Source organism: Streptomyces antibioticus, assembly GCF_002019855.1.
Lineage (GTDB): Bacteria > Actinomycetota > Actinomycetes > Streptomycetales > Streptomycetaceae > Streptomyces > Streptomyces antibioticus_B.
This window is the reverse complement of record NZ_CM007717.1, coordinates 1,292,908-1,350,578: the sequence shown is the minus strand read 5'-3', so window position 1 is coordinate 1,350,578 and position 57,671 is coordinate 1,292,908. Positions and strand designations below refer to the sequence as shown.

Sequence of the window (57,671 nt, the reverse complement as noted above, 5' to 3'; positions counted from 1 at the left end):
CCGTGGCGGCCGGGGCGACGGTCGTCGCCACCGCGAAGCCGGGCGACGAGACCGAGTTCGTGCGCGGCCTCGGCGCGGCGCACGTGGTGGACCACACCGGCGACCTGGCCGCCCAGGTCCGCGCGCTCGCCCCGGAGGGCGTCACGGGCGTCGTGCACCTCGCGGGCGACCCCGCACCGCTCGTCGAACTGCTCGCGGACGGCGGCCGGTTCGCCTCCACCCTGGGCTTCGGCCCCGAGCAGGCCGGCCGGACCGGCGTCACCGTCACCTCCGTGATGGCCGACCCGGCCCCGGCCACCCTGGACCGGCTCGCCGGGGCCGCCGCCTCCGGCGCGCTCCGGGTGCCGATCGCGCGGACGTTCCCGCTCGAATCGGTGGCCGAGGCGGTGGGCGCGTTCGGCGCGGGCACCATCGGCAAGATCGCCGTCTCCGTCGTCTGACCCGCTGCTCGCCGGCCGGGCGCGGCGCTCCCGCCGCGCCCGGCCGTGACGGTCCTTCTCCCACTCACCGCCGCCACCCACCGCCGAGCCGTACGGAGACCGCCATGGACGCCACCGCACGCCCCGAGGACACCGGAAGCCACCCCGACTTCGACGGGATGTTCCAGATCGTCACCAGCTTCTGGGTGGCGCGGGCGGTGCACGCCGCCACCGCGCTGGGCCTGCCCGACCACCTCGCGGCCGAGCCCCGCACCGCCGCCGAGCTGGCCGCCGCGACCGGCACCGACGCCCGTGCCCTGGCCCGGCTGCTGCGCACCCTCGCGGGGGTGGGCGTGCTGCGCTCGGACGGCGAGGGCCGCTACACCACCACCCCGCTCGGCGACGCCCTGCGCTCCGACATACCCGGATCCCTCGCGTCCTTCGTCCAGATGGAGCTGGGCGAGGCCCACCACGCGACCTGGGGGCTGCTGGTGGACTCCGTGCGCTCGGGCGAACCCGTCTTCGAGCGGGCGGTGGGGAAGAAGATCTGGCAGTTCTTCGAGGACACGCCCGCCATGAACGCCCATCTCGGCAAGGCGATGACCGGGCTCACCGCGATGGTCGCCGACGCCGTGCTCGACGTCTACGACTTCGCCCCGCACCGGCGGATCGTGGACGTCGGCGGCGGCGAGGGCGGCTTCCTCGCGTCGATCCTCACCGCGCACCCCGCGGCCCACGGCGTGGTGCTCGACCTGCCGCACGTCGTGGCGCACGGGCGTCCGCGGATCGAGGCGGCGGGCCTCGCGGACCGGTGCGAACTGGTGGGCGGCGACTTCTTCGAGAAGGTCCCCGAGGGCGGCGACCTCTACACGATGAAGTGGGTCCTGCACGACTGGGACGACGCCTCCGCCGTGGAGATCCTCAGGTCCTGCCGCCGGGTCATGGGCGACGACGCGCGGCTGCTCGTGGTGGACACGGTGGTGCCCGAGGGCGACGGCTTCTCGCCCAGCAAGATCATCGACCTCAACATGATGGTGCTCAGCGGCGGTCAGGAACGCACGGCCGAGGAGTTCCGGCGGCTCCTGGCGGCGGCGGGCTTCACCCTGACCCGCATCCTGCCCACCCGCTCCCCGAGCAGCGTGGTGGAGGCGGTGCCGGTGCCGCGGAACTGACGCGACGTCATCAACCTTTTCCCGCAACCCCTTTCGAACCGCTCAAGGAGTTCCCCGTGTTCATCGCCTACGTCGTCGTCGCGAGCCTGCTCGCCGTCGTGCTCATCGGCTCCGGCAGAGCCAAGCTCGTCCGGGACGAGAAGATCACCGACGGGATGCACAAGATCGGCGTACCCGACAGCTGGTTCCCGCGGCTGTCCGCCCTGGAGATCGCCGCCGCGCTCGGTCTGATCGCCGGCATCTTCTACCGGCCGCTGGGCATCGCCGCCGGCATCGGGATCGTCGCCTACTTCATCGGCGCCGTCATCACCCACCTGCGCGCCAAGGACACGGCGGGTCTGCCGATGCCGGCCGTACTGATCGTGGTCGGGGCGGCCGCGCTGGTGCTCGGCGTCGCGACGGTCTGAGGAAGGAGAACCCATGTCCGACACGACGACGTCCCCCTCGGCTTCCCCGACCCCCGTCGACTTCTGGTTCGACCCGCTGTGCGCGTGGACCTGGATGACCTCCCGCTGGCTGCTGGAGGCGGCACGCTCGCGCGACCTCACCATCCGCTGGCATGTCATGAGCCTGGCCATCCTGAACGAGGGCCGGCTCGACCACATCCCGGAGGAGTTCCACGACCTGGTGGGACCCAAGGGCCTGCGCCCGGTCCGGGTGATCGTCGCGGCGCAGCAGCGGTACGACGGCGACGCGGTCGCCCGCCTCTACACGGAACTCGGCACCCGCTTCCACCGGGACGGCGGCACCCCGAGCCCCACCCTGGAGACCATCGAGGCGGCCCTGACGGCGGCGGGCCTCCCGGCCGACCTCGTCCAGTACGCCGACAAGGACACCTACGACACCGAGGTCCGCGCCTCCCACGCCCGCTCCCAGGCGGCGGTGGGCGAGGAGGCGGGCAGCCCGGTGCTCGCGGTCCCGGACGCCACGGGGGCGCAGCGCGGCTTCAACGGCCCCGTCGTCACCCCCGTCCCGAGGGGCGAGGAGGCCGCCCGCCTCTGGGACGCGGTTCTGCTCGCCGCGTCGGTCCCGTCCTTCGCGGAACTGAAACGCACCCGCGCGGGCGGCCCGGTCTTCGAGTGACGGCCCCCGGACAGGGTTCTCGGGGTTCCCCCCGGACCCATGTCACGTTTCCGGGGTCCGCTGCGTCGGTCCTGGTGGAGGCGCTGCTTCGCAGGGCTCACGACGACGAACGAGAGGCGACGGGATGAGCGCGGAACCATCACCGCAGGCGCGGCGGCACAACCCCTGGCTGGTGCTGGCGGTCCTCTGCGCGAGCTTCTTCATGACACTGCTGGACACGACGATCGTCACGATCGCCATTCCCGAGATGGCCGAGGGCCTCGGCGCCTCGCTGGACGACATCCTGTGGTTCGCCAACGCCTACATGCTGGTCTTCGCCGCGCTGCTGCTGCTCTCCGGGCGGCTCGGCGACCGGTTCGGCGCCCAGCGGACCTTCACCGCCGGGCTCGCGGTGTTCACCGTGGCCTCGGCGGTGTGCGGGTTCGTGGACACGCCGGGGCAGATGATCGCGGCCCGGGCCGTCCAGGGCCTCGGCGCGGCGGTGATGATGCCGCAGACCCTGGCGCTGATCAGCGCCGTCTTCCCGGCGGAGCGGCGCGGCGCGGCCTTCGGCGTGTGGTCCGCGGTCGCGGGTCTCGCCACCGTCGCGGGCCCCACCGTCGGCGGCGCGCTGGTCTCCGGACTGGACTGGCGCTGGATCTTCTTCATCAACGTCCCGATCGGCGCGGCCGCCCTGGTGGGCGCCCTCGTCGTGGTGCCCGACGTCCGCACGGGACAGCGGACCTCGCTGGACCTGACCGGCGCCGTCCTGTCCACGGCCGGCCTCAGCCTCATCGTGTACGGGCTGATCGAGGGCGAGCGCTACGACTGGGGCACGATCGAGTCGTTCCTCAGCATCCCCCTGGTCCTGGCGCTCGGCGTGGCGTTCCTCGGGCTGTTCGCCCTGCACCAGCGCGCCCGTCAGGACCGGCGTCCGCTGGTGCCGTTCGAGCTGTTCCGCAGCCGCGGCTTCACCGTGTCCGCGACCCTCGGGGCGATGCTGCTCTTCGGCTCCATCGGCGTGCTGCTGCCGCTCACCCTCTACCTCCAGTCCGTCCTCGGGCTCTCCGCGGGCGAGGCCGGTCTCGCGCTCGTCCCGGGACCGCTGGTGTCGCTGTTCGTGGCGCCCGTGGCCGGCAACGCGGTCGGCAGGCTGGGCGGCCGCAAGCTCCTCGTCCCCGGTCTGCTGGTGTTCGGCGCGGGAATCGCCCTCACCGCGGTCATGGCCCAGGCGGACTCCAGCGTGTGGGCGATCATCCCCGGCCAGATCGTGTTCGGCGTCGGCATGGGCCTGGTCTTCGCGCCCACCAGCACCCTCGCCATGCAGGAGATCCCGCCGCGGCTCACCGGTGTCGCCTCCGGCATGTTCACCACGTTCCGCCAGATCGGCGCGGTCGTCGGCGCGGCGGCGGTCGGCGCGCTGCTCCAGAACCGGCTGGCCGCCGAGGGCGTACCGGAGGAGGTGCGGCAGCAGGCGGGCCGGCTCACGGACGCGGCGTACGCCGAGGGCCTCACCGACGCCGTGCGCTACGGGCTGTTCCTGACGGTCGCCGTGGCCGTCGTCGCCGCGGCCGTCGCCCTGCTCCTGCCGCCGGCACCCCCGCGACCGGAACCGGAGACGCCCGTGGAGCCGCTCGCCGGGGCGGACGTGGCCCGGGCGGCCGACTAGCCCTCCACCGGATTCCCGGACCGACGCATTTTCGCCCCCTCCGCACATCGTTCCCGAGGAGTAATTCCCATGTCCGAGAAGACAGTCGTCCAGCGTTACATCACCGCGCTCGGAGAGCAGGACTGGGCCGCGCTGGAGAAGTTGTACGCACCGGACGTCACTCTCTACGCGCCCACCGCCTGGGGTGTGACCGGCGTGGAATTCCTGCTGAAATTCTGCCAGGAGATCCATCACGCCCACCCGGGTATCCGGGCCGTCCTGCACGACGAGTTCTCCAGCGCCGACGGCACCCGCGCCGCCTTCCGGTTCGCGCTGCACTGGCACAACACCGGCACGTATTTCGGCCACGAGCCGACCGGTGAGCGCGGATCGAGCATCGAGCAGCACACCGTACGCATCGAGGGCGGCCGGATCGTCGAACAGGTCGCCGCGGTGAGCACCCTGAGCCTGCACTTCCTCCAGAAGGACGCCTGGGGTGTGCCGTACGTGACCGACGCCGTCGACCCGGCGCCCGAGATCGTCGCCGCGCCGGCGGCCGCCGAGGAGGGGAACCGGCCGTGACACAGCCGCTCGTCGAGGGCCCCTGGTCCATGGAGGGCGCCGCCGGGCTGCGGGTGCCGGGGGACGTCGCCGAGCGGTTCCGTGAGCGCGGCTGGTGGCGGGACACCTCCGTCCTGCACGATCTGCTGCGGGTCGCCGCCGAGCGCCCCGACGACCCGGCGATCGTCGTCTACAGCGCGCAGGACGGCCGCAGCACCACCGTCCGCTACGCCGAACTGGCCTTCCACGTCCGCCGGTTCACGGCCGCGCTGACCTCGCTCGGGGTGCGGCGCGGCGACCGGGTGGCGTTCCAGTTGCCCAACTGGTGGGAGGTGGCGGCCCTCACCCTCGCCTGCTGCTGGACCGGCGCGATCGCGGTCCCGCTGCTGCCCACGCTGCGCGCCCTGGAGCTGGAGCGGATCCTGCGGGCGGCCCGCGCCCAGGTGTGCGTCGTCGTGGACACCTGGGAGGGCTACGACTGTGTGGCCGCGCTGGAGGAGATCTCCGCCCGGCTGCCCTGGCTGCGGCACGCCGTCGTCCACGGCGAGCGGGTGCCGCCGTGGGCGGTCGACTTCCGGGAGCACTTCCTGCGCACCCCGCACGAGGAGCGCACCGCGCTGCCGCGGCTGCCGTCCGGGGCGGCCCTCGACCGGGTCTGCATGCTGCTGTTCACCTCCGGCACCACCGGGGAACGCAAGGCGGTCCTGCACACCGAGAACACCCTGTACGCCGGCACCGGGGCCGGGGCGAGCACGGTCGAGCGGGGCTGGGCGGTGCGCGAGGTGTTCAGCACCCCGCACCCCATCACCGGCCCCGCGGGCCTGCTGTACTGCGTCTGGGGGCCGATCCTGGCCGGCGGCACCGGCGCCTACCAGGACGTATGGGCGCCGGAACGGTATCTGGAGCTGCTGTCGGCGGCCTCGGTCACCCAGACCTTCCTGGCCCCCTCCTTCGTGCAGCAGCTCCTGGAGGAGCAGCGCCAGCGCCCCCGCTCGCTGCCCTCGCTGCGGTTCGTCATGAGCGGTGCCGCCCCGGTGCGCGCGGACCTCGCCCGGGCGATCCACGACGAGCTGAAGGTGCCGGTGCGCGCCTGCTGGGGGATGACCGAGGCGGGCATGGGGTTCCGAACCCGCGAGGACGACCCCTGCGACTGGGCCGCCAAGAGCGACGGCTCGCCGATGTCTGGTCTGGAGATGCGGCTGCTGCCGGGCCCCGACGACGACGGCGTGCACCGGCTGCTGGTGCGGGGCGCCTCGGTCGCCGTGGGGTTCTGGCGGCCCGGCTCCGGGGAGCCCTTCCACGAGACGTGGCGGCACGACGACGGCTGGCTCGACACCGGCGACCTGGTCCGCGAGGACGGCCGGGGCGGCATCCGGTTCGCGGGCCGGGCCAGCCGGCGGGTCGGCGCCACCTTCATGATCCCGGTGACCGAGGTCGAGCAGGAGATCCTGCGCCACCCCGGGGTGCGCGAGGTGGTGCTCGTCGGCTACGAGGACGAGCCGGGGCACGAGAGCTCGTGCGCCGTGGTGGTCGCCGACGGGGACCGCTGCCCGACCCTGGCGGAACTGGTGGGCATCCTCGTCGAACGCGGCATGACGCCCTGGTATCTGCCGACCCGGCTCCTGGAGGTGTCCCCGGAGCTGCCGCGCAACGAGAACGGCAAGATTCGGTACGAGCGGCTGAAGGCCATGATTGTAGACTCGGCAGGGCAGTTGGCGGGCGATCGCGACGAGCGCCGACCCTGAGGGAACCGGGTGAACCGAGGGAACGAGGAGTCATGGCCGAGGCGACAGCCGTCTCCGAGCGGTCCGGGATCTCGGATCCGTTCGAACAGCACCGGCAGCTCATGTTCGGTATCTCGTACCGCATGCTCGGCACGGTGGCCGACGCCGAGGACGTCGTCCAGGAGACCTGGCTGCGCTGGCGGCGCGTCGACCGGGACGCCGTGGCCGATCCGCGCGGCTATCTGGTGCGGGCCGTCACCCGTACCGCCATCGACCAGATGCGCCGCAGCCGGGCCCGCCGCGAGGAGTACGTGGGGCCCTGGCTGCCCGAACCGCTGCTGGTCTCCTCCGACGTCGCGCTGGAGTCCTCGCTGCTCGGCGAGTCACTGAGCATGGCGGTCCTGGTGATGATGGAGACCCTGTCGCCGCTGGAGCGCGCGGTCTTCGTGCTGCACGAGGTGTTCGGCTTCAGCTTCCCCGAGGTCGCCGAGGCCGTCGACCGCACCGAGCAGGCCGTACGGCAGCTCGGCAGCCGGGCCCGGCGCCATGTGCGGCTGCGCAGGCGGCGCTTCGAGCCGGACCGCCGGCAGGCCCGCGAGATCACCGAACGCTTCCTGGCCGCCTGTCTCTCCGGCGACGTGGAGGCGCTGATGGCGGTGCTGGCCCCCGACGTGACGATGTGGGCGGACGGCAACGGCCACGCGGAGACCCCGCGCGTCCCGCTGCACGGCGCCGACGCGATCGCCGCGTACTTCGCGTCCACGGCGGGCCGCTACCCGCAGGGGCTGGTGGTGCGGCTGCACGAACAGTACGACGGCAGCCCGGCCGCCGTCCTGGCCACCCCGGCCGGGGTGTTCGCGGTCGTCGTCGTGGACGTCGCCGAGCCCGCCGCGCCCGGCGCCCCGCCCCGGGTCACGGCCGTGCGCGCGGTGCGCAACCCCGAGAAGCTGGGGCGGGTGCCGGCCGGACGCTGAGCGGGGCGGGGCGACGGGCGGCGCGGGTCACTCCACCGCCGTACCCACGCCGTTGCGGCGCTGGCGGTTGAGGACCCACTGGGCGACATGGATGCGGGAGGGCACGTCCAGGCGGCGCATCACCTGACGGACGTGATTGACCACGGTCCACTCCGACAGCCGTAGCTGCTGCGATATCTGACGGTTCGTCAGGCCCTGGCTGACCAGCATCGCCACCTCGTACTGGCGCGCCGTGAGCTGCACCGGCCGGGACACCGCCGAGACGGGCTCGGCCGCGGGCGGGCCGACGGCGAGCGCCTCGCCGGCCGCCGCGTCGGCGGACAGCACCCGGCCCTCGCGCCGGGCCGCCTCGTACTCCGGACCGGACAGCAGCCGGCGGACCTCGCGCAGCGCGACCGCCGCGTCCCCCGGGACCAGCAGCGGATGGGCGCCGGTGGCCTCCCGCAGGGCGGCCGCGGCGGCCAGCAGCCGGGCCACCCGGTGCCCCTGGTGCGGCAGCCGCCGCCACACGTGCAGCGCGTGCCCCTCCAGGACGGTGGGCAGCATGGTGTGCTCCCCGACCGCCCGCAGCCGGTGCAGACTCTCCCACAGCAGCCGCTCCGCGAGCGCCTGGTCGCCGCGCGAGTCGGCCAGCGCGCCGCGCAGGGCCAGCACCAGCCCCTCGCCGCGGACGTCCCGGACCCGCATGAACAGGCCGTTCGCCGCCTCCATCAGATCGGCGGCGAGCTTGGCGTCGATGAGCCGGCTGCCGGTGGCCAGCGCCAGCGCGGCGTACGCCGCCTCCACGGTGGCCCGCTCGTCGACCGCCGCGTGCAGCAGGCGCACCGCGGCCTTGCGGACCGCCGAGGGGCCCGCCGGCTGCTGGCTGACGGCGAGCCGGGCCAGCGCGGCCCGCTCGTGCACGGCGTCGCCCGCGTCGTGGAAGCCGCGGGCCGCGTGCCGGAAGCAGTCCGCCGCGAGCCGCGGATCGCCCCGGACCACCGCGAACTGGCCGCGCGCCGCCTCGGCCCGCGCGGCCCGCTCCGCGTGCCCGGGGACGGCCAGGAACGCGTTCGACGCCTTGGCCAGCCACTGCTCGCCCAGGGAGAGATGGCCGCGCACCATCCAGAAGCGGTGCAGGGCGAGGGCGGCGCGCGCCGCGTCCGTCCGGCGCCCGCTCGCCTCCAGATGGGTCAGCGCGGCCAGCAGGTCCTCGTGCAGCGGGGCTAGGCGCTGGAGCCACTGGGCCTGCTGCGGTCCGGTCAGCCGGTCCTCGGCCTGGAGGGCCAGGGCGAGGAAGTGCTCCGCGTGCCGGCGCCGGGCCTCCGGGAGCGCGCCGGTCGCCGTCAGCCGCTCCAGACAGAACTCGCGCACGGTGTTGAACAGCGTGAACCGCGGCTCCCCGCCGCCCGGGGTCACCCGCAGCAGATGGTGGCCCACCAGCGCCTCCACCACCTGTTCCGTGCGGTGGGTGGGCAGCTCCCAGAACTCCTCGACGGTGGCGAGGTTCATGCTGCCGGTGAAAACGGCGAGCCGGGTGAGCAGGGCGCGCTGCTCCTCGTCGAGCAGCCGGAAGCTGTGCTCGGTGATGGAGCGGACGCTGCGGTGGCGGGGCGAGCGGGCGGCGTGGTCGCCGCCGAGCACCGGGCGGCCCTCGCGCAGCCGGGTGAGCAGACTGTCCACCCGGAACAGCCGCAGCTTCTCGGCGACCAGCTCGATCGCCAGCGGCAGCCCGTCCATCCGGGTGCAGATCTCGGCCACCGCCTGCGCGTTCTGCGCGGTCAGCGCGAACGACGGGTCGATCGCCCGGGCCCGGTCCACGAACAGCTCCACCGCGGCGTGGTCCTGGAGTTCGAGGACGTCGTGCCGGTACGGCGGGTTCGGCGTCGGCAGCGGCGGTACGGGGAAGAGCCGCTCCCCGTACAGGCGCAGCGGGCGCCGGCCGGCGGTGAGGACGCGCAGCCGCGGGAAGCGGCCGAGCAGGGTGTCGACGGCGTCGGCGGTGGCGTCGGCGGCCTGCTCGAATCCGTCGAGGACCAGCAGGCTCGGCTCGTCGGGCAGCCGCGGCGCCAGGGACTCGGCGAGTCCGTCGCCGCCGACGGTGTCGTGCAGGTCGAGATAGGCGACCCGGGCGATCGGCACGTCGGCGACGGCCGCGCAGGCCAGCCGGCTCTTGCCGACGCCGCCGGGGCCGGTCAGCGTGATCAGCCGGTGCTCCTCCCGGCCGAGCTGGGCGGAGAGGGTGAGGATCTCGAGGTCGCGGCCCACCAGCGTGGTGCGGTGGCCGGGGGCACGGGACGGCGAGTCGATGATCAGTTGCGGGCACAGTCTGCCGGAGCCGAGCGCCCCGGCCGTCACTGGGATTTCCCGGGTGCGTACGTTTTGCTTCGGGCTGATTGAATTCTGGTACTCGGCACGATATCCCCCGTCCGTTACCTTGCGTGAACCGCAAGGCAAAGCATACGGCCATGGTTCGCGGGGCAGTTAACGGCCGAATTGTTTGGCTTATTCGTGACGCACGGGTTCCTTGGTCGAATTCGCCTTTTGCTTTGTCTCCCGCAGGACCGCCCGGCAGACCATCCCGAAAACAAGTCCCCAGAAGGCCGCCCCGAGTCCCAGCAGGGTGACGCCGGAGGCGGTGGTGAGAAACGCGACGAGCGCGGCGGTCCGGTCGCGTGCCTCGGTGAACGCCCCCGCCAGACTGCCGCCGAGGGCACCGAGGAGGGCGACGCCCGCGGCCGCCGCGATCAGGGCCGGCGGCAGCGCCGCGAACAGCCCCGCGACCGTTGTACCGAACAGTCCCACCGCGATGTACAGCGCCCCACAGCTCAATCCGGCCACATAGCGGCGGTCGCGGTCCTCGTGGGCGTCCGGACCCGCGCAGATCGCCGCGGTGATCGCCCCGAGATTGAGCGCGTGCGCCCCGAACGGGGCGAGGACGGCGGACGCCACGCCGGTGTCCCGCACCAGCGGACCCGGGCGCACCGCGTAGCCCGCCTCCCGCAGCGCCCCCACACCGGGCGCGTTCTGCGCGGACATGGTGACCAGGAACAGCGGCAGCGTCAGGCTCACCAGCGCCTGGCCCGGCCAGGCCGGCGCGGTGAACACCGGCTCGGCCAGGGACAGCCGGACGCCGCCCACCGACAGCGTGCCGGTGCCGGCGGCCACCGCGACGGCCGCGGCGAGCGGTGCCGCGATCGCGTACCGGGGCGCCACCCGCTGGAGGACCACGTACCCGCCGAGCATCACCCCGGCCACTGCGGGCGCGTCCTCCAGCGCCCGCAGCGCCTCCAGGCCGAACCGCAGCAGGATCCCGGTCAGCACGGCGGAGACGACGGCGGCCGGTATCCGCTGCATCAGCGCCTCGAACCAGCCCGTCACCCCCACCAGCACGGTGAGCGCGGCCGCCGCCAGATACGCCCCGACCGCCGTGGCGTACGGCATCCCGTCGAGCTGGGTGACCAGCAGCGCCGCGCCCGGCGTCGACCAGGCCGCCACCACCGGCACCCGGTACCGCAGGCTCAGCACCAGCCCGGTCACCCCGCTGCCCACCGCGATCGCCCAGATCCACGAGGACAGCAGCGCCTCGTCCAGACCGCCGGCGTGCGCGGCCTGCACCACGACGGTCAGCGGGCCCGCGAAGGACACCACCACCGCGACGGCCCCCGCGACGACCGCCGACAGGGACGCGTCCCGCCACACCCGCCGGGCCCGGCCGCCGAGGACCTCCGCCATCAGAGGATCTCGACGTTGGCGGCGGGCCGCAGCCGCCGCCGGCAGTCCAGCACGTGCCGCGCCCCGCGCAGCACCACGTCGTAGTCGAAGTCGTCGTGGTCGGTGAGCAGCACCACCGCGTCCGCGGCGGCCACCTCCTCCTCCGTCAGCTCCACCCGGCGCACCCGCGCGTCCAGCGGAGCGGTCTCCCGTACGTGCGGGTCCACCGCGTGCACCTGGGCGCCGGTGCGCAGCAGCAGCTCCGCGACCCGCAGCGCGGGCGACTCCCGGGCGTCCCCGCTGTTGCGCTTGTACGCCAGGCCCAGCAGCAGCACCCGCGAGCCGTTCGCCGGCCGCTGGAGCTGGTTGAGCGCCTCGACGAGCCGCTGCACCACGTAGTGCGGCATCTGGCTGTTGACGTCGTTGGCGAGGTCGACGAACCGGAACCGGCGCCCCAACTGGCGCTCCACCCGCCAGGACAGATAGCGCGGGTCGACCGGCAGGCAGTGGCCGCCCACCCCGGGACCCGGGGTGAAGGGCATGAAACCGAACGGCTTGGACGAGGCCGCGTCGATCGCCTCCCAGGCGTCCACGCCGAGTTCGCGCGCGATCACCGCCATCTCGTTGACCAGCGCGATGTTGACGTGCCGGTAGGTGTTCTCCAGGAGTTTGGCCAGCTCCGCCGTCTTCGGGTCGCGCACCGGCACGGTCCGCTCCACCACCGTCCCGTAGAACTCCGCCACCTGCCGCAGCGACTCGGCGTCCACCCCGGAGACGATCTTGGGGGTGGTCTCCAGGGTCCAGCGCTGGTTGCCGGGGTCGATGCGCTCGGGGCTGTAGCCGAGGTGGAAGTCCGCGCCGGGGCGCAGCCCGCTCTCCTTCTCCAGCAGCGCCCCGAACACGTCCTCGGTGGTGCCCGGATAGGTGGTGGACTCCAGGACGACCAGCGCGCCCGGCCGCAGATGCCCGGCCAGCGTCAGCGCCGCCTCCTCGATGCAGGTCAGATCCGGTACGTCGTCAAGCAGCGGCGTGGGTACGGTGACCACCGCCACGTCGAAGCCGGCGAGCGCGCCCGCGTCGGTCGTGGGGTGGTAGGCGCCCGACTCCAGCGCCTTGGCGAGCCGCCCCTCGTCCACGTCCTCCACATAGGAGTCGCCGGCCCGCAGCCGGGAGATCCGGGCGGCGTCCACGTCGTAGCCCACGACCGTGTGGCCCGCCTCCACCGCCCGTACGGCCAGCGGCAGGCCCACGTACCCCTGGCCGACCACCGCCACCCGGCGGCCGGTGGGCCGCGGGGTGCCGCCGTTCATCGATTGGGACATGGTGTGCCCTTTCAGCCGTTGTGCACGAGAAGCAGGTTCGCCGCGACCAGGAGGACGACGCCCCAGCGGTGGATGGTGACGCCTTGCCTGCGGGCCGACAGCACCTCACCCGCGACGAGCCCGGCGTGCGCCTGCCGGGCGCGCATCCCGACGACGGGCAGCAGGAACGCGCAGAACCACCACGGCACCGCCCCGGCCGCCGCCGCGAGGACGATCGCGCCGGTCTCGGCCAGCGAGAGCGCGGCGATGAAACCCCGGTAGACGCCGGGGGAGACGCTGGTGGCCAGGTTGCGGCGGCCGGCCGCCCGGTCGCCGTCCACGTCGTTGATGTTGGAGTAGACCGACACCATCAGGCTCCACAGCCCGAACAGGAAGCACTCCAGCCAGGCCGCGCCGGTCATCTCCCCGTTCAGCAGGGCGAAGGGGACCAGCACGCACAGGCCGGTGCTCAGCCAGATGACCGCCTCCTGGCCGCCCCGGTAGCTGAGCTTGAGGCCGTAGGAGTACTGCACGCTGATGACCACCGAGAAGGCCGCCGCCGCCAGCGCCCACCAGGGCCGGTGCGGGGCGATCAGCGCGGTCAGCGCCCACAGCGCGGTGCCCCCGGCGGCACAGCCCCAGCCGAAGCGCAGCGCCTGCCGCAGGGTGAGCCGGCCGTCGAGCAGCGGCTTGCGGTCCCGGGCCCGCAGGGTCTGGCCCGGATCGTAGTTGCGGGCGTCGCTGCCGTCCCGCAGCCCGGTGACGTCGTCCAGCGCGACCGTGGCCGCCACGATCCCCACCCAGCCGAGGTCGAACAGCACCAGCACCCACCAGGTGGACGCCTCCCGCCAGGCGGCGGTCGGCAGCAGCGCCAGGACCACCAGGACGCACAGGTAGTAGTCGAAGAAGGACAGCTTCGCCAGCTTCGCGTACGCGCCCGCCCGCTCCCGCACCCCGGAGCGCGGCGGCGCCGGGGCCGTCGCCGTCATCGGCCCGGCTCCGTCCCGCCGGGGCGGCGGCCGACCGTGCTGATCAGCACCTGGCTCAGCCAGTGGTGGGCCGGATCGGCCATCTCGGCCAGCGCCGCGTCGATCCGGGCGTCGTCCAGCAGCCCGGCGGCCACGATCCGCGGCCGCATGAACTCCAGCCACAGCATGTAGTGCCGGGCCTGGTCGGAGCCGCCGCGCACCATCACCGCCCGGCCCTCCGCCGTCGCCTCCAGGCCCGCCTCCAGCACCAGCCGGAGATCGACGTGCCCGCCGCGCGGATCGTGGCCCGACTCGCGCATCAGCCCGTAGCCGGCCGCCCGCACGTCCTGGAGGAAGTCCTCCGACAGGAAGGAGCGGAAGAGCGTGGAGGAGTCGGTGTCCTCCAGGAACAGCACCCCGCCGGGCCGCAGCGCGCGCACCATCCGGGCCACCGCGGCCGCCCGGTCGGGCAGATGCTGGAGCACCATCCGGGAGTGCACGAGGTCGAAGGCCGCCTCCGGCAGCTCCTCCTCCCGCAGATCGTGCCGGACCACGTCCACCTGCTCCAGCTCGGCGAGCGCGCCGAGACGGTCGGTCTGGAGGTCGGTGGCCAGCACCCGGCCCGTGGGCCCGACCCGGTCGGCGAGCCAGCGCGCCACCGAACCCGAACCGGCCCCGATCTCCAGGCAATTCCAGCCCGGACCCACCCCCAGCGCGGCCAGCCGCTCCAGGGTGCCCGGATCCCAGATCGCCTCGTTGGTGCGCAGCCGCTCCGTCTCCTTCTCCCACACCGGGTCGAAGACGTAGGTCTGCCGGGCGGGCGTCTGCGGAACGGGATGCTGCTGTGCGGGCGCGCTCGTCATGACGGTCTCCCTGGACTGCTCTCGGTGACGGTCTCCCCGGACGGCTCCCGCCCGGTCATGCGTAGAACTCGCAGACCGTGTCGGCGATGAACTCCACCTCGGCGTCGCTCAGATGGGGCCAGATCGGGATGGCCAGGTTGCGCGCGGAGGCCCGCTCCGCGTTCGGCCAGACGCCCTCCGGGTCGGCCCACGGCGCGAAGGCCGGCTGCCGGGGGAGCGGCACGGGGTAGTAGATGTGACTGCCTATCTGATGTTCCGTCAGATAGGCGCGGAGGTCCTCGCGCCGGTCCACCAGCAGCGAATACACGTAGTAGCAGCGGCCGTTGCGCCCGGCCGGCGGGGCGAGCACCCCGCGCTCGCGCAGCGGCTCGAAGCGCTCGGTGTAGTAGTCGGCGATCCGCGCCCGGCGCTCCAGCCGGTCCGGGAAACCGCCCAGCCGGTGGAGCTGGAAGGCGGCGAGCACCTCGTCGAACCGGTTGTTCAGACCGATCCGGTGGTGCAGGAACCGGTGCACACCGTCCTGCCCGTGATTGCGCAACATCCGCGCGGCGCGCGCCAGTTCGGGGTCGTCGGTGAGGACCACCCCGCCCTCGCCCGCCGTGCCGAACGCCTTGACCTGGAAGAAGGAGAAGACCCCGACATCACCCCAGCGGCCGGCGGGCCGGCCGTCCAGGACCGCGCCCTGCGCCACCGCCGCGTCCTCGATCAGCGCCACCCCGTGCTCACGGGCGATCGCCCCGAGGCGCTCCATGTCCGCCATGATCGAGAAGACATGGGCCGGCAGCAGCGCCTTGGTGCGCTCGGTGATCAGCGACTTCGTCGCGTCGGGGTCCAGCACCATGGTCCACGGGTCGACATCGGCGAACACCGGCGTCGCGCCCGCGTTCGCCACCGCGCTGGCCACCGGCTGACAGCAGAACGCCGGCACGATCACCTCGTCGCCCGGCCCGATGTCCAGCGCCCGCACCGACAGCTCCAGCGCCCCCGTGCCGCTCGCACACGCGACGACATGACCCGCGCCGGTCTCCTCGCGCAGCGCCTCCTCCAGCTCGGCGGTGCGCTCCCCGAGGATGAACCGCTGACCCGGGCCCGTGCCCAGCTCGCGCACCGCCGACAGCAGCGCCTCGCGGTCCTCCTCGAACAGATCGGGGGGAAAGAACGGCAGAGTCCTCATGATGCGGCCCCCGTGTAGAAGCGGCGGACGGCCTCGCACACCCGCTGGACGTCGTCGAGGCCGAGGTCGGGGTGGAAGGGAAGCGCGACGGTGCGCTCGCAGGCGGCCTCCGCGTGCGGGAAGTCGCCCCGCCGGTGGCCGAGTTCGGCGAAGCAGGGCTGGAGGTGCAGCGGCGTCGGGTAGTAGACCTCGGTGCCCACGCCCTCACGGGTGAGGTGCTCGACCAGCGCGTCCCGCCGCTCCACCTCGATCACGTACACGTAGAACACCGGATCGGCCGGCACGTCCCGCACCTTCACCGTGGGCAGCCGCAGCACCCCCGGCACCTCGCTCAGCAGCTCGGTGTACGCCGCCGCCAGCTCCGCGCGCCGGGCGATCGCCGCGTCCAGCCGGGGCAGTTTGCCCAGCAGCACGGACGCCTGGATGTCGTCCATCTTGCTGTTGGTGCCGGAGGCCCCGGACAGATTGGAGATACCGGCGATGTGGTCCACCGTGCGGCCCATCCGGCCGTGGTGGCGCAGGATCGCCACCCGCTCCGCGATCTCCGGGTCGTCCGTCAGCACGGCGCCCGCGTCGCCGAGCGCGCCCAGGGTCTTGGTGGGGAAGAACGACAGCACCCCGCCGTCGCCCAGCAGCCCGGCGTGGACACCGGCGCGGCGCATCCCGATCGCCTCGGCGCTGTCCTCCACCACCTTCAGACCGTGCCGTTCGGCCAGGGCGCCGATCGCCCCCATGTCGGCCAACTGCCAGAACAGATGCACCGGCATGACCGCCCGGGTGCGCGCGGTGACGGCCGCCTCGGCGGACGCCGGGTCCAGCGCGTAGGTCTCCGGGTCGATGTCGGCGAAGACCGGGGTGGCCCGGGCCAGCGCCACCGAGGACGCCGAGGCGACGAAGCTGAAGGCCGGCACGACCACCTCGTCACCGGGGCCGACACCGCAGGCCCGCAGCAGCAGCACGAGCGCGTCCGTCCCGCTGTTCACCGCCACCACGTGCCGGGCGCCGGTGTACGCGGCGAGCGCCTTTTCCAGTTCGGCCACCTGCCGGCCGTGCGAATACTTTCCACGGTCGAACATCTCGTTCAGATGGCGTTCGATGTCCGGCCAGCAGTCGTCGAACGTACCGGCCTGGGTGAAGAACGGAACCGGGTGTCCGGATTCCGTCCCGGTGATGCTTTCGGTGCTCCGGGTGGGGGAGATCACGCGGTAATCCTCCGTGTACCGGGCGGAGTTATGGATGTGCGAAGCTAAGCCGCTCGCTTTCCCGGCGGCAATGGCAAACCCTTGTCAGCACCGGCCCCACGGACCCGGCAAGTATCAGTCATACGACCCCGAAGACGCCGCGAACAGGCAGGTCACGGACGTCACATGACAGCCGGCCAGCAGCCGTGGCGGCAGCGTCCGGCGACCGGCGCTTGACACACCGACCCGCCCCACCGCAGTTTTCTCGGAGCGCCGTCGCGTCGCCGCACCACCTGTGACTGTGTCCGTCAGTGGGTGACAGAGGATGTGCTCTCCTTGAAATCGCTGGACAATTCCGAACGTCTGGAAGACGAAACGGCAACTCCCGGGAAAACCGTGGTTCTTGCCGAACCCCGCAGTTTCTGCGCGGGAGTGCAGCGCGCCATCGACATCGTCGAGGCCGCCCTGGAACGCTTCGGCCCTCCCGTCTACGTACGCAAGCAGATCGTCCACAACGAACACGTGGTGCGCGACCTCGAGAACCGCGGCGCGCGGTTCGTGGACTCCGAGGACGAGGTGCCGGTCGGCGCGGTCTGCGTCTTCTCCGCGCACGGTGTCTCGCCCGCCGTCCGCCGCGGTGCCGCCGACCGCGAACTCCAGGTCATCGACGCCACCTGCCCCCTCGTCTCCAAGGTGCACCAGGAGTCCCGCCGCTTCGCCGAGGACCGCCGCACCATCCTCCTCATCGGCCACGCCGAGCACGAGGAGGTCGAGGGCACCTACGGCGAGGCACCCGAACGCACCCTGATCGTCGGCACCGTGGACGAGGTGCACGCCCTCGACCTGCCCCGGGACGCACCCGTCGCCTACCTCACCCAGACCACCCTCGCCCTGGACGAGACCAGGGAGATCATCGAGGCGATGGAGGAGCGGTTCGACGATCTGCGCGGCCCCGGCAGCGACGACATCTGCTACGCCAGCCAGAACCGCCAGAACGCGGTCAAGGCCGTCGCCGCCCGCACCGGCCTCGTCCTCGTCGTCGGCTCCACCAACTCCAGCAACTCCGTCCGCATGGTGGAGGTCGCCCGCGACGCCGGCACACCGGCCCATCTCGTCCCCAGCCCGGACGACCTCGACGAGAGCTGGCTCGAAGGAGTGGACTCGGTCGGCGTCAGCGCCGGCGCCAGCGCCCCCGGCACCCTGGTCTCGGGCCTGCTGCGCCGCCTCGCCGCCCTCGGCTACGCCACCGTCGAGATCGAACGGACCGCCACCGAGGACATCGTGTTCGGACTGCCTTCCCAACTGAAAGGCACGGCATGAGCGACGACGACGTCCTCACCCGGTCCCTGGACGCCGTCCAGCGGCGCATCCACTCCGTCCTCACCGAGGAGAACACCCGCTGGAGCGCCGTCGACCCGCGCTGCGCCGCGTTCGTCGACACCGTCACCGCCATCACCACCGCCAAGGGCAAGCTGCTGCGCCCCCGCTTCTGCCTCCTCGGCCACCTCGCCGCCGCCGGCGACCCCGACGACCCGCGCGCCGTCGACGCGGCCGCCGCCCTCGAACTCCTGCACAGCTTCGCCCTGTTGCGCGACGACGTCCTCGACGACTCACCGCTGCGCCGGGGCGCCGTCACCGCCCACGAACGGCACGCCAAGGACCACCGCGCCCGGCTGCTGCGCGGCGAACCCCGCCGCTACGGCGAGGGCGTCGCCAACCTCGCCGCCGACCTCGCGCACGTCTACGCCGACCGGCTCACCCGCGACCTGCCCGCCACCGCCCGCGCCGTCTGGGACGAGACCCGCGTCGAGGTCACCGTCGGCCAGTACCTCGACATCGCCGTGGCCGCCGAGGGCGTCGCCGACCCCGAACTCTCCCGCTGGATCGCCGTCTGCAAGTCCGGCCGCTACACCATCCACCGCCCCCTCCAGCTCGGCGCCGCCCTCGCGGGACGGCCCGACCTCGCCGACGCCTTCGAGGCGTACGGCCTGCCGCTGGGCGAGGCGTTCCAGTTGCGCGACGACCTCATCGACGCCTTCGGCGACTCCGAGGACACCGGCAAGCCCACCGGCCTGGACTTCGACCGCTTCAAGATGAGCTATCTGCTCACCCTCGCCGTCCGCCGCGACGAACGGATCAGGGAGCTCGCCGCCGCGCCCGCCGGACCCGACGGTGCCGCCCGGATGCGCGACCTGCTCGTCACGACCGGCGTCGCCGACGAGGTCGAACAGCGCATCGCGCACCTCGTCGGGCAGGCCCGCCAAGCTGTCGCCGACGCGCCCCTGGAACCCCGCTGGCGCGCCGAGCTGACGGACCTCACCGCACGCGTGGCCTACCGGGACCGCTGAGAGGAGCCGTACCCCGCATGGAACGGACACTGATCATCGGGCTCGGACGTGCGGGCCTCGGACTGCACGGGGCGGTCCTGCGCCGGCTGCGCGCCGCGGGACGGCACCCCGACCTTTTCGACCCGGCCCCCGTGCTCACCTTCGACCCGCTCGCCCCCGAGGCACCCGCGCGCGCCGACGACCTGCGCCCCGTGACCTCGATCGCCGAGGCCCGCACCCTGCTGGACCCCGAGCGGACCGTCGTCCACCTGTGCACCCCGCCCGTCGCCCGGCTCGGCCTGCTGCGCGAACTGGCCGCCGCCGGGTTCCGCCGGATCATCGTGGAGAAGCCCCTCGCGGTCGAACGCCGGGACGTGCACGAGATCGTCGCCCTGGCCCGCGCCGAACGGCTGCGCCTGGCGATCGTCGCCCCCTGGCTGGCCAGTTCACTCACCGCCCGCCTGGACCGGCTCGTCGTGGACGGCGACCTCGGCGAGCTGCGCTCCATCGACATCACCCAGAGCAAGCCCCGGATGAGCCGCACCCTGGCCGACGGCGGCCATCCCACCGCGTTCGACGTCGAACCCCCGCACTCCCTCGGGGTCTGCCTGCGGCTTGCCGGGGACGCCGTCCTGACCGGCGCCGAGCTGGCCGACATGCGCGTCGGAGACACCGTCGTCCCCGGCATGGGCCGCGCCGCGCTGGTCCTGCGCCACCGCGAGGCCACCAGCCGGATCGTCTCCGACCTCACCGCCCCGGTCCGCGAGCGCCGCATCCAACTGGAGTTCACCGACGGCCGCGCGGTCGCGCACTACCCCGGCGCCGAGGACGACCACTACGCGCAACTGCGCTTCAGCCGCACCGGCCGGCCCGAGACCTGGGAGGTCTTCCCCGACGACGCGCTGTCCGCGTACTTCGTGGACACCTACCGCGCGCTGCGCGACGGCACCGCCCTGGAACCCCAACTGCGCCTGGCCACCCGGGTGGTGGAGCTGCTCGCCGACGCCAAGGAGGCGGCCCGGCCGCCCGGCACGACGCCCGGCGCCCCGACCGCGGGACATCCGGTACGGCGGGTGAGCCATGCGGGCTGACACCGCCGCCGCCTCCTCGTCCTCCGCCTCCCCGTCCTCCGCCTTTGGGTCCGCCCCCCGCCCCGCCCCGCCCCCCGGCATCCGTTTCGCCGGCATTGGTGACGAGGCGGCCCCCGGTCTCGCGGGGCAGATCCGCGCCCATCGTCTGCTGGGCTGGTCCGCGATCGAGCTGCGTGATGTCGACGGCACCGCCCTGGCCGACCTGGACGACGCCGCCTTCGACCGGGTCGCCGAGACCCTGCGCGAGGCCCGGCTCGACGTCGTGTGCGTGGACTCCCGCATCGCCAACTGGGCCCGCCCGATCACCGGCGACTTCGAGCTGGACCGCGGCGAACTGGCACGCCTGGCCCCCCGGTGCGCCGCGCTCGGCACCCGGAACGTCCGCGTGATGTCCTACCCCAACGACCCCGGCACCCCCCTGGACGAACCGGAGTGGGCCCGCCGTACCGTCGACCGGATGCGGCGCCTGGCCCGGCAGGCCGAGGACGCCGGGCTTGTCCTGCTGCACGAGAACTGCGCGGGCTGGGCCGGCGCCGACGCGGCCCGCGCGCTGCGCCTGCTCGCCGAGGTCGACAGCCCGGCGCTGCGGCTGGTCTTCGACACCGGCAACGGAGTGGCCTACGGCTACGAGGCGTACGACCTGCTCACCGAACTGGTCGACCGGGTCGACCACGTGCAGATCAAGGACGCCCGTGCCGAGGACGGCGAACCGGTCTACACCCTGCCGGGGGAGGGGAGTTGCCGGGTCGCGGACTGTCTGCGGCTGCTGCTCGGCCACGGGTACACCGGCGTCTGGTCCATCGAACCGCACCGGGCGGTCCGTCCCCACGAGGGCCGCACCGACGCCGGCGAGGACGGCGTCGCCGAGTTCGTCCGCTACGGACGCGCCCTGGAGACGCTCGCCGCCGGACTCACCCGGGAGGCGGCCCGATGACCGCCGTACGACTGAGCGCCGTCGAACGGGAGTTGCTGCTGAGCCTGCTGGAACTGCCCACCGCCGGGCCCCTGGAGGACGACGCAGAGCCCCGGCTGTGGGAGGCCCAGCGCGTCTACGCGGACGCCGCGCGCCGCCTCGGCTTCGACGTCGTGCACCACGCGGCGCCCGACCCCGCCGAACTGACCGACGATCAGGTGCCGCTCGCCGTGCGCCGGGCCGTCGCGGACGAGCCCGGCTTCCTCGCCGTACAGCCCTCTCTGGTGCTGGCGCTCGGGCCCGAACTGCCGCACGCGGACACCGTGATGTTCAACGTGCACCTCGACACCGTCGCGGGCCGCGAACCGGTCGGGTTCGACGGGGAGCGGTTCACCGGGCGCGGCGCGATCGACGCCAAGGGCCCCGCCGTCGCCCTGCTCGCGGGGGTGCGCGCGGCCCTCGACACCGCACCGGGGCTCGCCGCCGGCACCCGGGTGCTGATCCAGGCCGTGTCCGGTGAAGAGGGCGGCGCCATGGGCGTGTTCGGCACCCGTCCGCTGATCCGCCGCGGCTTCCACGGCCGGCTCAACCTGTTCTGCGAACCCACCGGGATGCGGCTGCTGCCGCGCTCCACCGCCGCGATGACCGCCTGCGTCCGGGTCGACGGCGACGACGCCATCGACGACCGGCCCGCCGCCGGACACAACGCCACCGTCCTGCTCGGCCACCTCGCCCAGCGGCTCGCCGCCCGGCTCCCGGAGCGGGCCGAGGGCGGCCAGGTCTGCGTCGCCGGACTGCACACCGGCCACCTCCACAACCGGGTCTACGGCACCGGCCGCCTCCTGCTCAACTGCTCCTACCCCGACTCCGCCACCGGACGGGCCCTCGCCGGCCACCTGGAACGCGAAGTCGCGGAAGGGCTGGCGGAGTTCAGCCGGGCCTACGGCACCCACCGCGATCTGGCCCGCACCGCCGCCGACGCCGCCGCGATCACCCGCGTCGAGTGGCACAAGCGCGGTCTGCCCGCGCTCGCGCCCGCCGACGACCCCTGGGCCGCCGGCCTGCTGGAGCACGGCGCCGGGCTGACCGTCTGGCCCGCCGACGAACCGGCCTTCACCTGCGACGCGTTGTGGGCGTCCGGACTGCCCGGCGCGTACACCGCCGTCCTCGGCCCCGGCGACCTCGGCCGCAACCACGCCCACGCGGCAGGCGAGTTCGCCGATCTGTCCGACCTCGAAGCCTTCGCCGGGGCGGTGAGCGGGATCCTCGTCCGCTTCGCCGCCCGGCACCACGCCGCCACGGGAGGAACACGACAGTGACCCAGCCGACCGACGCCCCGCCGCACGACGGGGTGAGCGTCGCCCACGACGCCCTCGTGGCCTTCACCGCCGAGGTCTTCGCCGACCGCGGGGTGCCCGGCCACCGGGCCCGCACGGCCGCCGAGGCGCTGGTCCACGGCGACCTCACCGGGCTCACCTCGCACGGCCTCGCCAATCTGACCCGGCTCTATCTGCCCGCCCTGGACGCCGGGCGGATCGACGCCGGCGCGGAACCGGAGAAGATCACCGACACCGGTGCCGCCGTCCTCCTCGACGGCCGCCGCTCCCTGGGCCTGTGGGCGGCGACCGAGGCCCTGGAGCTGGCCGCCGACCGCGCCGAGGAGACCGGGATCGCCCTGGTGACCATGCGCGACGCCACCCACTTCGGCTGCGCCGGCTACCACACGGCCCGGATCGCCCGGCGCGGCATGGTCGCCGTCCTCGCCTCCAACTGCGGCCGGCAGCGCATCGCCCGCCCGCCGGGCGGCCGTGCCGCGATGCTCGGCACCAACCCGTTCAGCGTCGCCGCCCCCGCGGGGGACCGGCCGCCGTACGTGCTGGACATGAGCACCACCGTGGTGCCGACCGGCAAGGTGCGCGCCGCCGCCCGCGCCGGCGAACCGATCCCGCCGGGCTGGCTGGAGGACGCCGAGGGCCGCCCGGTCACCGACCCCCACGCCCTGGACACCGGCGAGGGCTTCCTGCGCTGGCTCGGCGGCGACCCCGCCACCGGCGCCTACAAGGGCTACGGGCTCGGCCTGATGGTCGAGGTGCTGGCCGCGCTGGTGCCCGGCGCCGGCCTCGGCCCCGCCCCCGAGGCCCTCACCGGCGACGGACGGCCCTCCGGACGCGACGACGACATCGGCCTGACCGCCCTCGTCCTGGCCCCGGGCGCGCTGCGCTCCGGACCGGACTTCCTCGCCGACGCCGGGGGACTCTTCGGCGCGCTCCTGGACTGCCCGCCCCTCGACCCGGCCCGCCCGGTGAGCTACCCGGGCCGCCCCGAGGAACTGACCGCCGAGCACCGCCGCGCCCACGGCGTCCCGCTGTCCGCCGAAGCCCACGCCGAACTCACCGCCCTGGCCGCCGAACGCGGCCTGGCCTTCCCCGAGGCGGCCGCCCGATGACCCGCCCCGACGGGCGGCCGACCCGGATCGGCCTGATCGGCCTCGGCGTCATCTCCAAGTTCTACGTCGCCGCCTTCGACCGGCTGCCCGGCGTGGACCTCACCGCCGTCTGCGATCTGCGGCCCGCCGCGCTGGAGCCGTTCCGCACCACCGCCGAGACGTACACCGCCCACACGGACCTGCTGGCCGACGCCGCCGTGGACGCCGTCGTCGTCAACGTCCCCAACGACGCGCACGCCACGGTGTGCGCCGACGCCCTCGCCGCCGGTGTCGCCGTCTGCGTCGAGAAGCCCCTCGCCACCCGCGTCGAGGACGGCCGCGCCCTCACCGCGCTCGCCCGCGACAAGGACGTCACCCTCTTCACCTCCTTCCACCGCCGCTACAACTCCGCCGTCCTGCGCCTGCTCCAGGAGGTCACGGCGGCCGACGCCCCCGTGCGCACCCTGACCGTGCGCTACCTCGAACGCATCGAGGACCACGCGGGCAGCGACCGCTGGTACCTCGACGCCGACCGCTGCGGCGGCGGCTGCGTGGCCGACAACGGCCCCAACGCCTTCGACCTGGTACGGCTGTTCCTCGGCGACGTCGCCCTGGAAGGGGCCGACGTCGTCCGCGACGCCCAGGGCACCGACCGCCGCGCCGACATCGCCCTGCGCGCCCCCTCCGGGGCCGGCGCCCGGGTCGAACTCGACTGGTCCTACGACGGCGAGGTCAAGGACGTCACCGTCGAACTCACCGACGGCACCCGGCTGTCCGCCGACATGCTCGCCGGGCACCCCGAGTTCAAGGGCTCCCTCTGGCACGAGTACGTCGGCGTGCTCGGCGACTTCGACACCCGGCTGCGCACCGGCCGGGACGCCGCCGACGACGGACTGGCCGCCCTCGAACTCGTCGACGCCGTCTACCGCGCGGAAGGAGCCCTCCGGTGAACCCCCGCGAGGACGGTGCCAAACGCGCCGTGCACGCCACCGTCGTCAAGGTCCTGACCCACCGCCGCGAGGACCGCGGCATGCGCCTGGAGGAGTTCACCAGCCGCTGCGTCCGCGTCGGCGAGGTGCACGAACTCGTCACCACCGACCAGGCCGACAGCCCGCCCGGCGCCCGCATCGACCGGGTCGGCTTCCTCGGCTTCGCCGAGATCCAGGGCGCCGGGGTCCTCGACCGGGGCGACGAGGTGTGGGTGGACGGGAGGCTCGTCGGCACCGTGCTCGGCTTCGACGCCTGCCACTTCCCCAACCACTACAACGTGCTGATCGCCGTGGACGCCCTGGTCACGGGCCCCGACCTGGGCCTGCGCCCCGAGACCCCGGTGTCCTTCCGGCAGGTCACGGCCGGGGTGCGCGGGCAGCGGCCCGTGGGAACGAGGAGCTGACCGTGGACGGGAACGAGGAGCCGACCTTGGAACTGCTGGAACGCGTCAAGTCCCCGGCCGACCTGCGCGGCCTCGACCCCCTCGACCTCGACCGGCTCGCCGACGAGATCAGGGCCCTGCTCATCGAACGCGTCACCCGCAACGGCGGCCACCTCGGCCCCAACCTGGGCGTCGTGGAGCTGACCATCGCCCTGCACCGCGTCTTCGACTCGCCCCGTGACAGCCTGGTCTGGGACACCGGCCACCAGGCGTACGTGCACAAGCTCCTCACCGGCCGGGCCGCCGACTTCGCCACCCTGCGCACCCGCGGCGGCATGTCCGGCTACCCGAGCCGCGCCGAGTCCGAACACGACCTGGTGGAGAACTCGCACGCCTCCACGGCCCTGTCCTACGCCGACGGCCTCGCCCACGCCCGCCAGACCCGGGGTGACCCGGGCCATGTCGTCGCCGTCATCGGCGACGGCGCGCTCACCGGCGGCATGTCCTGGGAGGCCGTCAACAACATCGCCGCCGCGCCCGGCCGTCCGCTGGTCGTCGTCATCAACGACAACGCCCGCTCCTACGCCCCCACGGTCGGCGGTCTCGCCCAGCACCTCGCGGCGCTGCGCACGTCGCGCGGCTACGAGGAGTTCCTGGAGCGCGCCAAGTACACCCTCCAGGGCGTGCCCGCCGTCGGCGGCACCGTCTACCGGGCCCTGCACGGTGCGAAGAAGGGCCTCAAGGACTTCCTCACCCCGCAGGCGCTCTACGAGGACCTCGGCCTGAAGTACCTCGGGCCCGTCGACGGCCACGACCGCGAGGCCGTCGAGGCGGCCCTGCGCCGGGCCCGCGCCTTCGGCGGCTCGGTGGTGGTGCACTGCATCACCGAGAAGGGCCGCGGCTACGCGCCCGCCGAGGAGGACACCCGGGACCGCTTCCACGCCGTACGCGCCGCCCCCGTCCCCGGCCGGCCCGCGGGATCCTCCGGACCCACCTGGACGGCGGCCTTCGGTGAGGAACTCCTCGCCCAGGCGGAGCGGCGCCCCGACGTCGTCGCCCTGACCGCCGCGATGCTGGAGCCCGCCGGTCTGCTGCCCCTGCAACGCGCCCTGCCCGCCCGGGTGGTGGACGTCGGCATCGCCGAACAGCACGCGGTGACCTGCGCCGCCGGCATGGCCATGGGCGGACTGCACCCGGTGGTGTGCGTCTACGCGACCTTCCTCAACCGGGCGTTCGACCAGGTCATCATGGACGTCGCCCTGCACCGGCTGCCGGTCACCTTCGTCCTCGACCGGGCCGGGATCACCGGCGACGACGGGGCGTCCCACAACGGCGTCTGGGACCTCGCCGCCCTCCAGGCCGTGCCCGGCCTGCGGATCGCCGCTCCTCGCGACCGGACCACCCTGCGCCGTCAACTCGACGAGGCGCTCGGCACCGAGGACGCCCCGACCCTGCTGCGCTACCCCAAGGGCACACTGCCGGCCGACCTGCCCGCGCTCGACCGGATCACGGGGCCGGAGGGAACCACCTCCGTCGACGTGCTGGCCCGTACCGGCGAGGACGCCCTGCTCGTCGCCGTCGGCGCGCTCGCCGGCGCCTGCCTGGCGGCCGCCCAGGACCTCGCCGAACTGGGCATCGGCTGCACGGTGGTCGACCCCGGCTGGGTGAAACCCGTACCCCGGGCGCTGGTGGAACTCGCCGGCCGGTTCGACGTCGTGGTCACCGCCGAGGACGGCCTGCGCACCGGCGGCGTCGGCGAGACCCTCGCGGCCGCCCTGCGCGACGCCCGCACCACCCCGCGCGAACTGCGCACCCTCGGTGTGCCCACCGGCTTCCTGGAGCACGCCCCGCGCGCCGAACTCCTCGACGAGTGCGGCCTGTCGGGCGCGCGCATCGCCGAACAGGTCCGCCGCGCGGTCACCGACGCCGCCGGACACCCGCCACTGAAGGGAGCGGTGTGATGACCACCTCCGTCGCGCTCGGCATGCCCGCCGTGCCCGCCCGGCTCGCCCCCCGCCGCCCGTCACGGCAGATCCAGGTCGGCTCCGTCGCGGTCGGCGGCGACGCCCCGGTCTCCGTGCAGTCCATGACCACCACCCTCACCGCCGACGTGGACGCCACCCTCCAGCAGATCGCCGAACTCACCGCCTCCGGCTGCCAGATCGTCCGGGTCGCCTGCCCCTCCCAGGACGACGCCGAGGCCCTCCCGGCGATCGCCCGCAAGTCGAAGATCCCGGTGATCGCCGACATCCACTTCCAGCCCAAGTACGTCTTCGCCGCGATCGACGCCGGCTGCGCCGCCGTCCGCGTCAACCCCGGCAACATCAAACGCTTCGACGACAAGGTCAAGGAGATCGCCAAGGCCGCCGCCGACGCGGGCATCCCCATCCGGATCGGCGTCAACGCCGGCTCCCTCGACCAGCGGCTGCTGAAGAAGTACGGCAAGGCCACCCCCGAGGCGCTGGTGGAATCCGCCCTGTGGGAGTGCTCGCTGTTCGAGGAGCACGGCTTCCGCGACATCAAGATCTCCGTCAAGCACAACGACCCCGTCGTCATGGTCGACGCCTACCGCCAGCTTGCCGCCCGGTGCGACTACCCCCTCCACCTCGGCGTCACCGAGGCCGGGCCCGCCTTCCAGGGCACCATCAAGTCCGCCGTCGCCTTCGGCGCGCTGCTCTCCGAGGGCATCGGCGACACCATCCGGGTCTCGCTGAGCGCGCCGCCCGCCGAGGAGGTCAAGGTCGGCATCCAGATCCTGGAATCCCTCAACCTCCGCCAGCGCCGCCTGGAAATCGTCTCCTGCCCCTCCTGCGGCCGCGCCCAGGTCGACGTCTACTCACTCGCCGACCGGGTCCTCGCCGGGCTCGACGGCCTGGAGGTCCCGTTGCGCGTCGCCGTCATGGGCTGTGTCGTCAACGGCCCCGGCGAGGCCCGCGAGGCCGACCTCGGCGTCGCCTCCGGCAACGGCAAGGGCCAGATCTTCGTCAAGGGCGAGGTCGTCAAGACCGTCCCCGAATCCAAGATCGTCGAGACCCTGGTCGAGGAGGCCCTGAAGATCGCCGAGCGGATGCGGGCCGACGGCGTCCCCTCGGGGGAACCGGACGTCACCGTCCTCTGACCCCCACCCCACCCCGGCAGCCGACCCAGCACAGCAGAAGGGCGCACTCCGTATGAGCACCGTCAGCTTCGACGTCACCCCCGCGCACGCCCCCGGCACCACCTGGCGGCTCGGCGCGGAACTCTTCCTCCCGGCCGGTGACCCGCCCGACACGGTGCAGCTCCTGCTGCCGGGGCTCACCTACGACCGCCGCTACTGGACCGCGCCCGGCGCCCTCGACTACACCCGGCACGCCGTCGGCGAGGGCTACGCCGTGCTCGCCCTCGACCGCCCGGGCACCGGCGACAGCGAGCACCCGCCCGCCGACCAGGTCACCGTGGACAGCAACGTCGACGCCGTGCACCAGGTCGTCACCGCCCTGCGCGAGGGCGCACCCGGCATCCCCGCCTTCCGCCATGTCGTCGCCGTCGGCCACTCCCTCGGCTCCGGCATCGCCCTGATCGAGGCCGCCCGCCACCAGGACCTGGACGCCCTCGTCGTCACCGGCCTGCTGCACGCCGTCGGACCGCTGTACCCGGAGGCGGTCCCGGCGCTGTACCCGGCCGCCGCCGACCCGCTCCTCGCCCCCACCGGCCCGCCGGAGAACTACCTCACCACCCTGCCCGGCCGCCGCGCCGCCCTCTACGAGCACCCGCCCGGCGTCGACCCCGGCGTGTCCGCCTGGCACGAGGACACCAAGTCCACCGTCACCGCGGGGGAGGGCTTCACCCTCGACGCCATCTACCGGCCGGAGGCGGCCGCCGGGGTACGGGCGCCGGTGCTGCTCGTGGTCGGCCGGGAGGACCGGCTCTTCGGCGGCGGCGAGGTCTCCACCGAGGACGCCGCGTCCGTCGTCTCCCACGAGCGCAAGTTCTACACCGGCACCACCGACCTGGAGGCGTACGTCGTCCCCGACGCCGCCCACTCCCTCAACGTCCACCGCACCGCCCCGAGCTGGTACGCGGCCGCCCACGAGTGGCTGGCCCGCCGGGGCCCGGCCGCCGCCCATGAGTGACAGGAAGGGGCAGGACATGACCGACCCCGGTGCCCGCCCGCCCGGCGGCAGCCACGCCGTGGTGCTCGGCGGCAGCCTCGCCGGGCTCTGCGCGGCCGCCGCGCTCGCCCCGCACGTCGACCGCGTCACGCTTGTCGAGCGCGACCGCTACCCCGACGCACCGCGCTGGCGGCGCGGCGTGCCCCAGGCCCGCCACACCCACAACCTGCTCGGCGCCGGACAGCGCTCCCTCGAACTGCTCCTGCCCGGCCTGCTCGACGACCTGCGCGACCTCGGCATGGTCGAGGTCCGGATGCCGCAGGACATGCTGCTCCTGGTGGCGGGCGGCTGGGTGGACCGCTTCGACAGCCGCCACACCGTTCTGTCCGGCTCCCGCGACCTGCTCGACTGGGCCGTCCGCCGACGGCTGCGGGAGCTGCCCGCCGTGGAGTTCCGCGAGGAGACCGAGGCCGTCGGACTCGTCGCGGGACACGGCGACTCGGTCCGCGGCGTCCTGCTGCGCGACCGCGACTCCTCAGCCCGCACGGGCTGGGGCGAGCCCTACGAACACGAGGCCGACCTCGTCGTGGACGCCACCGGACGCGGCTCCCGCGCCCCCGCCTGGCTCCAGAACCTCGGCCACCAGGCCCCCGAGGAGACCGTCGTCGACGCCGGCTGCGCCTACGCCACCTGCGTCTTCGAACCCCCGCCCGGACACACCGCCGACTGGAAGTGCGTCCTGCTCCAGTCCACCCCCGAGGAACCGCGCTCCGGCATCCTCAACCCCATCGAGAACGACCGCTGGATGGTCTCCGTGGCCGGCCTCGGCGGCGAACGCCCGCCCCTCGACCACGCCGGCTTCGTCGACTTCGCCAAACGCCTGCGCAGCACGGTCCTCTACGACGCGATCCGCGACGCCAAACCCCTCGGCGAGGTCTACGGCTCGGGCCGCACCGAGAACCGCCGGCGCCACTACGAGCGGCTGACGCGCTGGCCCGACCGGTTCCTCGTCCTCGGCGACGCCGTCGGCGCCTTCAACCCCGCCTACGGACAGGGCATCTCCGTCGCCGGGATGAGCGCCCTCGTGCTGCGCCGCGCCCTGGAGCGAGCGGGCACCCGAGGCACCGGACGGATCCCGGCCGGCCTCACCGGACCGCTCCGCAAGGGCATCGCCCGCTGTGTCGACGCCGCCTGGATGCTCTCGGGCAACGCCGACCTGGCGTACCCGGGCGCCGCCGACGGCCCGCTGCCGCTCGCCGCCCGGCTCGGCAAGCGCTACACCGACCGGCTCCTGAAGGTGGCGACCACCGACCGGACCGTGGCCACCGCCCTGTTCGACATGACGCATCTGCTGGCCCCGCCCCAGGTCGTGCTGCGGCCCCGGGTGCTGGCCTCGGTACTGCGCGGCCCCCGGACCGCCACACCCGCCTCCGCCTCGCCCCCGACCGCCCCGTCCCCCGGCCCGGCCGCGGGGGCCCGCCTCCCCGAGGAACGCCCATGACGACCGAGTCCCAGCGCATGGTGGAGGTCTACCGCAAGCGGGCCAAGCGGTACGACCTCACGTCCAATCGCCTCTACCTCATCGGCCAGCGCACCATGGCCTACAAGCATCTGGCGCTGGAGCAGCTCGCCCTGCGCCCCGGCGACACCGTCGTCGACGCCGGCTGCGGTACCGGCCACAACCTGCCGCTGCTCGCCGAGGCGGTGGGACCGACCGGCCGGGTGATCGGCGTGGACCTCACCGACGCCATGCTCGAACAGGCCGAGGACCGGGTACGGCGGGCCGGACTCTCCCAGGTCGAGCTGGTGCAGGCCGACCTGACGACGTACCAGTACCCGGAGGACGTCCGCGGGATCATCGCCTGCTTCTCGCTGACCCTGATCGGCGAGTACGCCAAGATCGTCGAGCGGGGTTACGAGGCGCTGAGCCCCGGCGGCCGCTGGGTGGTGCTGGACTACCGGCTGCCGCGCTGGTGGCCGGACCGGCTGATCCCCGCGCTCGGCCCGATGATCGCCCCGTTCGGCGGCGACACCAGCATGGTCCAGCGGCACCCGTGGGAGCCGGTCGAGGAGGCCGCCGCCCGCCATCGCACGCTGACCCGCTACGGCGGCTGGGTGTACGTGACGGTCGGGGAGAAAGCGGGCGGCGACCGGTAACCACGGGCGCGGCGGAGCCGGAGGCGTCAGCAGAGCCGGACGCCCGGCAGCTCGTTCTCCGGCGAACTGAAGTAGATGTTGGTCGTATAGCCGCCGTACAGCGGGAGTTCGGCCCACCAGTCGTTCTCGTACGGCGGCACCGCCACCCTCTCGCCCCGCTTCTGGCAGCGGACCAGCACCTCCACCCCGGCCGGGAGCCGGGTGAGCGTGGCCGACGAGGTGTTCGCCTCCGCCCGCACCCGCACGTCCGTCCCCCAGGTGCCGAACCAGGTGCCCTCCGGCCGCACGCCCCCGGGCACGTCCAGCGACCGGACCAGCCGGTTGACGCTGGTGTAGGCGGCGCCGAAGGACGTGCTCGTCGGCTGGAGCGTGTACACGGCGACGATCGACCGGTCACCGGCGCCCACCGTCCCGGTGGTGTGCAGCGCCCGCCGCGTCACGTCCACGTCGGCGGCCGCACCGGCGGCCACCGTGTCCGCGCAGGTGCCGCTCGCGCCGAAGCCCGACCAGCCCTGCTTCACCGCCCACGGCCGCTCGAAGGAGGCCGGGATGCCGAAGCGCTGGTCGAACCCGTCCGTACCGCACCGCGTGGACTGCCGCAGCGCCCCCATGACCAGCGTGCGCACCGGCGCGGGCGCGGTGTCCAGCAGATAGCGGTAGATCCGCACGGTGTCGGCCGCCGACAGCGCCGTGTAGCCCCATGTTCCGGACTGTCCGGCGGGCGGCGGCGCGGTGTCGGCGAGGCCGAGCCGCGCGGCCATCCGGGTCACGATCGCGGCGCCGCCGTTCTCCCGCCAGTAGGCGGATGCGGCGTCGTCGTCGCTGGAGCGCAGCATGCGGTCGAAACGGGCCCGGTCGGCGGCGGGCAGGGTGTGGTCGGGGCCGCGGTTCCACACATGGTCGAGCGCGATGAGCAGCTTCACCACCGACGCGGACCGGAACTGGGCCCGCGGGTTGAGCTGTTCGGTGAAGGTCCCGGTCTGCCGGTCGAAGACCGCCACCCCCGCGGTCACCCCCGGCGGGACCACGACATCGGCGGCGGCCCGCGCCGCCCGCGCTTCGGCGGACGGCGGTCCGGCCGCGCGGGCGGGGGCCGCCGCCGCCCCGGCCAGGACGGCGGCCAGCAGACACCACCGCAGGACGACGGCCGCGAGGCCGCCCCGGACGAAACCGCCTCTGACTGTTGGGTACATGGCCCAGGATCCCCCGATCCTCATGGACCCGGCCCGCACCACCGGTCCCGGCGGGTTCGCCGGGTCACCGGTCATGAGCAGTACACGGCCTCACCGCCACGTCCGTGAACCTCAGACGTACGAGGGTCCCCGGCTACGCGTGTGCCTCCTCCCGCTCCCAGGTGGCCTGCACCAACGCCCGTTCCGTGCCCGTCAGATAGACGGCCGCGGCCAGCCACGCCCGGGCGTACCGGTCCGGGTCGGCCTCGGCGGTACGGCCGAACACGTCCCGGCCGCGGCGGTCCGCCTCCGCCGAGAGCGCGGCCGACAGGTCCGCCGCCGTCCGGAAACCGGTGCGCCGCAGCGCCGCCCCGCCGTCGCCCCGGCCGCCGTCGCGCGCCGGTTCGGCGACGGCCCGGCGGCCGCCGGACACGGCGACCTCGACCAGCCGCCGCAGCCGCCACAGCGGAGCCTGCGCCAGCGGGTCCGGCGGTACGGCCCCCACACCGCCGACGGCGGGCAGCTCCTCCGGCGGCGGGACGTGCGCGCCCTGGATCCGGTCGTAGCCCAGATCGGCGTGGCCCTGCCACTCCGGGGGCAGCCGCAGGGTCGCCCCGCCGTCCGGCACCGGGCCCACCGCGAGCGGGCGGAGCGTGGCGGCCCGGTCGGGGTCCAGCCGGCCGAGCACCCGCAGCCGCAGCCCCGGCCGGGAGGCCAGGCGGCGGAAGTTGGCCGTATGGGCGAGGTCGGGATGGCCGTTGGCCGGGGCCAGCCGCACCAGCAGGCCCTCGCCGTCCGGCCGGCCGGGGGTCAGCTCGCGGGCCAGCAACTGGTCGCCCGCCGCGCCGACCAGGATCACGTCACAGCCGATCAGCTCCCGCGCCGCCTGCTCGGACCGCTCCGGATCCCGCCCCGCGGGCCCCGCCAGCCGGGCCGCGACGGCCTCCGACAGCGGACGGGCGAAGAGCGCGGCGAGCGGGCCCGACGTCCAGGACAGACCGGGCGCCGGAGTGGCCCGCACTCCCTTGCCCGAGCCGAGCCGGCCGTCCGGCGAGAGTGTCGCGCCGGAGATCAGCAGCCCGCCCCGGGAGAGCTGGGCGTGGTCCAGGGTGCCCGAACCGAGCGCCACGCTCGCCGTGGCCGCGCCCCGCGCCCGCGCCGGGCCGCCCGGCTTGACGTCGGCCACGGAGAACCAGCGGCCGTCCTCGGACACGAGATGCGTGACGACACCGCCGTACCCGGTCGCCGCGATCACCGGCTCCCGGCACACCCCGTGCACCCGCAGCCCGCCGCCCGGCCGGTAGGCGCGGCGGGCGGTGCCGACCAGCGCCGGATCCGGGTCCGCCGCCGCCAACAGGCCGGTGGTGAGCAGGAGTTCGCGCACATTGGCGACCAGGTCCGCGAGCCGGTGGCCGTCGTGCCGGGCGCGGGCGCCGCGCAGTCCGCGCACGACCCGCAGGGCCGCGGCCTCGGCGCGGTGCAGCCCGGCCAGCCGGGCGGTGTGCGCGGCCCGCAACAGCTCCGCCTGCGGCACCGCGCCCGCGGCGGGCACCCCGGCGGCGAGCACGGCCGCGGCGGCCGCCCACAGCCCGGCCGCGGCGGTGACCTGGGCGGGGGTGGGAGGGGCGGGCGCGTCGGACGACGACGCGGACGGGTCGGCGCCGTCGGCTTCGGCTTCGGCGGTACCGGCCGCCGTGTCGGCCGTCGCGCCGCCCTCGGTGTCCGGCGCCACCGAGGCCGGTTCGCCGGTCTCCGCCGGTTCGGTGAGCGCCTCCGCGTCGGCCACCGGGCAGGCGCCGAGCACGGCGGCCCGGTGCAGGCACCGGGGCGCCAGCAGACAGCCGCACACCGCCTGCGCGGCGTCGGTGACCGCGCCGGAGGGTCCCGGCGTGAGGGTGACCTCGGCGTCCTCCCCGCAGCGCACCCGCACGGCGCCGTCGGCGGCGGTGACGGGCAGCGCCGCGTACGACTCGATCGCCGCGTCCAGCTTCTTGCGCAGCCGCGCGGTCAGGCTCTCGACGGCGGCGGCGACCACCTCGGGCGCCACCGGGGGCAGTTCGGCGTTCATCGGGCCGGCGTTCATCGGGTCTCTCCGCGGAGGCGGTCGCCCACCCAGCGGGCGAGGGCGAGGGGACTGAGGGCGGCGACCGGCATCCCGGCCGCGACGAGCTGCTGGGCGACCGGCACCGAGTAGCGCGGCGTGCCGGTGTCGTCCAGGGCGGCGCAGCCCATCAGATGCACCCCGGAGGAGGCGAGGGACCGTACCTCGCCGAGCAGTCCGCCCAGCGGGTAGCCCTCCTCGAAGTCGCTCACCACCACCACGAGCGTCCGGCTGGGCACGGTCACCAGGGACCGGGCGTGCGCCAGCCCGGCCGCGATGTGCGTACCGCCGCCGACCCGCACCTCCAGCAGCAGCGACAGCGGGTCGTCGACCCGGTCGGTCAGATCGATCACGTCGGTCGAGAACGCCAGGAAGTGCGTGGACAGGGTGGGCACCCCGCCCAGCACGGCCGCGGTCAGCGCCGACCAGACGACCGACGCCTCCATCGACCCGGACACGTCGACCACCAGGATCAGCCGCCAGTCCGCCTCCGTGCGGGAACGGGTGCTGAACACCGGCTTCTCCGGGACCACCACGGTCCGGCCGTCGGCCGTACGGTGCGTGGTCGCGAGGTTGGCGCGCAGGGTGCGCGGCAGATCCAGCCGGCCGCCGGGGCGACGGGTCGGGCGCGGCGTGGCCAGGCCGGTCAGCGCCGGACGCATCCGGGTGGCCAGCTCCTTCGCCAGCTCCTCGACCAGGCGGCGCACCAGCGGCCGCAGCTTGGCCAGTTGACTTTCCGGCATGCCCCCGGCGAGGGACAGCACGGAGGTCAGCAGATCGACCGAGGGACGCACCGCCGCCGGGTCCAGTTCGGCCAGCACATCGGTGCGGCCCTGGTCGGCGGCGCGCGCCAGGACCTCTTCGCGGACCTCGGCGCCGAACAGCGCGTCCAGTTCCTCGGCCCACTCGCGGGCGGTGGGGAAGGCGGCCTCCTGACCGCCGCCCGCGCCGCTCTCCCGGCTCAGGTCCGAGGAGCCCTCGCCGCGTCCGGCGCCGTACAGCTCGTCCAGCGCGTGCGCGTAACGCCGCGCACCGTCGGGCAGCTTCTCGCTCTCCCGCCCGAGCAGCAACCGCCAGCGGTCGGTGGGGGAGAGGGCCCGGGGTGCTTGTTCCGCACCCGCCGGGTCTTCGGCGCGATCGGGCTCGTCCGGTACGACGATCCCGGCGCCCCCGTCGGACCCCTCCGGTGCGCCCGTCGGCAGGCCGAGGGACGTCACCGCCGCCAGGCCCGCCGCGTCGGCCGCCGTCCACAGGGCGAGGAGTCCCGGTGAGGCGCCGAGCGACAGGTCGAGGCGGTCGCCCAGGCGCTCGGTGACGGTGTCGAGGAGCCGGCCGCGCCCGGCCGGGCTGAGCGTGTCGAAGCCGCCGCGCAGCGCGGGCAGCCGGTCCAGGAAGCCCTGGTCGGTGAGGGTGTCGATGCGGTCGAGCAGCGGGTCGAGCGCGGTCGGCGCCGACTGGAGCAGCGGCGCGGCACCGGTGAGCAGTCCCACGAGCCGGCGGGCCAGCGCGAGCCGTCCGTCGGGCCCGGTGGCGGTGTCGATCCAGCCGGCGGCCCGCGCGCCGAGCACCTCGGCGTCGTCCAGGTCGAGCAGCACCCGGGCGGCGAGCGCGGCGCCCTGGACGAGCGCGGAGCCGGTGCGCGCGAGGGCGCCCAGCGCGTCGTCCATCCGCAGGCCGAGCCGGTGGTCGCCGGCCCGTGACGCCAGCGCGATCAGCGCGGCCGCGTCCTCGGGCCGGTCGCTGCCCGCGAGGCCGGGCAGGGCGCGGACGGCCGTCTCCAGCAGATCGGCGGCCAGTTCGGCGGCCGTCCGCCGGCTGTCGTCCGTGGTGCCCCGCAGATGACCGCGGCGCAGCGCCTCCAACAGGTCGAGGGCTTCGAGGAGTTCGGGCAGGGTGGCGGCGGCCGGCAGGACGGCGGCGGCGTCGGCCAGCCGCTCGTCGACCAGCCCGGGCAGATCGCAGCGGGCGGCCGCGCGCAGGCCGGTGAGGACGAGCGCGCACGTGGGCCCGCCGTCCGCCGACTCACGGCGGAAGGTCTCGCGCAGGGTGCCCTCGGCGGCCAGGGCCGCGGTCACGCCCCGGATCCCGGCCAGGTCGAGGCGGACCGGGACGGCCGGGGTCCACGACAGCCGCCAGCGGGTGGTGAGCGCCGTGCCGTCGCCCGTGCCGGACACCTCCACGGCCTCGCCGTAGCCCGCGCCGCACACCGCGAGACGCTGGAGCAGGACCTCGCGCCGGCCGTCCAGCGCGGAGCGGAACGGGTCGAGCCGCAGTTCGCGCGCGGCGGGGTCGTCCGGTCCCGGCAGCCTGAGCGCGGTCAACTCGGCCTCCACGGACGGGCCGAGGCCCGAGCGGGGGGTGCCCGGCGCGATCCGGCCCCGGTCGGTGCCGACCAGGACCACTTCGAGCGCCCGCGCGAGGGCCCGGCCGCGGCCGAGCGGCTCGCCCTGGCCCATGACGGTGGTCAGCGCCTCCAGCACCTCGCCCCGCCCGGGGGCCGCGAGGCCGCGCACCCGGGCCAGGTCGCAGGCCATGCGCAGGGTCTCGGCGGCCTCGCCGGTGCCCGCGGTGTGCCCGGCCGCCCGCAGCTCCCGGCACACGTCGGTGATCGCCCGGGCCGCCGCGCCGTGCAGCAGTTCGGGGTCGCCGCCGGCCGTGAACACCGCCTGCTGCCAGCGCGGGTCGCGGATCCCGGCGGGGTAGCCGGAACGGGAGTCCAGCAGATCGAAGGAGTACGGGACGAGCGAGGTGACGACGGCCTGCTCGGCACCGGCCGCCGACACGGCCGGGGGCGCGCCCGCCGTCGTGCCCGCCGGATCCGGGACCGCGTCCGTGACGGTGCCCGCGCCCCCTGCCCCCGGCGTCAACGCCGGTGCGTGGAAGGCGCCGACGACCGCCGCGACCCGGCGCCCGCCCGTCGCGGCGTGCGCGATCGTGGCGCGCATGTGCCGCTCGCGGGCCAGGTCGACCGACGGCACCCCGCCCGCCGACTCGGCGTCACGGCGCAGCGCCCAGCCCACTCCGAGGGCGGCCCGCCGGATCGCCTCGGGCGGGCAGCCCGGCGCGAGCACCTCCACACAGCGGTCCCACAGATCGTCGCCGTCCCGCCCGGTCCCGGCGGCCGTGAGCGCGTCCGCGAAGGTGGGCGCGGGGAGCGCCGTCGGCTCCGCCTCGGCGAGGACGGTGCGCGTGTGTCCGGCGGGGTCGGGTCGGGTGTCGTCGGCGGGGACGGCACGCTCGCCGCCGTTCCACGCCGGGTCGGACATCGGCAGGTCGCAGCACATGACCTCCACCCCGCGCTCCCGCGCCCAGCGGACGGCGGCGAGTTCGGGGGAGAAGTCGGCGAACGGGTAGAAGCCGAGCCGCCCGCCCTCGCCCGCCCCGGCCAGCGCCACCGGCGCCAGCGTGCCGGGGGCGGCGAGATGGGTGAGCCACGGCTGGAAGTCGGCGGGCAGCTCCACGCACACGACCTCGGCGCCGGAGGCGTCGAGCAGGGCGGGGACCGCCGCGGCCAGCGCCGGGCTGTGGTGCCGTACCCCCAGCAGATACGGCGCCGCGGAGTCGGCGAGGGCCTCGACGGCCTCCCGCGGGTCCTGAGCGAGGGTCACCGGAGGTTCTCCCGCAGGTCCCAGAGACGGCGCCAGGTCGCCGAGCCGTCCTCGGCACGGCGGCGCACCGGGCCGTCCCAGTAGCCGAGCAGCCGCGCGTGATCGGCCGGGTCGTCCTTGCGGACCACGCCGAGCAGATGCCCGGGGACGAGGTCGAGGGCGTCCCCGCCGGGCAGATAGGCGGTGGCCACGCCGAGCGAGGTGGCGACCTGCACGGCCTCCGCGGTCGACATCACGGTGCCCGGACGCTCCACGTCCCAGCCCTCGGCGGAGCGGCCGGCCCGCAGATCGCGGAAGACGGTGACGAGCACGTCGAGGACCGCGTCGTCGACCCCGAAGGCCGCGCCCGCCCGCTCGACGGCCGCCGTCGCCTGGCGCCGGACCAGGGCGGTCTCGGCGTCGACGTCGGCGATCGGGTGCACCGTCTCGAAGTTGAAGCGGCGCTTGAGGGCGGCGGACATCTCCGAGACACCGCGGTCGCGCAGGTTGGCCGTGGCGATGACGGTGAACCCGGGCACGGCGGCCACCTGGGCGTCGTCGGTGCCGGACAGCTCGGGCACGCTGATCCGCCGGTCGGACAGGATCGACACCAGGGCGTCCTGCACCTCGGGCAGACAGCGGGTGATCTCCTCGACCCGGGCCACCCGGCCGGTGCGCATCGCGCTGAGCACCGGCGAGTCGACCAGCGCCTGCGGGGTCGGGCCCTGGGCGAGCAGCAGGGCGTAGTTCCAGCCGTAGCGCAGGGCGTCCTCGGTGGTGCCGGCGGTGCCCTGCACGGTGAGCGCGCTGGTGCCGCTGACGGCGGCCGACAGCAGCTCGGACAGCATCGACTTGGCGGTACCGGGCTCGCCGACGAGCAGCAGCCCGCGCTCACCGGCGAGGGTGACCACGCACCGCTCCACGAGGGCGCGTTCGCCGACGAACTTGGGGGCGATCACCAGCCGGTCGGGCAGCGTCTCGTGCGGCTTGGGCAGCTTCAGGGCCTCGCCGCCGCTGCCGCAGACGAAGGTGATCACGGCGCGCGGCGTGAGCCGCCAGCCGGGCGGGCGGGGCCCCTCGTCCTGGGCGGCGAGGAAGGCGAGTTCGGTGGCGTGGCGCTCTTCGGCGGGCAGGGTCTGCCGGGCCGGGATGGCCGTCGCCGTGTCGGTCGGAGGCATGGAGGTTCCTTGCTGGGTAGGTCGGTCTGTCGTGCTCAGGTTTGCCGGGCGGGTCGGTCTGTCGTGCTCAGGATGGTGGGGCGGCGGGGCCGGGCGATCACCGGGGTCCGGGCACCGGGACGAAGAGCCCGGTGCCCGTCGCCGCCCGGTGTCAGCGGCGCCGTCCGCCGCGTCGTACCTTCAGCTCCTCGAAGCGGGGCCCGTCGCCGTCCTGGACCCGCTGCCAGGCTCTGCGGTACAGCTCCGCCGCCGGTTCGGCCGGGACGATCACGCCGAACTGCGCGTGCTCACCGCTGAGCAGGCCGTCGTAGAGCGGCAGCTTCCACCGCTCCAGCGGGACGCGCGGCGCGCCGAGGTCGGCCCAGCCGCCGGGCAGGAAGAGGGAGCGTCCGGCCCGGGTGCGGCTGGCCTGCACCACGAGGTCGGTTGCGGCCAGTTCGGCGCGGGCGGCCTTGAGACGGGCCGGCTTCCATCCGGTCCACCGGGCCGTCGTCCGGTCGGTGGGGTCGGGCATGGCGAGCAGCATCAGATAGAGCGTGGCGGCGTCCTCGCCGATGCCGTGCTCCTTGGCCGCCAGGGTGACCAGGTCGGGCACGGAGCGGCTCGGGTCCTGCGGCCACCAGGTGCCGTCCTTGCCCCGCTCACCCGCCGCCGGGTCGCCGGGGTCGGCGAGCAGCGCGGCGAACCGGGGCGAGCGGGCGAGCCGCAGCGCCACCTCGGCCGGGTAGGGCCGCTGGTCGCCGGTGCGCGCCGCGGGCAGGTACGGGTCCTCACCGGCCTCGTCGAGCAGGTCGACCCGCAGGCCCGGGGCCGGCTGGTCGTCGTGCGTGGCGAGGATGAGGGCGCCGTACCGCTCGTAGCCGTGGCCGGCCTCGGTCGGGGCGCCGGCGGTCTTGCGGAACGCGGAGAGGCGGATGTACTCCCCGAGGTCCAGGACGAGTCCGGGGTGGGCCAGCCGGGTGCGCACGGCGGTGAGCGCGGGCGGCAGCGCGGCCCGGGCCGGGTCGCCGGCGGGCAGCCGGTGGGCGAGCCAGGCGGCGAGCCCGACCGAGCCGATCAGGATGTCCGCGGTGAACCCGACCGGGTTCTCCCCGACGGGACGCACCCGGTCGCCGGAGACCGCCCACTCCAGGTCCCGGGTGAGCCGGGGCTCACCGGCCGGGTGCAGCAGGGCCGGCAGCGCCTGCCGCACCTCCCACCGGGTGTGCCGGACGGCGCGCAGCGCGTCGCTGAGCAGCTCCTCGGGGACGGCCGTGCGCCGGCCCACCCTGCTGTTCCACACCTCGGCCGCCGCCGTCACGTCGGGGCCCTCGGTCCACAGCCGGGCGGGGTCGGCGGGCACCAGCGCGCCGACCACGGCGGCGCGGATGTCGCCGTCGACACCGCGCAGTTCGTCCTTGGCGACGGCGGCCGGGGCCACCTTCACGCCGAGGAGCGCGCGGGCCTCGGCGGTCAGGAACGTCCGCTCGTACTCGTCGACCCGGGGCAGACCGGCCACGAGCAGCCGGGCCATGGTGTCGGTGACGCCGGTGAGCCGGGCGAACTCCTCGGCGGCCGCCGGGAACCAGGGCGCCGGTCCGCGGGCGGCCAGCTCCGCGAGGACCGCCGCGGCCCGGTCCGCCCCGGCGCTCTCGCCGAGCGGCGCCGACTCCAGGACCGTGTAGGGGTCCGGCGTCTCGAACCGTCCGGCCGGGTCGTGGTGGATGCCGGTGAACACACAGCCGTCGTCGTGGGTCGAACGGCGGCCGGTGACGGCGAGGAAGGCACCGCCGCCCAGCGGCAGCAGCCCGGTCCACGCGCCCTCGCGCCACTCGCCCGCCGGGGTGCGCAGCGCACTCGCCGCCAGCCGCACGACCACCCTGCGCCAGTGCCCGGACGCGGCGGCCGTCGACAGACCCAGCGCGTCGAACCGGGCGAGCAGGGTGCGCAGGACCTCGCGGTGCTCCTCCGGGGTGGTGCCGGCCGCCGCGCGGAACGCCAGGGCGGTGACCCGGTCGAACAGCGTGTCCAGGTCCGGGTTCCCGGACGGCAGCGCGGGCCCGTCCAGGTGCAGCGCGGCGGTCCGCTCCGCCGGCACGGCGGCCCCGTCGAGCCCGGCGGCCCGGGTCAGGACGCGCAGGGAGCGGAAGACGGTGTCGGCCTCCTCGTCGCGGTTCCACCAGTAGCCGCGCGGCGAGTACAGCCCGCTGATCGCGTCCAGCAGCAGGACGTCGGGCGGACCGGCCGGGCCCTCCTCCTCCAGGCCGCCGTCGAGCGCCCGGGTCAGCCGGGCGGCCACCTGGTCCAGCACGGCCTGCTGGCCCGCCGCGTGCCGCACCACTCCGGCGATGCCCGCGACGAGCGCGTCGTGGGTGACGGGCAGCAGGGCGCGGATCGCCGTCGGCAGCGCCTTCTCGTCCTCCAGCGCGCCGGCCGCCAGCAGGGCCGCCGACGTCTCCCGGTCGATGGTGCGCAGCGCCACCGAACCCTGCGGGTCACGGGGCGTCAGATGCTCCCAGTACTGCGTCGGGGGCAGCAGCAGCGTGCCCTCGCCGAAGATGCCGGGGGTGCGGTCCGTCTTGGCCCACGAGGTGACGATGCCGTCGGGGTCGACCAGGTCGAGCTGCCAGGCCCCGCGGACGACGGCACGCGGCCGGTCGTCGCCGGGGAACACCACCAGCGCGGCAGGCCAGTTCATGTACCGGGGCAGGGTCACCGAGCGGCCGGCGAGGTCCTCGGTGCGCCGGGAGCCGTCGGGCAGCGTCACCCGGCGCAGCCCGACCAGACCGTCCACCGGCGCGGCGGCGGGCCCGGGGCCGGACGCCGGCGCGGGGCGCAGCCGGCCGCCCTCGAAGACACTGCCCGCGGGCGCGCCGCGCAGCGCGTCGGCCAGGAACGCGGGCAGGCTCGCCCGGCCGGTCTCCCCGGTCGCCGGGTCGTACTCGAACCAGCCGTACGTCCCGTCGTCGGCGGACCGCCACACCCAGTGCGCGACGCCGTCGGAGATGATCGCGCGCTCCTCGGGCAGCGTGGTGTCCCCGGCGTACAGGACACGGGCGCCGGTGGTCCGGCCGCCGCCGGGCAGCGGCAGGGTGACCGGAAGGTCGCCCCGGTACCAGTCCATCTCGGTGCCCCGCGTGGTGCCCGGGCCCTCGATGGTCTGGATGCGGTCGGCGCGGGTGTGCCAGTAGCCGCGCAGGCCGTCGCCGCGGCTGCGCCAGTAGACGAGCAGTTCGCCGTCCACATGATGGAAACCGGGGTCGCCCCACCGCTCGTCGGCGGGGATCCGCAGGTCGTGGGTGAGGACCGTGCCCTCGGCGCCGATCACCCGGGCCTGCGCGGCGCCCGCCACGATGAGGTGGGGCCAGGCGTCGGCGACGATCACGTCCTCGACGTCGTTCCTCGGGACGAGCGTGGCCGTCGCGTCCTCCCAGGCGGGCCAGCCCAGTTCGTCGAAGAGACCGGCCCGCAGGGTGCGCGCCAGCACCGGCGCGAGGTCGGTGGCGGCGGCCGCGCGGACCTCGTCCTCCGCCAGCGCCAGCGCCTCGGCGGGCAGCCACTTCAGCCGGCTCAGCGCGTCCGGGAGCTGGGGCAGGCCGACGGCCGTGAACCGCCGCACCACCCGGCGCACCCACTCGGTGAGCAGCGGCCGCCCGCCCGGCGACACCGCCAGCAGCCGGATCGCCCGCAGCGTGTGCTCGTTGTCCGAGAACTGCTCGGCGCCGCGCAGGAACGCGTCGTGGAAGCGCGTGTCGGCCCCCAGCGACAGCAGCTCACGGTGCCCCTCGCCCGACGCCCACTGCACCAGCGGCAGATGCGCGCCCCGGCCCGGGTCGGCCACCGGCACGTCCAGCGACAGCAGCAGGTCGATCAGGTCGATGTCGTGCTCGACGCGCAACCCGCGCCCGGCGGCGGCGAGTTCCTCCCGCAGCCGGTCCGCGGCCCGCTCCACCAGCGGATACAGCTCCGCCATGCGGGTGGAGCCGCGCCAGGACCGCACCCGCTCCCGGAACGCCAGGAACCGCTCCAGCCAGCCCGCCGCGCCGTCCCGCGGCCGCTCCTCCTCCGGCAGCGAGCCGTCCCACAGCGCCGCCACGGCACCGGACGCCTCCAGGACGCCCAGCCACAGCGCGGGCATCTCGTCGTCGTGGCAGGACGGGATCAGGTCCAGCAGGGCGCCCCGCACCCGCGGCTCGCGCGCCGCCAGCCCCACCAGGGCCGCCCGGTGCCCCTTCCACCAGCCCGCCGCCGCGCGCAGCGTGGCCGGCAGCCCGAGCAGCTCGGCCAGATACTCCTGCTCCGTCAGATCCGCGTCCCGGCCCGCGGCCCGGGCCAGCCTGCGCAGGTCGGTCGCCATCTGCGCGGACGGCGGCAGACCGCCCGCCGTGCGGCGCAGGCACAGCCGGGTGAAGCGGCGCAGCGCCTCCTCGGCCGGCACCCGCGCGGCCAGCTCCTTCGCGTACCCCGACAGCACCTTCACCGGCAGCGCGCCGGCCAGCGCGAACTCCAGGAAGATGGCGTCCAGCCGCTCCTCCTCGACCACCAGACCGTGCTCCGCCTCGGCCTTGCGGGCCCGGGTGAACAACTGGGCCGCGTAGGTGGCGTTCTCCTCGGCGAGGAACACCCGCCCGGCCTGCTCGTAGAACGTCGGAAGGAAGTGCGGCACCGAGGCCGCGAGCCGGGCGCCCAGCTCCAGATAGGCGTCCAGGGCCGCCTTCGGCTTGGACTTGGCCTGCCGGGCCGCCCGCTCCAGATCGGGGACGACGCCCAACGCGTGCCGCCCGTCCCGCGGATGATGCACCAGCACCCACTCCGGGAAGCCCAGCGACTGACGCAGGCCGAGCCCCACCACGGCCGGCTCCGCGTCCGGCTCCAGGCCCAGATATCCGGCGGCCAGATCCTCCGCCGCGCCCAGCTCCCCGGCGACCAGCCGCACCACCACCCGGTCGTCGAGCCCCGGATGCCGGTACGAGCGCGTGGTCAGCGGCACCGCCCGCTCCCCGGCCCCCTCGGTGTCCGGCGGCAGCACCCCGCCCGCCGTCAGCAGCTCCTCGTACGACACCACGGTCCCCGGCACCCCGGTCCCCCCGCTCGACACCTCTGTCCCCCCGCTCATGCGTCCTTGCCCTCCTCGATCTCGCGCCCCGCGTACAGCGCCGCCGCCATCCGCATCCCCTCCGACCACGCCACCGGGCCCACCTCGCGCAGCGCGAGCGCCTGGCCCTCCTGGTCCTGCCAGGTGAGAGCACCGGTCTCCACCTGGTCGTCCCAGTACGGCTCCCCGATCCACACCGACGCCTCCACGGTCCGCCCGCCGTCCCGCACCCGGGCGGTGGCGTAGCCGCCGGAGACCCGGTAGCCCAGCGAGGAGGCGCGCGCGGCGAGCGCGAACCGGGAGCGGAACGACCCGCCGGCGAAGTCCCGCACCTCGGTGGCCTTCGGGGCCAGGTCGTCGGGCCGCCGCCAGGTCGCCCGGTGTATCTGCTCGACGCCCTGCACGATCCCCAGCTCGGCGGCGAACTCCCGCAGGTCGTCCAGGTCCGGCAGCAGCACCGGATGCGGCAGGGTCACCGTGCGCGGGGACAGCCGGACCGTCTCGCCGTCGAGGTTGACGATCCGCAGCTCGCCGGACTCGGTGGCGCCGCGCAGGAATCCGACCTCGTCCGGGTCGTCGCCGACCACCGCCAGATCGCGCAGCGCGCGCTGCCACGCCTCGTCCGGCCACACCCGGGCCAGCAGACCGGTGGGCACGGGCAGTGACGACACCATCCAGGCGTCGGTCTGCGCGACGCACGCCGTGGCGTGCCGGTCCAGCCACTCGGCGAACCGCCGCAGCCGGTCCACCTCCGGGTGGTCCTTCAGGGCGCGCGGCAGCGACTTCAACTGCCGCCCCGCCGCCCGGCCCGAGGTGGCGCGTGCCGCCACCCGCCCCTCCACCAGGGCGACTTCATACCCGTCACCCGCCGACAGCCAACCCACGAGCCACAGCCTTCCGCGTCAAGAGCACAAGAAGAAAGCACAGTTCAGCCGGGGGAATCCCGGCCCCAGTGCGACGATGGTCAAACGCTAGCGGCGGCCACTGACAATCGGTCCCGGGCCCCCCGGCCCGCGGCCCCCGCCACCCGCCTGCGGCCCCTTCCGGCCGCCGGGGACCGGCAACACGCGGGCGCGCGCGGGACGTCCCCTCCGGCGTACGGCAAGCCAATCCGAGGAGGCGGCCCGCCGCATCCGTAGATCTACGTAGGCGGGTACGTACTACCGGCCGGTCACCGCAGGTCGGGCGCGGCCCGCCGGGCGCGCTCACGCTCCGTGCGCTCCGTGCGCGCCGTGCGGCGCCGGCGGCGGAGCCGGTCGGCGAGCACCACGGCGAGCACGGACACCAGGGAGAGCAGACCCCCGGCGTACAGACCGGCGCGCGCGTCGAAGCGGGTGGTGAGCCAGCCGATGAGCACCGCCCCGACCGGCGTCGAACCCTGGAGGATCAGCGTGTACAGGGCCAGCACCCGGCCGCGGTAGCGCGGATCGCTGCCCAACTGCACCCGGTGGTTGGCGGCCTGCGAGAACACGATCGCGGCACAGCCGGTCGCGGCGAGCAGCACGGCCGCCGAGCCGTAGCCGGGAGCCCGCCCCGAGGCCGCCTCCAGGACGCCGAACACCACGGCCGCGCCCGCCACCAGCCGGGCCGACGGACGGGTCCTGCGCGCCGTGGTGGCGAGCGCGCCCGCCAGCGAGCCCAGCGCGAACGCCGTGGTCAGCAGCCCGAACGTGCCCGCGCTCGCATGGAACACGGTCTTGGCCAGCAGCGGCAGCGTGAGCGGGAAGTTCATCCCGAACAGCGCGACGAACGCCACCAGCGTCAGCGTCACGACCAGATCGGGCCGCCCCCGCACGTACCGCAGCCCGTCGGCGATCCGGCCGGGGGCGCCCGGCGCGACCGGCCGCAGCGCGGCGGGGTCCATGCGCCGCAGGGCCACCACGACGGCGACATGGCTCACGGCGTTGAGCAGCATCAGCGGCCCCACCCCGGCGACCGCGATCAGCAGACCGGCCGCCGCGGGACCCACCACCCGGGCCACGTTGAAGTAGGCGGCGCTCAACGCCGAGGCGTTCGGCAGCAGTTCGGGGCCGACCAGCTCGCCGACGAACGCCATCCGGGTGGGCACCTCCACCGCGTTGACCGTGCCCAGCCAGCAGCCGAACAGCAGCAGATGCCACAGCCGGGCCGCGTCCAGGGCCACCAGCACCCCGAGACCGAGCGCACCGGCCCCGGACGCCGCGTTGCACCAGGCCAGCAGGGGCCGTTTGGCATGGCGGTCGGCGAGCCGCCCGCCGTACAGGGTCAGCAGCAGCATCGGCGTGAACTGGGCGGCCGTCACCGCCGCCAGCGCCGTCCCCGGTGAGTCGGTGAGGGTCAGCACCAGCCAGTCCTGGCCGACGACCATCATCCAGGTGCCGGACACGGACAGCACCTGACCGGCCGCGAACAGCCGGAAGTTGCGCACCGACAGCGAGCGGAAGGCCGAGCTGAACGCGGTGTGGAAGGCCGAGCGGAAGGCGGTGCCCAGGACGCCCCGGGGCACGGTCAGGAGACCCGCGCCCCGGGCGGCGCCGCCTCGGCGCGCACCAGGCACTCCTCCAGGAACGCCAGGGCGCTCAGATGGTAGGAACGGGCCGCCCAGCCGAGGCTGATGTTGTGTCCGGCGTCCGCCCGCCGCTCGACGACCACGCGGGGCGCCGCCGTGAAGCGGGCCCGCAGACTCCGCAGCCGGGCGTCGTCGTGCCGCCACCAGCCCTCGTGCTCGGCGAAGGTGAAGCGCACCGGCACCCGGATCCGCGGCGCCGCGGTGTCCAGGACCCGCGGCCAGTCCTCCAGGTCCGCGAACTCCCGCGGCGGCACCGTCGCCACGAACGCCCCGCCCGCGACGAACGTCCCCGGCGGATACAGCCGCAGCGGACCCCAGTTGCGGCGCCGCCGCTCGGGACCGTCCAGGTCCGACACCGCGCCCGGCGGCACGGCGTACTCGTGGCCGCAGCCCGACACGTCCAGCCCCAGCAGCCCCGGGACCCCGTCGTCCGCCGCCGCGGTCAGCGCCACCTTGCCGCCGAACGAGTGAGCGAGCAGGAACGTGCCCGCCCCGGTGCCGTGCCGGGCGGCGAAGTCCGCGAGCGCGGCCCGCACGGTCCGGGTCTGCTCCGCCAGCCGCTGCCCGTCCGGCACGGCCGACGCCGACCGCCCGTATCCCGGCCGGTCCAGCGCGAGGACCGTGTAGCCCAGCCGGGGGCCGAGGGCCAGCAGCGACAGCCGGGGATCGGCCCGCGCGTGGAAGTACGCGGCGTTCATCCCGCTGCCGTGCAGGGCGACGACCGCGGCCCGCGGCGCGCCGTCCGCGGGCTCGGCGAGCAGCGCCGACAGCCGTACTCCCGCGCCCTCCAGGGCGATCCTGCGCGGGGCCCCGGCCCCGGTCCTGGCGTCCTGGGCCGTACTCGACGGGGCCATGCTCTCCTCCTCGGACGACGGCTCGGGCGCGAGCTCCGCGCACCACCCCCGGGTTCTGCCCCGCAGGTCAGCACCATCGTCGGCACAAGCCCGTCATACGTCACCTCGGCACACGTGATCTCGGCGTGCGGGCCCACTGGAGCGGGCGCAGACTGACCGGGTGAGCCGAACTCATGCACAAGGCGACGGCAGCGCACCGGGCGCCGGACGCGCGGGCAATCAGTCGGTGGCGCTCGCGGCGATGATGTTCGCGGTGGCGATGACCTTCATCGACCAGACGATCGTGTCCATCGCGGCCCCCGACATCGTCTCGGAACTCGGACTGTCCGGCTCGGGCATGCAATGGGTGATCAACGCCTATCTGCTGTCCCTGGCCGCCTTCTTCGCCCTCGGCGGACGCCTCGCCGACCTGCTGGGGCCCCGCCGCATCGTCATCGTGGGCACGCTGGTCTTCGTGATCTCCTCGGTGCTGTGCGGCTGCGTCCCCAAGGGCGACGCCGCGCTGACCTGGCTGATCATCTTCCGGGCGACCCAGGGTCTCGGCGCGGCGATGCTCTTCCCGGCCGCGCTCGCCGTGGTCGTGGCGGTGTTCCCCGTCGAACGGCGGGGCCGGGCACTGGCCCTGTTCTTCGGCCTCACCGGCGCCCTCACCGCGCTGGGCCCGCTGCTCGGCGGCTGGCTGACGTCGTGGACCTGGCGGGCGATCTTCTGGGTCAACGTGCCGGTCGCGATCATCGCGCTGATCCTCACCGCCGTCGCCCACATCTCCGACCGGCGGCGCCCGGAGTCCCTCGACGTCAAGGGCGCGGTCCTCATCGCCGTCGGCATGGGCGCCAGCGTGCTCGGCTTCCAGCAGGCGTCCGCCTGGGGCTGGGACAGCGTGGCCACCTGGGCCTGCATCGTGGGCGGCCTCGCCGTGCTGTACGTGTTCTGCCGCTACGAACTGCGCACCCGGCACCCGCTGGTCAACCTCGCGGTGTTCCGCGACCGCGCCTTCACCGTGGACTCGCTGGTGCTGTTCTTCGCGATGCTGGCGTTCGTCCCCCTGTTCTTCTTCGCCTCGGTGTACGCCCAGGTCTCGCTGAGCGCCTCGCCCAACCAGGCGGCCCTGTACCTGCTGTACTTCTTCGTGGGGTTCGCGATCGCCTCCCAGTGGGGCGGCCGGATCCTCGACAAGCGGGGCGCCCGCCCGGCGATGAAGACCGGCTGTGTGGTCGGGGCCGTCGGCTTCGCGCTGTGGGCCGGCAAGCTCACCGACCTGTCCATGCACGACCAGTGGCCCTACGCGGCGCTGGCCGGCGCGGGCATCGGCTTCATCCTCGCGCCCGCCTCGACGGACGCCGTCAACCGCGCCATCGACGCCTCGTACGGCGAGGTCACCGGCATCACCCAGACCGTCCGCAACTACGCGGCGAGCGTCGGCATGGCCGTCTTCGGCACGATGCTGACGCACACCATGACGGACAAGGTGGTGGACACACTCCAGGAGCGCGGGGTGTCCTCGGCGACGGCGAACTCGGTGGCCAGGGACGTGACCGAGGCGGTCACCGGGAACGCGGACGCCCGTACCCCGACCGGCGACAGCCCGGCCGCGACGGCGATGCGCGACGCGATGTCCTCGATCCGGATGGACTTCGCCGAGGCCAACCAGTGGGTGTTCTATGGCATGGCGATCGCCCTCGGCATCGGTTTCCTGTGCGCGTTGCGCCATCCGGGCGGCGCGGGGACGCAGACGGCGGCGGACGAGAGCGCGAACGCGCCCGCACCGCAGGCACCGTCACCGTCGCCCGCACCCACCTCACCCACTTCACCCAAGGGATAGCCCGCTCGGCGAATCGCCTCCCTCGTGGGACAGCCGCATCCGCGGCACCCGGTCCCGCCCGCCGTCGGTGCGGTGCGCGTCCTCGCTCCCGCCGGGTGCCGCCGTGAGGACGAGGATCTCGTCCTCGGCGCCCCACACCCGCCGTTCGTCCTTGCGGGGGCAGAGCCGAAGTCCCCCGCTACGGCCGGCGCCGTGCGCGCGGTACCCGATCGCGCACGCGCCCCGCTCCAGGGCCGCCGCGACCACCGTGGCGAAGGACGCCTCACGGCCGGGCGTCACATGGTCCCCGGCCGGACACAGCGCGAGCGCGCCGCCCCGGGCGGCGAACAACTCCTCGAACACCGCGGCCAGTTCCGGGCCGTGCGCGATCTGCGCCATCAGCAGCGCGGTGAGTTCACCCCGGACGACCGCGTCGGACGCCGGGCCCAGCGGCGCCAGCGCCCGGCTGCGGTGCTCGCACAGCTCCGCCACCACCGGCAGCGCCCGGCCCGTCTCCTCCTCCAGCGACCGCAGCACCAGCAGGGTCAGCAGGGTGCGGTCGTCGGGCCGTTCGGCACCGGCCTCCGGATCCGGCGCGAGGACCAGGACACGGTCGTAACCGAACACGTCGAGGCCGCGCAGCGTCTCCTCCCGGACCGGGTCTCCGGGGCGGAACACGACATCGAGGCGGTCCGTGCCGTCCGGGCCCGTCGTGGGCCGCGCGCCGCCGTTCGGCCCGGTGACCACGTCCAGGCGGGACCCCGGACCGACGGTGCGGCGCAGCAGGTCGACCACGAGCGGCGCCCGCCGGTTCCAGCCGAGCACCAGCACCCGCGACGGCTCCGGCGCCTCCGGCCCGCCCGCCGCCATGGCCGTGGGGTCGACGGCCGGACGGCAGTCGACGGGCACGGCGGAGGCGGCGGTCACCGCGTCCCGGGCGACGACCACGAGCCGGTCCCCGGCCGCGAGTACTGTGTCCGGCGCCGGGGCGAGCAGCGCACGGCCGTCCGCGGTCAGGAACCCGACGACGCAGGACGCCTCGAAGCACAGCGCGATCCCACCGAAATCCTGTCCCACCAGGTGGTCCGGCGCGTCCACCACATGGAACTCGGCCCCTGCGAAGTCCAGCAGGTCGCGCAGCGCCGCCGGCAGCCCGGGGCGCCGCGCCGCCTGCACCAGCAGCCGCGCCGTCGTCACCTCGGTCTCCAGCACCGTCCCCAGCGGTCCGGCCGCCAGCCGCGCGGCCGGCAGATGCCGCTCGTCGCGCACCGCCGCCACCACCGGCGGCCCGGTCCGCGCCCCGAGCGCGGCCCGCAGCGCCAGCAGGGTCCGTACGACCTCCAGGTCGGCGTCGGCCCCCTCGGCCGGCAGCACCAGCACCGAGGCCGCCGCGGCCGGGGTGACCAGCGCGAGCGCCGCCGGATCCGTCAGCGAGCCGGTACGGCAGACCAGCCGGACCCCGGGAGCGGTCCCCGGCGCGGGCGCGAGCGCCGTCTGCATCTCGGCGGTGTCCCGGTCGGCGAGCACCGCCACCACGCCCCCGCCCTCCTCGGCCCGCGCGGCGATCAGCTCGCCGACCACCGTGAACACCTGGTCCGACCAGCCGAGCACCACCGCGTGACCGCGCTCCAGGACCGTCGAACGGCCCCGGCGCAACTCCGTCAGCCGGTCGCCCAGACCCGTGGTGATCACCCCGACCAGCGTCGACACGCACAGCAGGGTGATCAGCCCGAGCAGCACCGACAGCAGCATCCGCAGCGGCGCGCCCGTCACCCCGCCCAGCCGCAGCGTCTCCGCGCTGGTGCGCCACACGGCCGTGAGCCGCCCGGACAGGGAGCGCGGCGCGGCGGGGTCCGTCCACACCAGCAGGGCGCTCACCGGGACGACGACCGCCAGACAGCACAGGGCCAGCCAGCCGAGCAGCGCGCCCGTGCTGCGCGCGAGCGTCCTGTCGAACAGGTAGCGCGCCCGGTCCCGTAACGACGTCGGCCGCTGCCGCTGTGCCACACCTGCCCCCTGAGTCCGCCGCCCGCTTCCGCGGTTCCCGGAGACGAAGCGTGCGGTCTGCCGTCCGGCGACACGCCGTCCCACCGGGTCATTCATCCTTTCGGGAACATGCCGCCGGGGCGGCGCCCGGCGCACGTCAGTCGGTCAGGAGTACGGCCAGGTCGCCCGGTCTCGGGGTCGGGGTGTCGGTTCGGGTGACGGGGAGGAGGAGGCCGTCGTCGCGGATCAGGAACAGGAGGCGGTGGGGGGCCGGGAAGGGGACGTCGCCTTCGAGTCGGTGTGTCACGACCCGGGCGCCCTCGGTGTGGCGGCGGGTCAGTTCGGGGCCGGTCAGGTCGGGGGTGAAGAGGACCCGGCCGCTCGCGTAGGGCGCGATCACGCCCTGGCTTCCGGCGGGCGGTCCCAGCCGGTGGACCGTGCCTTCGACGGTCCCCTCCAGATTGGTGGCCGCCAGCGCGTTGAAGTCGTCCTCGCCGGTCAGGAGCAGCACGTCGGTCAGGCCCTCGAGTTCCGCCCCGGCGCCGGTGGCCGCGGCGAAGAGTTCCCCCGGCGCCAGCGGGATCCCGGCGGCGCGGATCGCCGTACGCTCCTCCTCCCGCCCCGCCCACATCATCACGTCGAGCCCCGCCGAACGCAGCGCCCGCCCCAGGTCCACCACCCACGGATCCCCGCCCACCAGCAGCGGCCGGGACCGCGCCGACCGCAGCACGCCCAGCCGCCGCGCCACCGGCGCCGCGCTCAGCCCGTACAGCGTGACGGTGGCGACGATCACCACGAACACCGCCGGCAGGATCCTCGCCGCCCCGGCCACCCCCTTGTCCACCAGCGGCGCGGAGAACGTCGAGGCGGTGGCCGCGGCCACGATCCCGCGCGGGGCCATCCACCCGATGAACCCCCGTTCCCCGGCCGGCAGATCCGTCCCGAGCGTCGACGCGGCCGCGATCAGCGGCCGGACCACCAGGACCAGGAACGCCACCAGCCCCAGCGCGGGCAGCACCACGTGCCGCAGGGACTGCGGGGTGACGGTGGCCGAGATGGAGACGAACAGCAGACCGATGATCAGATTCACCAGGGTCTCGAAGAACGGCCGCCGCGCGGAGACGCCCGACCCCGGCAGGTTCGCCACCGCCAGCCCCATCAGAACGGCGGCGATGAGCCCGGTGTCGTCCCGGACGACGTCGCAGCCGGCCGCCACCGCGACGACCGCCGCGAGCTGCACGGTACTGCCCAGCACCTCACCGAGCCGCAGCCGGCGCAGCGCCGCCGTGACCACGACCGTCCCGACGACCCCGCCCACCACACCCACCGCCGCGCTCACCGCGAAGTGGCCGAGCTGGCTCCCCACCCCGGCGCGCTGACCGGCCGAGACGGCGTGGAAGACCAGCGCGCCCAGGACGGCGCCCACCGGATCGATCAGCGACCCCTCCCAGACGAGGATCCGCTGCAACCGTTCGGTGGGCCGGACGAAGGCGAGCAGCGGACCGACGACCGTGGGCCCGGACACCACCAGGATCGCCGCGAGCATCACGGCCGCCCCCTCGGACATCCCGAGCAGCGGCCGGGCCACGAGGGTCGCGCAGACCAGGGTGACCAGCGTCCCGAGCCAGATCAGCCGCACCACGACCCGCCGGGTGTGCGCCCGGAACCGTTCCAGGTCGAGGCCCAGTCCGGCGTCGTAGAGGATCACCGCCACGGCCAGCGAGACCAGCGGGGAGAAGGCGTCGCCGAGCAGCCGCTCGGGGTTGACCGCGTCGGTGAGGGCACCGGCGGTGAACCCGACGGGGAGCAGGACGATCAGCGCCGGGATCCGCAGCCGGCTCGCGAGGACCTGGCTGCCGGCCGCCAGCGCGACGATCAGGCCGAGGCCCCAGAACACCTGGTCTTCCGTCACAGCGATGCCTCCCGCCCGCCGGCACGGCCGCCCCTTCATTAACCCGGTGGGCCCCGGCACCGGCAACTCGGCGTGCGCCGTGTCATGGCCCCGCCCGAGTCGCAGGGAGACACCCCCGGGGCTACGTTGGTGGACGGGCCGAACGCCCCGTGCCCGGCGGGACCGGAGCACGCTCCGAGGATCGGGGGCAGGCATTGACCGACGCGCGGTACCACGACGTCGTCACGACGGACCCACCCGGCCGCTGCGTCACCGTCGCCGCCGCCTGATCACACGGCAGCCGGCCCGGCCCGTGCGCCACGCCGGGCCCCGTGGAGACCCGCACCCCCCGAAACCGCTCATCTGAGAGTTGTGTGTTTCACATGGGCGGGTGGGCTTGAAAAGCGGCGTTCTGGTGACTCGGCAGTCCCGAGACGTCCCGAACAGGCAGCGGGCAGCCTTCCGTATCGCCCCGAGGAGTGACCGTGAGCGTTCGTATCGGAGTGGAGGAGGAGTTCCACGTCCTGGAGGTGGAGAGCGGGCTGCTCGTGCCACGCGCCGACCCCATCCTGCGACGACTGCCCCGGCGTACCTTCACCACCGAGCTGCACCGTTCCACGGTGGAGTCCAACAGCGAGGTGCACACCTCCCTGGACGACCTCCACACCGACCTCGTCACCACCAGACGGCGCCTCGACGCGGCCGCCGCCTCGCTGGGGCTCGCCGTGGTCGCCGCCGGCACCGCCCCGCTCGCCCCCGCCGTCGCCCCGCACCCCACCGAGGGCGCGCGCTACCGCCACATGGTCGAGGACTACCGCACGGTCGCCGACGAACAGCTCATCTGCGGCGCCCAGGTCCACGTGGACGTGCCCGACCGCGACACCGCCGTACGGATCATGTGCGCGATCTCGCCCTGGGTGCCCGTCCTGCTCGCCCTCTCCGCCAGCTCGCCGTTCTGGCAGGGCACCGACACCGGCTACGCGAGCTGGCGCACCCTGCTGTGGCAGCGCTGGCCCACCGCCGGCCCGGCCGGCTGCTTCGCGAGTGCCGACGAGTACGACGCCATGGTGAGCGACCTGGTGCGGACCGGCACCATCAGCGACGCCGGGATGATCTACTACGACCTCCGCCCGTCCGACCACCTGAAGACCCTCGAACTGCGCGTCTGCGACTCCTGCCCGCGCGCCGAGACCGTCGTGCTCGTCGCCGGACTGTTCCGCGCCCTGGTGACCGACGCCCGCGACCGCCTCGACCACCGGCGCGCCCACGGCGGCGCCCCCGAGTGCGACGGCCGGCACGAATGGCTGCGCGGCGCCTCCTGGCGGGCCGCCCGCGCCGGACTCGAAGGCAACCTGGTGGACCCCGAGACCCACCGGGAGGCACCCGCGGCCCAGGTCGTGCGCACGCTGCTCGCGCGGCTGCGCCCCGCCCTGGAGGCGCACGGCGACCTGGAGACCGTCCGCGCGCTGGCCGAGGCGGCCCTCGCCGACGGCAGCGCGGCCCGCCGCATCCGCCGTACGGCACAGGACGAGGACCTGCTCGCCTGTGTCGACATGCTGATCGCCGAGACCCGCGGGGAACGCGCGCCCCGCGGCACGGCCGGCATGCGCACCGATACCCCCCGTGAGAACCTTCCCGCCGCCGACGTGACGGGCCCCGCCCCGTCCGTACGGCCGCTGACCCGCAGGTGAATGACATGGACACCCACGATCCGTCCCCCCACTCACACGATCCGTCCGGCCACTCCCACGACCCGTCCCTCCACCGCGACCCCACGTCCCCCGCTGCCGACCGTGAGGGAGGCGCCCCGTCATGTGCGGTCTGAGCGGGGAGATCCGCTTCGACGGTCACCGTCCCGACCTCGCCGCCGTCGAGCGCATGAGCGAACGGCTCGCCGAACGCGGACCCGACGACGGGGGCATCTGGACCCACGGCGCGGCGGCCCTCGGACACCGGCGACTGAAGATCATCGACCTGTCGGACCTCGGGGCGCAGCCCATGACCGACGCGCAGGCCGGCCTCACCGCCGTCTTCAACGGCTGCGTCTACAACTACCGGGAACTGCGCGAGGAACTGCGCGGCCTGGGCCACCGCTTCATGTCCACCTCCGACACCGAGGTGGTGCTCAAGGCGTACCGCCAGTGGGGCACCGCCTGCGTCGAGCGCTTCTACGGCATGTTCGCCTTCGCCCTCGTCGAGCACCGCTCCGGACGGGTCGTGCTCGGCCGGGACCGGCTCGGCATCAAGCCCCTGTACCTGGCCCGCACCCCGGACCGGCTCCGCTTCGCCTCCTCCCTGCCCGCGCTGCTCGCCAGCGGTGACGTGGACACCTCCCTCGACCCGGTCGCCGTCCACCAGTACCTGAGCTGGCACGCCACCGTCGCCGCCCCGCGCACCGTCCTCAACGGCGTCCGCAAGCTCCCGCCGGCCACCGTGCGCGTCGTGGAACCCGACGGCACCCACCGCGACCACGTCTACTGGCAGCCGTCGTACACCCGCCGGGCCGAGGACGCGGACATGACCGCCGCCGACTGGAGCGACGCCCTGCTCGACGCGCTGCGCACCGCCGTACGCCGCCGCATGGTCTCCGACGTCCCCGTCGGCGTGCTGCTCTCCGGCGGCCTCGACTCCAGCCTGATCGTCGCGCTGCTGGCCCAGGAGGGGCAGCGGGACCTGATGACGTTCAGCGTCGGATTCGAGTCCGAGGCCGGGGAGGACGGCGACGAGTTCCCCTACTCCGACCTGGTGGCCCGCGAGTTCGGCACCGACCACCACCGGCTGATGGTCCCCTCCGACCGGGTCTCCACCGCGCTCGACGGCGCCGTCGCCGCGATGAGCGAGCCCATGACCAGCCATGACGCGGTCGCCTTCTATCTGCTGTCCGAGCAGGTGTCCAAGGAGGTGAAGGTCGTCCAGAGCGGGCAGGGCGCCGACGAGGTCCTCGCCGGCTACCACTGGTACCCGCGGCTCGCCGAGGCCGCCCGCCCGGACGCCGCCGAACGGTACGCCGACACCTACTTCGACCGGCCGCACGCCGACCTCGCCGACGTCCTCGAACCCGGCATGCTGGCCGACGACGACGTCTCCGGCCGTTTCGTCCGCGAGCACATGGCGGTCCCCGGCGCCGAGACCGCCCTGGACGCGGCCCTGCGCCTGGACACGCACGTGATGCTCGTCGACGACCCGGTCAAACGCGTCGACAACATGACCATGGCGTGGGGGCTGGAGGCCCGCGTGCCGTTCCTCGACCACGAACTCGTCGAACTGGCCGCGGCCTGCCCGCCCGGACTCAAACTGGCCGACGGCGGCAAGGGCGTCCTGAAGACGGCGGGGCGCCGGCTGCTGCCCCGTGACGTCGTGGACCGCCCCAAGGGCTACTTCCCGGTCCCCGCCATCCGGCACATGGCGGGACCCGTCCTGAAACGGGTGCGCGAGGCGCTGGAGGCGCCCGAGGCCAGGCACCGCGGCCTCTTCCGGGAGCCGTACGTCTCCCGGCTCCTGGAGGCACCCGACGAGCACCGCACCAGACGGGGAGCGAACGCGCTGTGGCAGGTAGCGTTGCTGGAGATATGGCTTCAGACGCACGGGATCACGTGACGACCGGCGAACGGAGCACACCGCCGCCCCCGGCCGGGGCGGTGACCACCGTGCCGGGCGCCCCGGGCCGGGCGGCGGGAGACGGCCGCGCCGCACCGGCACCCGTGCCCGTCGCCCTGCCGGTGACCAGCGGTCCGCGCGACGCCGTGACCCGGCTGCACGCCCACGGCTGCTGGTACCCCTCCGCCGACCCCGACGGCACCGAGGCCGCCTTCATCTGCGACCGCGGCGGAGTGCCCCAGCTCTGGGCCGGGCCGGTGGACGGCGGCGAGGCACGGCTGCTCGACTCCGCCCCGGACCCCGTCAAAGAGGTCTCCTGGTCGCCGGACGGCCGCTGGATCGCCTACACCACCGCGCCCGGCGGCGGCGAGCACACGCGCGTGCTGTGCGTACGGCCCGACGGCTCCGGCCGCCGCGTCCTCGCCGGAGCCGACCCCGACAGCACCGCCCACCTGGGCTGCTGGGCGCACGACGGCTCGGCCGTCGCCGTCACCCTCACCGCACCGGCCGCCGACGCCACCCCTGCCTCGCACTGGGGGGACCGGGACGGCCGCGCCACCCTCCTCGGCGGCACCCCGTACACCGGCTCGCCCCCGACCGGCGGGACCGTGACCGTGGTCGAGGAACTGACCCCGCCCGTCCCCTCCTCGGTCCGTTCCGACGGCGGCCTGTCGGCGTATCTGATCGACCCCGACGGCCTGGCGTCCCCCGTCCTGCTCGCCACCGAGACCCACGCCGCGACCCTGCGCGTGTGCGACATCAGCCA

At 74.8% G+C, this 57,671-nt stretch carries 42 protein-coding genes (2 of these 42 only partly in view); 25 read left to right on the top strand and 17 right to left on the bottom strand.

Annotated elements, in window-relative coordinates; genetic code table 11:
- The 8 genes from AFM16_RS06010 to sigJ form a co-directional block, all read left to right on the top strand.
- Window positions 1-440 carry the 3' portion of an NADP-dependent oxidoreductase gene (locus AFM16_RS06010; protein WP_078632682.1) on the top strand. 490 nt of this gene lie to the left of the window's left edge, so 440 of the gene's 930 nt are visible here — the last part of the coding sequence; its start codon lies off the left edge, out of view; the stop codon is at window positions 438-440.
- Window positions 441-544: 104 nt separating this feature from the next.
- The gene (locus tag AFM16_RS06005) at window positions 545-1,591 is read left to right on the top strand and encodes a methyltransferase (protein WP_209313217.1); all 1,047 of its coding nucleotides are present in this window, start codon (window positions 545-547) and stop codon (window positions 1,589-1,591) included.
- A 56-nt stretch (window positions 1,592-1,647) separates the two neighbouring features.
- Complete coding sequence (locus AFM16_RS06000; RefSeq protein WP_078632681.1) at window positions 1,648-1,998, top strand: DoxX family protein; 351 nt, start codon at window positions 1,648-1,650, stop codon at window positions 1,996-1,998.
- 13 nt (window positions 1,999-2,011) lie between these two features.
- Complete coding sequence (locus tag AFM16_RS05995; protein WP_078632680.1) at window positions 2,012-2,674, top strand: mycothiol-dependent nitroreductase Rv2466c family protein; 663 nt, start codon at window positions 2,012-2,014, stop codon at window positions 2,672-2,674.
- Window positions 2,675-2,798: 124 nt separating this feature from the next.
- Window positions 2,799-4,322: a DHA2 family efflux MFS transporter permease subunit gene (locus tag AFM16_RS05990; protein ID WP_078632679.1), complete on the top strand. Its 1,524-nt coding sequence runs from the start codon at window positions 2,799-2,801 to the stop codon at window positions 4,320-4,322.
- 69 nt (window positions 4,323-4,391) lie between these two features.
- Window positions 4,392-4,883, top strand: a complete 492-nt coding sequence (locus AFM16_RS05985) for an ester cyclase (protein WP_078632678.1) — start codon at window positions 4,392-4,394, stop codon at window positions 4,881-4,883.
- Window positions 4,880-6,607, top strand: a complete 1,728-nt coding sequence (locus AFM16_RS05980; protein ID WP_078632677.1) for an AMP-binding protein — start codon at window positions 4,880-4,882, stop codon at window positions 6,605-6,607. The genes AFM16_RS05985 and AFM16_RS05980 overlap by 4 nt, the downstream gene beginning before the upstream one ends.
- 32 nt (window positions 6,608-6,639) lie before the next feature.
- A complete protein-coding gene (sigJ, locus tag AFM16_RS05975) occupies window positions 6,640-7,560 on the top strand; it encodes an RNA polymerase sigma factor SigJ (protein ID WP_078632676.1) in 921 nt (306 codons plus the stop codon).
- A 27-nt stretch (window positions 7,561-7,587) separates the two neighbouring features.
- On the opposite strand, the gene AFM16_RS05970 is transcribed toward sigJ, so the two are convergent.
- The 7 genes from AFM16_RS05970 to AFM16_RS05940 form a co-directional block, all read right to left on the bottom strand.
- Window positions 7,588-9,897 (bottom strand): ATP-binding protein, encoded by a 2,310-nt coding sequence (locus tag AFM16_RS05970; RefSeq protein ID WP_078632675.1) that lies wholly within the window; start codon window positions 9,895-9,897, stop codon window positions 7,588-7,590.
- Between the two features lie 147 nt (window positions 9,898-10,044).
- Entirely contained in the window at window positions 10,045-11,274 is a 1,230-nt protein-coding gene (locus AFM16_RS05965) for a benzoate/H(+) symporter BenE family transporter (RefSeq protein ID WP_078632674.1), read from the bottom strand.
- On the bottom strand, window positions 11,274-12,575 hold the full coding sequence (locus AFM16_RS05960) for a nucleotide sugar dehydrogenase (RefSeq protein WP_245177652.1): 1,302 nt from the start codon (window positions 12,573-12,575) through the stop codon (window positions 11,274-11,276). Before AFM16_RS05960 ends, AFM16_RS05965 begins: the two co-directional genes overlap by 1 nt.
- A gap of 11 nt (window positions 12,576-12,586) precedes the next feature.
- Window positions 12,587-13,543, bottom strand: coding sequence for a UbiA family prenyltransferase (locus AFM16_RS05955; RefSeq protein ID WP_030786488.1), 957 nt, complete (start codon window positions 13,541-13,543; stop codon window positions 12,587-12,589).
- Window positions 13,540-14,385 (bottom strand): class I SAM-dependent methyltransferase, encoded by an 846-nt coding sequence (locus tag AFM16_RS05950; RefSeq protein ID WP_051780441.1) that lies wholly within the window; start codon window positions 14,383-14,385, stop codon window positions 13,540-13,542. Before AFM16_RS05950 ends, AFM16_RS05955 begins: the two co-directional genes overlap by 4 nt.
- Window positions 14,386-14,440: 55 nt before the next feature.
- Complete coding sequence (locus AFM16_RS05945) at window positions 14,441-15,559, bottom strand: DegT/DnrJ/EryC1/StrS family aminotransferase (RefSeq protein WP_078632673.1); 1,119 nt, start codon at window positions 15,557-15,559, stop codon at window positions 14,441-14,443.
- Entirely contained in the window at window positions 15,556-16,761 is a 1,206-nt protein-coding gene (locus tag AFM16_RS05940) for a DegT/DnrJ/EryC1/StrS family aminotransferase (RefSeq protein ID WP_107419035.1), read from the bottom strand. The genes AFM16_RS05945 and AFM16_RS05940 overlap by 4 nt, the downstream gene beginning before the upstream one ends.
- Before the next feature lie 375 nt (window positions 16,762-17,136).
- Between AFM16_RS05940 and ispH the strand changes: the two genes are divergently transcribed.
- From ispH to AFM16_RS05875, 13 genes are read left to right on the top strand one after another with little or no spacing between them, the layout of a single operon-like run.
- Window positions 17,137-18,060 (top strand): 4-hydroxy-3-methylbut-2-enyl diphosphate reductase, encoded by a 924-nt coding sequence (ispH, locus tag AFM16_RS05935; protein ID WP_078632672.1) that lies wholly within the window; start codon window positions 17,137-17,139, stop codon window positions 18,058-18,060.
- Entirely contained in the window at window positions 18,057-19,088 is a 1,032-nt protein-coding gene (locus tag AFM16_RS05930; protein WP_078632671.1) for a polyprenyl synthetase family protein, read from the top strand. The genes ispH and AFM16_RS05930 overlap by 4 nt, the downstream gene beginning before the upstream one ends.
- 17 nt (window positions 19,089-19,105) lie before the next feature.
- Window positions 19,106-20,158: a Gfo/Idh/MocA family oxidoreductase gene (locus tag AFM16_RS05925; RefSeq protein WP_030786502.1), complete on the top strand. Its 1,053-nt coding sequence runs from the start codon at window positions 19,106-19,108 to the stop codon at window positions 20,156-20,158.
- The gene (locus AFM16_RS05920; protein WP_078632670.1) at window positions 20,148-21,092 is read left to right on the top strand and encodes a sugar phosphate isomerase/epimerase family protein; all 945 of its coding nucleotides are present in this window, start codon (window positions 20,148-20,150) and stop codon (window positions 21,090-21,092) included. Before AFM16_RS05925 ends, AFM16_RS05920 begins: the two co-directional genes overlap by 11 nt.
- Window positions 21,089-22,390: a M20/M25/M40 family metallo-hydrolase gene (locus AFM16_RS05915; protein WP_078632669.1), complete on the top strand. Its 1,302-nt coding sequence runs from the start codon at window positions 21,089-21,091 to the stop codon at window positions 22,388-22,390. The genes AFM16_RS05920 and AFM16_RS05915 overlap by 4 nt, the downstream gene beginning before the upstream one ends.
- Window positions 22,387-23,517: an Ldh family oxidoreductase gene (locus AFM16_RS05910; RefSeq protein ID WP_078632668.1), complete on the top strand. Its 1,131-nt coding sequence runs from the start codon at window positions 22,387-22,389 to the stop codon at window positions 23,515-23,517. The genes AFM16_RS05915 and AFM16_RS05910 overlap by 4 nt, the downstream gene beginning before the upstream one ends.
- The gene (locus AFM16_RS05905) at window positions 23,514-24,446 is read left to right on the top strand and encodes a Gfo/Idh/MocA family protein (RefSeq protein WP_078632667.1); all 933 of its coding nucleotides are present in this window, start codon (window positions 23,514-23,516) and stop codon (window positions 24,444-24,446) included. The genes AFM16_RS05910 and AFM16_RS05905 overlap by 4 nt, the downstream gene beginning before the upstream one ends.
- Window positions 24,443-24,889, top strand: a complete 447-nt coding sequence (locus AFM16_RS05900; RefSeq protein ID WP_078632666.1) for a DUF6917 domain-containing protein — start codon at window positions 24,443-24,445, stop codon at window positions 24,887-24,889. Before AFM16_RS05905 ends, AFM16_RS05900 begins: the two co-directional genes overlap by 4 nt.
- 26 nt (window positions 24,890-24,915) lie before the next feature.
- Window positions 24,916-26,829, top strand: coding sequence for a 1-deoxy-D-xylulose-5-phosphate synthase (gene dxs, locus AFM16_RS05895; RefSeq protein ID WP_078636853.1), 1,914 nt, complete (start codon window positions 24,916-24,918; stop codon window positions 26,827-26,829).
- The gene (gene ispG / locus AFM16_RS05890; protein WP_078632665.1) at window positions 26,829-27,986 is read left to right on the top strand and encodes a flavodoxin-dependent (E)-4-hydroxy-3-methylbut-2-enyl-diphosphate synthase; all 1,158 of its coding nucleotides are present in this window, start codon (window positions 26,829-26,831) and stop codon (window positions 27,984-27,986) included. The genes dxs and ispG overlap by 1 nt, the downstream gene beginning before the upstream one ends.
- 52 nt (window positions 27,987-28,038) lie before the next feature.
- A complete protein-coding gene (locus tag AFM16_RS05885; RefSeq protein ID WP_078632664.1) occupies window positions 28,039-28,980 on the top strand; it encodes an alpha/beta hydrolase in 942 nt (313 codons plus the stop codon).
- Window positions 28,981-28,996: 16 nt separating this feature from the next.
- Window positions 28,997-30,460, top strand: coding sequence for an NAD(P)/FAD-dependent oxidoreductase (locus AFM16_RS05880; RefSeq protein WP_078632663.1), 1,464 nt, complete (start codon window positions 28,997-28,999; stop codon window positions 30,458-30,460).
- Window positions 30,457-31,116 carry a class I SAM-dependent methyltransferase gene (locus AFM16_RS05875; protein WP_078632662.1) on the top strand — a complete coding sequence of 220 codons (660 nt, stop codon included), beginning with the start codon at window positions 30,457-30,459 and terminating at the stop codon, window positions 31,114-31,116. Before AFM16_RS05880 ends, AFM16_RS05875 begins: the two co-directional genes overlap by 4 nt.
- 26 nt (window positions 31,117-31,142) lie before the next feature.
- Here the strand turns inward: AFM16_RS05875 and AFM16_RS05870 are convergent, their stop codons facing one another.
- The 8 genes from AFM16_RS05870 to AFM16_RS05835 form a co-directional block, all read right to left on the bottom strand.
- Window positions 31,143-32,309, bottom strand: a complete 1,167-nt coding sequence (locus tag AFM16_RS05870; protein ID WP_078632661.1) for a serine hydrolase — start codon at window positions 32,307-32,309, stop codon at window positions 31,143-31,145.
- 133 nt (window positions 32,310-32,442) lie between these two features.
- Window positions 32,443-34,356: a hypothetical protein gene (locus AFM16_RS05865; protein WP_030786538.1), complete on the bottom strand. Its 1,914-nt coding sequence runs from the start codon at window positions 34,354-34,356 to the stop codon at window positions 32,443-32,445.
- An 11-nt stretch (window positions 34,357-34,367) separates the two neighbouring features.
- Window positions 34,368-37,997, bottom strand: coding sequence for a vWA domain-containing protein (locus AFM16_RS05860; RefSeq protein ID WP_078632660.1), 3,630 nt, complete (start codon window positions 37,995-37,997; stop codon window positions 34,368-34,370).
- Window positions 37,994-39,154, bottom strand: coding sequence for an ATP-binding protein (locus tag AFM16_RS05855; RefSeq protein ID WP_078632659.1), 1,161 nt, complete (start codon window positions 39,152-39,154; stop codon window positions 37,994-37,996). The genes AFM16_RS05860 and AFM16_RS05855 overlap by 4 nt, the downstream gene beginning before the upstream one ends.
- Before the next feature lie 151 nt (window positions 39,155-39,305).
- Window positions 39,306-44,249, bottom strand: a complete 4,944-nt coding sequence (locus AFM16_RS05850; protein WP_245177651.1) for a DNA-binding protein — start codon at window positions 44,247-44,249, stop codon at window positions 39,306-39,308.
- Entirely contained in the window at window positions 44,246-45,112 is an 867-nt protein-coding gene (locus tag AFM16_RS05845) for a DUF4132 domain-containing protein (protein WP_078632658.1), read from the bottom strand. Before AFM16_RS05845 ends, AFM16_RS05850 begins: the two co-directional genes overlap by 4 nt.
- A 287-nt stretch (window positions 45,113-45,399) precedes the next feature.
- Window positions 45,400-46,764 carry an MFS transporter gene (locus AFM16_RS05840; protein WP_370628021.1) on the bottom strand — a complete coding sequence of 455 codons (1,365 nt, stop codon included), beginning with the start codon at window positions 46,762-46,764 and terminating at the stop codon, window positions 45,400-45,402.
- Entirely contained in the window at window positions 46,716-47,630 is a 915-nt protein-coding gene (locus AFM16_RS05835; protein WP_078632657.1) for an alpha/beta fold hydrolase, read from the bottom strand. Before AFM16_RS05835 ends, AFM16_RS05840 begins: the two co-directional genes overlap by 49 nt.
- 241 nt (window positions 47,631-47,871) lie before the next feature.
- Here AFM16_RS05835 and AFM16_RS05830 point away from each other — a divergent pair, with 241 nt between their 5' ends.
- Window positions 47,872-49,452: an MFS transporter gene (locus AFM16_RS05830; protein WP_051780501.1), complete on the top strand. Its 1,581-nt coding sequence runs from the start codon at window positions 47,872-47,874 to the stop codon at window positions 49,450-49,452.
- On the opposite strand, the gene AFM16_RS05825 is transcribed toward AFM16_RS05830, so the two are convergent.
- Together AFM16_RS05825 and AFM16_RS05820 are read right to left on the bottom strand one after the other, a co-directional pair.
- Window positions 49,438-51,438: a CASTOR/POLLUX-related putative ion channel gene (locus AFM16_RS05825; RefSeq protein ID WP_245177650.1), complete on the bottom strand. Its 2,001-nt coding sequence runs from the start codon at window positions 51,436-51,438 to the stop codon at window positions 49,438-49,440. The two genes, AFM16_RS05830 and AFM16_RS05825, sit on opposite strands and share 15 nt — an antisense overlap.
- A 136-nt stretch (window positions 51,439-51,574) precedes the next feature.
- Window positions 51,575-53,329, bottom strand: coding sequence for a cation:proton antiporter (locus AFM16_RS05820; protein ID WP_078632655.1), 1,755 nt, complete (start codon window positions 53,327-53,329; stop codon window positions 51,575-51,577).
- 464 nt (window positions 53,330-53,793) lie between these two features.
- Between AFM16_RS05820 and AFM16_RS05815 the strand changes: the two genes are divergently transcribed.
- The 3 genes from AFM16_RS05815 to AFM16_RS05805 form a co-directional block, all read left to right on the top strand.
- The gene (locus tag AFM16_RS05815) at window positions 53,794-54,999 is read left to right on the top strand and encodes a carboxylate-amine ligase (protein WP_078632654.1); all 1,206 of its coding nucleotides are present in this window, start codon (window positions 53,794-53,796) and stop codon (window positions 54,997-54,999) included.
- Window positions 55,000-55,120: 121 nt separating this feature from the next.
- Window positions 55,121-56,905 (top strand): N-acetylglutaminylglutamine amidotransferase, encoded by a 1,785-nt coding sequence (locus AFM16_RS05810; protein WP_078632653.1) that lies wholly within the window; start codon window positions 55,121-55,123, stop codon window positions 56,903-56,905.
- On the top strand, window positions 56,878-57,671 hold the beginning of the coding sequence (locus AFM16_RS05805; protein ID WP_078632652.1) for a S9 family peptidase. The gene runs 1,351 nt beyond the window's last position; the window shows 794 of its 2,145 coding nt (coding positions 1-794); its start codon is at window positions 56,878-56,880; its stop codon lies beyond the right edge, outside the window. Before AFM16_RS05810 ends, AFM16_RS05805 begins: the two co-directional genes overlap by 28 nt.

What these genes read in the sequence shown, in the direction of transcription:
- AFM16_RS06005 (WP_209313217.1), top strand. Translation starts at nt 545, where the DNA reads ATGGACGCCACCGCACGCCCCGAGGACACCGGAAGCCACCCCGACTTC.
- AFM16_RS05995 (WP_078632680.1), top strand. Translation starts at nt 2,012, where the DNA reads ATGTCCGACACGACGACGTCCCCCTCGGCTTCCCCGACCCCCGTCGAC.
- AFM16_RS05990 (WP_078632679.1), top strand. Translation starts at nt 2,799, where the DNA reads ATGAGCGCGGAACCATCACCGCAGGCGCGGCGGCACAACCCCTGGCTG.
- AFM16_RS05985 (WP_078632678.1), top strand. Translation starts at nt 4,392, where the DNA reads ATGTCCGAGAAGACAGTCGTCCAGCGTTACATCACCGCGCTCGGAGAG.
- sigJ (WP_078632676.1), top strand. Translation starts at nt 6,640, where the DNA reads ATGGCCGAGGCGACAGCCGTCTCCGAGCGGTCCGGGATCTCGGATCCG.
- AFM16_RS05965 (WP_078632674.1), bottom strand. Translation starts at nt 11,274, where the DNA reads ATGGCGGAGGTCCTCGGCGGCCGGGCCCGGCGGGTGTGGCGGGACGCG.
- AFM16_RS05960 (WP_245177652.1), bottom strand. Translation starts at nt 12,575, where the DNA reads ATGTCCCAATCGATGAACGGCGGCACCCCGCGGCCCACCGGCCGCCGG.
- AFM16_RS05955 (WP_030786488.1), bottom strand. Translation starts at nt 13,543, where the DNA reads ATGACGGCGACGGCCCCGGCGCCGCCGCGCTCCGGGGTGCGGGAGCGG.
- AFM16_RS05950 (WP_051780441.1), bottom strand. Translation starts at nt 14,385, where the DNA reads ATGACGAGCGCGCCCGCACAGCAGCATCCCGTTCCGCAGACGCCCGCC.
- AFM16_RS05945 (WP_078632673.1), bottom strand. Translation starts at nt 15,559, where the DNA reads ATGAGGACTCTGCCGTTCTTTCCCCCCGATCTGTTCGAGGAGGACCGC.
- AFM16_RS05930 (WP_078632671.1), top strand. Translation starts at nt 18,057, where the DNA reads ATGAGCGACGACGACGTCCTCACCCGGTCCCTGGACGCCGTCCAGCGG.
- AFM16_RS05925 (WP_030786502.1), top strand. Translation starts at nt 19,106, where the DNA reads ATGGAACGGACACTGATCATCGGGCTCGGACGTGCGGGCCTCGGACTG.
- AFM16_RS05920 (WP_078632670.1), top strand. Translation starts at nt 20,148, where the DNA reads ATGCGGGCTGACACCGCCGCCGCCTCCTCGTCCTCCGCCTCCCCGTCC.
- AFM16_RS05915 (WP_078632669.1), top strand. Translation starts at nt 21,089, where the DNA reads ATGACCGCCGTACGACTGAGCGCCGTCGAACGGGAGTTGCTGCTGAGC.
- AFM16_RS05905 (WP_078632667.1), top strand. Translation starts at nt 23,514, where the DNA reads ATGACCCGCCCCGACGGGCGGCCGACCCGGATCGGCCTGATCGGCCTC.
- ispG (WP_078632665.1), top strand. Translation starts at nt 26,829, where the DNA reads ATGACCACCTCCGTCGCGCTCGGCATGCCCGCCGTGCCCGCCCGGCTC.
- AFM16_RS05885 (WP_078632664.1), top strand. Translation starts at nt 28,039, where the DNA reads ATGAGCACCGTCAGCTTCGACGTCACCCCCGCGCACGCCCCCGGCACC.
- AFM16_RS05880 (WP_078632663.1), top strand. Translation starts at nt 28,997, where the DNA reads ATGACCGACCCCGGTGCCCGCCCGCCCGGCGGCAGCCACGCCGTGGTG.
- AFM16_RS05875 (WP_078632662.1), top strand. Translation starts at nt 30,457, where the DNA reads ATGACGACCGAGTCCCAGCGCATGGTGGAGGTCTACCGCAAGCGGGCC.
- AFM16_RS05870 (WP_078632661.1), bottom strand. Translation starts at nt 32,309, where the DNA reads ATGTACCCAACAGTCAGAGGCGGTTTCGTCCGGGGCGGCCTCGCGGCC.
- AFM16_RS05865 (WP_030786538.1), bottom strand. Translation starts at nt 34,356, where the DNA reads ATGAACGCCGAACTGCCCCCGGTGGCGCCCGAGGTGGTCGCCGCCGCC.
- AFM16_RS05855 (WP_078632659.1), bottom strand. Translation starts at nt 39,154, where the DNA reads ATGCCTCCGACCGACACGGCGACGGCCATCCCGGCCCGGCAGACCCTG.
- AFM16_RS05850 (WP_245177651.1), bottom strand. Translation starts at nt 44,249, where the DNA reads ATGAGCGGGGGGACAGAGGTGTCGAGCGGGGGGACCGGGGTGCCGGGG.
- AFM16_RS05835 (WP_078632657.1), bottom strand. Translation starts at nt 47,630, where the DNA reads ATGGCCCCGTCGAGTACGGCCCAGGACGCCAGGACCGGGGCCGGGGCC.
- AFM16_RS05830 (WP_051780501.1), top strand. Translation starts at nt 47,872, where the DNA reads ATGATGTTCGCGGTGGCGATGACCTTCATCGACCAGACGATCGTGTCC.
- AFM16_RS05810 (WP_078632653.1), top strand. Translation starts at nt 55,121, where the DNA reads ATGTGCGGTCTGAGCGGGGAGATCCGCTTCGACGGTCACCGTCCCGAC.